The following is a 57,671-nucleotide window of genomic DNA, read 5'->3' on the forward strand; positions in this document are numbered from 1 at the left end:
CTACCAATTGGTGTGTTACTACCTTTCAGATTTCGCGCTTCTTCAATCGTTGCTTCTTTCATTTCACCAATTATATCACCAGGGCAAACCATATTCGCAGTAATACCATATTCCGCCTCTTCGTAAGCTACTGTTTTCGTTAATGAAACAAGTCCTACTTTCGCAGCCGCAAAGGCTGAACGATAAATCCATCCAGGTGCGCTATCTGCCCCTTGAAATCCATAGTTAATAATACGGCCAAATTGCTGGTTTCTCATAATCGGTACGACAAGTTTTAATAAATGAAACACCGCTGTTAAATTACCCTGGATCATTTCATTCCATTCGTCTTCTTCGTAATCGACTAATTTTTTCCTTTCAAATACGTAAGGACCAGCATTATTAATTAAAAAGTCAATTTTGCCAAAACGGCTCATCGCTTCTTCTACTATTTTATGTAAATCTTCCTTTTTCGTGACATCAGCTTGCACGAACTGTAGACGTTCTTCCATATTTTTATATGTTTCTTTCATTGTTTCCATAGCAGTTATATCGCTATGATACGTTACTGTTACTGAATACCCTTTAGCCAATAACTTTTCTGTTACTTTCTTTCCTAAACCTTTCGTACCGGCTGTAATGAGCGCATGTCTCACAAAACTGCCTCCTTTTAAATTGCCATACTTCATATGTAACAAGTTCTCGCTCCAATTACAACTAAAATGAATTGAAACAAAGTTTTCAAAATTCTGTAACGTTTTAACAGGCACATTACCATAATTTGTTTTATAATTAAGTTGTAAACAGTTATAAAAATGATTGGGAGGAATTTACTATGAATAATACATATACAAATATTTTAATCGCGGTGGACGGTTCTAAAGAAGCAGAAAAAGCCTTTAAAAAGGCAATTCAAGTCGCAAAACGAAACAATGCAACATTAACAATTGCTCATATCGTTGATGTAAAAGCATACTCAGCAGTAGAGGCGTATAGCCGAGCAATTGCTGAACGTGCAAATCTATTTGCAGAAGACTTATTAGAAGACTACAAAAAAACTGCGCTTGAAGCTGGCCTTGAAAACATTGAAACTGTATTAGAATTCGGTAATCCTAAATCTAAAATTTCAAAAGAAATTGCTCCAAACAATAAAGTAGACTTAATTATGTGTGGTGCAACTGGTTTAAATGCTGTTGAGCGTTTCCTAATTGGTAGCGTCTCTGAACATATTATTCGCTATGCGAAATGCGATGTCCTTGTTGTTCGTGGTGATGAGGAGCAAGGTGATCTTTAATTTATAATAAAAAAACACCAAGTCCACATGGGCTTGGTGTTTTTCATTTCACATATTTCACTACAAATACGAAACAAGCTACAACAACAATGACAACTGCAAACACATAAGGCGGAAAGAATTTCAAGGACCATAGCGCCATCATTATCGTCGCAACCGTTAAGTACGTTTGCTTTGCATCTTCTGTCATTTTTTTACGAAGTAAGAAAACATACACATAACCGATTGGCGGCGTAATGAAGCAAAGAACATATATAATTTTTGATTTTAAATACCACTTGTGTTCTCCAAGTTTCTTTATGTCTTCTTCTATTCTCTTACTCTCTTGTTCTCTCGCTTCTTCTTCAATAGGATCTTCCTCTTCTCCTCGCTTTTCTTTCATATAAGGAAGAAAGTGCATGAAAAAATAACATGCAAATACAATTGCCCAAAATTCAATATCCAATCTTTCTAGTGGAATATGCTCACTAAAAAATGCAGCAGCAATCACTAAAGAAAAACAATACGTTGTCATCCAAAATGAACGTTTTCTCTTTTTCCGTTCTATTTCTTTTTTATCTTTTACTTCTTGTACTTTCTTTTTTCTAGAAAGCCATACAGAAATACAGCAATCTACTACAAATAAAGTAAAGATAAATATTGCTATATGTATTGTTTTTACATTCTCAAATGTAAATATTTTTGGGAATGCAACGTGTAATACAATTAGCGTATACAAAATTAACCCTACAAAATAAATACGTCTCATTTTCCATTCCTTTCTTATTTTCTAACATTACACTAACATACATTTTTTAGTAATAGACGGACAAAATATATGTGTTTAGAAAAGGAGGGTGCTACATGGATGATTATGAACGTATTATTTTAGATGTGAATGGGAAAGAAATCGAAATGTTAGATACGATCCGCACACATTTTAAAGAGAAACATGGTGTGGAAGTAAGTAATGGTGCATTACTTAGAGATTTGATGGATATTGAGTATATTCGAATTACGGAAGGTCGACATAAGTATGATTAATCAATGAAGCTTTAAGCCTAGAACATATTGTTCTAGGCTTAATTAAATCTATACGAAAAATGTTATAATTAGGAAAAAGAATGGAGGATACCAAAATATGAAATCTGAAAATATCTCAAAACATTTTCACACATTACATGTGCAAAGAAACCAGTTCCTTCCTAAGCTTCATTCACTTTCACACGAACAACTATGGTACAGGAAAGAGGACGGAAAATGGTCTATTGGTGAACACTTTTATCACTTATATTTAATTGCAAAGATGCTAAAAGTAGCGATTAAATTCTCTTTCACTCTTATCCCTTATGCCAAACTAAGAAAAAACGCCCCATTTGCAACTGACATACATGACATTTATGCCGAATATAAAGAAAAACACGGCAAAGGAATGAAAGCTCCTTGGATTTTAATCCCTTCAAAAAAAGTCTATTACTCTATGAATGTAAACGAATTAGAAGAATTACTTTCAAGTGAAACAGATGAAATAAAAAAACTAGTTCAAAATATAGAAGAAAATATTGCAGGACATATCGTATTTTTAGATCCAATTGCTCACTACCCTAACCTTATTCAATCTATCCAACTATTAGCGATTCATGAGAAGCATCATTTTATGATTATGAAAAACAATTATGAAATGATAGATACATACCTAAAAATCTAAATACAAAAAGGTAAGGTACTTTCTAAAAAAGCACCTTACCTTCTATATCATACATCATTTAACTTCCAACAAACGCTATGGCTAACCCCTTCGCCTTCTCCAAAGCTTTTTCAATTTGTTCAAACCCTGTTCCGCCAGCACTGTTACGACGCTTTACAGCTGCATAAGGTGAAAGAACTTCATATAAATCTTCTTCAAATAACGGACTCATTTCTTTATACGTTTCAAGTGGTACATCTAATAAATAAATTCCTTTTTGTGTGCAATGTAGAACTAACTTCCCAACAATTTCATGAGCCTGACGGAACGGCAGTCCCTTGCTTGCTAAATAGTCAGCAATTTCTGTTGCGTTAGAGAAGTCTTGCGTCACAGCTTGCCCCATTTTTTCTTTGTTTACAGTCATCGTTTCAAGCATGCCTGTCATAATATGAAGGCATCCTTCTACTGTTTTCACTGTATCAAACATTCCTTCTTTATCTTCTTGTAAGTCTTTATTGTAAGCAAGCGGCAATCCTTTCATTACTGTAAGTAAGCTAAATAAATTGCCGTATACTCTGCCCGTTTTACCACGAATAAGTTCCGCCATGTCCGGATTTTTCTTTTGCGGCATAATACTGCTTCCAGTTGCGTATCGATCGCTCATTTCAATAAATTGAAATTCTTGACTACTCCATAAAATAAGTTCTTCGCAAAAGCGTGATAAGTGCATCATAAGCATAGATGAGTTACTTAAAAACTCCAGTATGAAATCACGATCGCTTACCGCATCTAAACTATTTTCATAGATTCCATTAAATCCAAGAAGCTCCGCACTATATTCTCGGTCAATCGGGAATGTTGTACCAGCTAGCGCTCCTGCTCCTAATGGTGAAATGTTAATACGCTTTAACGAATCTTCATAACGATTCACATCACGCTCTAACATCCAAAAGTAGGCCAGGATATGATGAGCAAACGATATAGGCTGTGCGCGCTGCAAGTGCGTATAACCAGGCATAATGGTTTCAATGTTATTTTCAGCTTGATGAACAAGAACAGTTTGCAATTGTTTTGTAGCTTTTATAATATCTTCTACTTTTTCTTTTAAATACAAATGCATATCTGTCGCTACTTGATCGTTACGGCTTCGGCCTGTATGAAGTTTCCCTCCTACTTCACCGATTCTTTCAATTAACATCTTTTCAATATTTAAATGAATATCCTCAGCTTCTACCGAGAAATTCAATTTATTCTCTTTCGCTTCCTCTAATAAATACTGAAGCCCTATCTTGATTTTCTCTGCTTCCTCTTTCGTAACGATGCCTTGCTTTGCTAACATCGTAACGTGTGCAATACTCCCTTTTATATCTTGGCTAACCAATTGCTTATCAAAGGAAATAGAAGCTCCGAATTCTTCTACCCATGCTTCCGCTTCTTCTGTAAAACGTCCGCCCCAAAGTTTACTCACGCTTCCACCTTCTTTTGATTCACTTGGCTGTATACTTTTGTAGGTAAACCGAATAATGAAATGAAACCAACTGCTGCATCATGATTAAATTCATCCTGGGCAGTATATGTTGCAAGTTTTTCATCATATAAAGAGTACTCAGATTTACGTCCTTCTACAATCGCATGACCTTTAAATAATTTCACACGCACTGTACCTGTTACATTTTTTTGCGTTTCTTGTAAGAAAGCATTGAGTGCTTGTTTTAAAGGTGAGAACCATAAACCGTTATAAATTAATTCTGTTAGTTTTTGCTCAATCATCGGTTTGAAATGAGCGACCTCTTTCACAAGTGTTAAATCTTCAAGTTCTTTATGCGCTGTTATTAATGTCATTGCCGCTGGGCATTCGTACACTTCACGAGATTTAATACCGACAAGGCGATTTTCTACATGATCGATACGTCCAACACCATGTTTTCCAGCTAGGGCATTTAACGTTTTAATTAATTCTGAAAGTGAATATGCAGTGCCGTTTAAAGTCGTCGGTACTCCTGCTTCAAATCCGATTTCTACAAACTCTGGTTTATTCGGTGTATCTTCTAATGCTAATGTCATCTCGTATGCATCTTCTGGCGGCGCTGCCCATGGATCTTCTAAAATTCCACATTCGTTGCTGCGTCCCCATAAGTTTTGATCGATTGAAAACGGGCTATCTAAATTAATTGGAATCGGTATATCATTTTCTTTTGCATATGCAATTTCTTCTTCACGTGACCATTTCCATTCACGTACAGGCGCAATAACTTCTAAATATGGATTCAACGCTTGAATAGAAACTTCAAAACGAACTTGGTCATTCCCTTTCCCTGTACATCCATGTGCAACTGCACTTGCACCTTCCTGCTCTGCAATTTCTACTAATTTTTTCGCAATAAGCGGACGAGATAATGCAGAGACAAGAGGATATTTCCCTTCGTATAACGTGTGAGCTTGCATCGCTATCAATGCATATTCATTCGCATATTCTTCTTGAACATCAATCATATATGATTTAATTGCTCCTACTGAAAGTGCTTTTTCTTTTACAAACGCTAAGTCTTTACCTTCCCCTAGATCTAGGCAAAGCGCGATAATATCATAATTCTTCTCTTGTAACCATTTAATTGCAACGGAAGTATCAAGACCTCCGGAATATGCTAATACAACTTTTTTCTTCTCCATTTTGCATCCCCCTAAAGAATAAATATTCATCTTTTCTTATAATAATTCAAACTTTATCACCTTTCATAAAATGAATCAAGGGGAATTTATAATTTTTTTCAAACAATTCCGTCGAACTTCTTTCTTTTTTTATGTAAAATAGAGGCAGGAAAATGGAGGGGTGTCTATGAAAAAGTATTTTATATACAATGAACATCTAGGAATTGAAGTGCCGAACATACAAGAAAAATGGGAAGACATCTCTGAACAAGCGCAGCATTCTATTTTATTAAAATGGGAGCAAATTCGCGGAAAAATACCTGATCGTATACAAGAGCTTGAACATCATATTAATCAAAAACAACATTGTTTAAATAACGAAGATAATTTCGAAATTTCCTGTAGGCTTAATTCAGAAATTGCCGATCTTGCTTCAATTATTAACGATCTTTGGCTTTGGTATCGTCTAACCCAAAACGTATCTGAGGGAAAAGCACACCAATGAAAAAAGCATGCCCCTCATTTACTTTGGGTCATGCTTTTTTGTTGTAACAAGCTTTGCAATATATTTCTTGCGCCGTTTTTGCTAAACATACATCAAACGGGCCTACTAATATACTTCTTTCTTTCGGCAACTTCACAAAAGCAACTAGCTCTTCTTCATATTGAATCTTTTTCTCGCAAATTGCACATACTAATTCCTTTCTCTTGAACATATCTTTGAACATGATTCATCATCCCCTTTTATCTATTTATATTAATATAATCTCACAACAAGTAATCCTTGTAAAAAATGACACATCACAAATCATCTCGTTCATATACTAATGAAACGTATTTATGAATGAAAGGAGGCCTTTAATGTATGCGAGCTTTCATTATTATCGCTTTAACTTTTTTAAGTGTTATTAGTTGGGATGCATTTTTTAAAGATAAAAGTGACGAAAAAAATACAACTGAATAAACAGCTATCTTTTCTTACTTATTGGACAAACTTCTAAAAACTATCCAGTCCTGCAAAATAACTTAGGCTTTTCTACAAAAATATTTAAAGATAACAATTTTTGTAGATTCCCTCCGGTTATTGTCGGTTTCCATCCGCATGCATTTTTTGAAAGTATGATATAATAATATAAATCTTGAAGGAAGGGATTTTGATATCATGATCGCTCGAAGGAGCATGTGGCATCGTATTGACGAATCATACACGTAGCGTATTTTTCAGCTCAGATACTTTAGTCTAGCGAAAAAAAATACGAGAGTGGGGAAATTATGATTGCCCGAAGGATAATTTGGCAAAAAAAAGACTCTTCTTACACATAGCGTTTTGTTTAGGACTTAATTGTTACTAACTAAACAAAACAAAGAAGAGCAGGATTGCTAAATGAAGAATTCTACTCCACGTTTTGTTTAGTCGCTTTAAGACTTAAACTAAAACGAAGGTAGGGAGAATTGATGGACGAGAGGATTATTCGTTATTTCTTCAGCGACATATAGCGTAGTTAGTTTTACGTAAACTAACTGAAAGCTACATGTGAGCTCGTAGTTAGTTTACAACACCAAAAGGACTACTAACTACGGAAAGAAGGAATAACGATGAGGAACATCCAAAGTCGACAAATTATTAAAGAAGTTTTTATGGTTTTAATCGGTTCATTTATTTTAGCAGCAGCGCTATATCACATTCACTTCCAAAACCACTTAACAGAAGGTGGCTTTGTAGGTATTGCACTATTTATCCAAAATTTTTATGATATTTCACCATCTATTTCAACTGTAGTAATGGATATCCCTATTATTTTACTATGTGCTTCATTTTTAGGTAGAAAAATGGTTGGCTATTCATTCTTAGGTTCACTTTCATTCGGAGTATTTTATTCCCTTATGGAAAATTATTCTCCTTTTACGGTAGATTTATCAAATAATTTATTTGTAGCTGCAGTAGTTGGCGGTGCGTTAGCTGGTATTGGACTCGGTTTTATATTGCGATTTGGCGGTGCAACCGGTGGAGACGATATTTTAACAATTATATTAAGTAAACGAACTCGGTTTACAATTGGGCAAATTTTCTTCGTCTTTGACGCGATTGTTCTTGCGCTTTCATTATATTATTTAAATTGGACAGAAATTGCTTTTACTATTCTTTCGATTGCCGTACAGGCAAAAACATTGGATTTAATTTACTATCCAAAAACAGAAAAGAAAGCAGCAAAGCAACCCGTTTCTATTCCAATGTCCAAAAAACATGCGACAAACTAAAAAGCGAAAGGCTTCGGCCTCTCGCTTTTTTTCATGCTCTCTTTTCTTTTTCTAATATGTAGCGTACTTGATAAAACTTATTTGCAAATTCAGTAACATTCCTCGTTAAGCGATAGTTCACTGTAGATCCAATTGCCATTCCAAGTACAGGAATGCCTTGGAATAATTTGCGACGAAGAGCATAAATCGAAAATGTCTTCAAAATTTGTTTTAACACAACCTCAGTAGAAGCTGGCTTTAACACCTCTTCGTCTCCTTCATAAAAGAATGAATCTTCTTGCTCAAGTTCTCTCAGTAAATTGTACCATGCATATTGCTGAAGTCTCGCCGGCAATAATGCTGCATGGAATACCTTTAACGCAAGCATCATTTCATACGGCTTGTTCACATCATGCCCAAATGATGTCGCAATAAGTTGTACAGCCTTCACATTTAATGCAATCATAACCGGAAAATCAGCCGTTAATAATAATAGACCGCCAGCACCTGTTGCTCCGCCTTGTACGAATGAATATAGACGATGACGTGCTGTTTGCTGCTCTGCTATGTATGTTAATTGATCAATAGATAACGCCTTCAAATCTTCAAGTTGCTCAATTGATTCATCAAATAATCTCGATGTTCCTAAAATACGATTACGTGCATCCAACTGTGATTGTGAACTTTGAATAAGTGCATGCAAATGAAAGAGCCATCCATCTGCTTTCGTAAAAAAGTCTTTTCGTTTTTTCTCAGGTAGTTTTGCAACTGTAGTATGCAACCACTTATCAAACATCTTTTGAAAATCGGTCGCTTCTTGCTCTACTAATTGCCCTTCCCACTCTTTTATATTTTCTAAAATGGCTTGTTCTCGCTTCGATCGCATCGCAACAACCACCTCGTTCGATTTTTTTCTATTGTATCATATTTACAAATATGCTTGTACATGGCATGTTCTTTATTTACAGCCTAAGTCCAAACATCTATCCGAATATATGTTATCAATTTCTACTTAGCTACATTATAATCATCCTTATACAAAACAAATAAGGAGCGATTATACATATGTATCCACGTGCAAAAGCTTTTGGCATTGCTATACATCAAGAGCGACTTCTCGTACAAGAATATCGTACAGGCGACGAAACATATTATCGTCCTCTTGGCGGTTCAATTGAACTTGGTGAGAAATCAGCAGATACCATTATTCGAGAATTTAAAGAAGAGCTTCATGCAGAAATAGAAGTTACCGATTATTTAGGATGCTTAGAAAATATTTTTTATTCGGGTGAGGAAATTGGTCATGAAATCATTCAACTATATTCTTTACGCTTATTAGACACATCACTATATGAAATAGAGATACTGAATATAAAAGATGAACAAACAGCCTCATATGCAAAATGGATTCCTCTCACTGCATTCATTCAAAAGGAAAAAATACTATATCCAGATCGAATTTTAAAATATATACAAAAAAAAGACGAAATCCTTTAGGATTTCGTCTTTTTCATGCATATATTAACCAATATCTCCAAGACGTAATACGTCACGAGCAATCATAACTTCTTCGTCAGTTGGAATTACGATAATTTTTACTGGAGAGTGTGGGAAGCTGATGAATGCTTCTTCACCGAATACGTTATTGCGTTTTACGTCGAAGTATACACCCATGTACTCAAGGCCTTCTAATACACGCTCACGAATAACTGCACTGTTTTCACCTACACCAGCTGTAAAGATGATAGCGTCAACGCCTTTCATACGAGCTGTGTAAGAACCGATGTATTTATGGATACGGCTTACGAACACGTCAAGTGCTACTTTCGCACGGTGGTCGCCTTCTTCTTCTTTCGCAATGATGTCACGTAGGTCACTAGAGTAACCAGTAAGACCTAACATACCACTCTTCTTGTTTAATACGCTAACTACTTCTTCTACAGTTTGGCCTGTTTTTTCCATGATGTATGGAATTAACGCAGGGTCAATGTTACCAGAACGTGTACCCATTGTTACACCAGCAAGTGGAGTGAAGCCCATAGAAGTATCGATAGACTTACCGCCTTCTACTGCTGCGATACTTGCACCGTTACCTAAGTGACAAGAAAGTAGGCTTAAGCCTTCAATTGGACGACCTAATAATTCAGCCGCACGCTCAGTTACGTATTTATGAGAAGTTCCGTGGAAACCGTATTTACGGATGCCAAATTTCTCATAGTACTCATATGGTAAGCTGTATAGGAATGCAGATTCCGGCATTGTTTGGTGGAATGCTGTATCGAATACTGCTACTGCTGGTACATTTGGTAGTACTTCTTGGAACGCTTTAATACCAACAAGGTTTGCTGGGTTGTGAAGTGGTGCTAAATCGCTTAATTCTTCGATATCAGCTAATACTTCATCATCAATTAAAACAGAATCAGCAAATTTTTCGCCGCCGTGTACAACACGGTGACCGATACCGCCAATCTCATCAAGAGATTTTACGATTCCGTTTTCAGTTAATTTCTTAAGAAGCATGTTAACTGCTACTGCATGATCTGGGATGTTTGTAATTTCTTTTTGTTTTTCGCCATTTACAGTAATTGTGAAGACACTATCTTCTAAACCGATACGTTCTACTAAACCTTTTGTTAATACTGTTTCACTTGGCATTTCAAATAATTGGAACTTTAAGGAAGAGCTTCCTGCGTTAATCGCGATGATTTTTGACATCTAGTCTTTCGCCCCTTTTTCTCTTGGTAGTTGTGTGGATCATTCCACAAACCGCTCGATTTTATCTAATTAAATTCACTCATTATGAAAACGTTTCATCATTAGTAAATTTTATACTCACGATTTTAATTTAAACATCGTCCGACATATATTTCAAGTGAAAAAATTGTAACACCAAGAAAAAAAATATATTACAGATTTCAAAAAGATTCAGTTAAATCTTGTATATATTAAAAAATATTCCATATTATATACAACTGTACTACATTAATCACTAACCCTGTTACATATATCTGGCATTACTTATGTGTTGCAAACCACGTATTTAGTTGATCCATCATGTTCTCCATAGCCTTCATGTTGGAGAATTTAGGTAATTCCACTAATAGTGCCTGTTTCGGCATTATTACATCCTGACCTTTCTTTTGGAGAACAAATATACTTTTTGCATTTTTCTCATTTTTAAACATGGAAACAGGTAGCTGTAACAATCCTTGAATAAAGCATGTTTCTTTAATGAATGCATGTAGCTTTGGCGCTTGATCACTTTCAAAAATGAAGTTTGGTACTAAGAAGAATAAATACCCGCCTTCTTTCGTATGTTTCACACTTTGTTCAATAAATAAGTGATGCGCATATGACATTCCTTCATCTGCTTTTAATGTATATTCACTTGCACCGATTTCATTTGGATAGTAACCAATTGGCAAATCTGAAACAACTGCATCAACTGGATCAATATAAAGTGGCGCTAGTCCATCTTGATGGAAGAATTCGATTGCATGCTTTTGTAAATTCGCATTTACTAAAGCAAGTTTAATTAGCACTTCATCCACTTCTACACCAAATCCACTCATTGCTAGTTCTTCTTTGGCGCTATTAAACACGGTAGCCATTAAGTTACCCGTTCCAATTGCAGGGTCTAAAACTGTAATTTCTTTTTGCCCTTGCATAAATTTATGGAATAAGTAGCTCATGAACATTCCAACTGCATCTGGCGTCATTTCGTGATTCGCTTGTACGCCTTCTTTCATTCCTTTTAAAATGGCTAGCTGAAATGCTTTACGAATTTCTTCCCCTTTATATGTTTCTTCATTAAACGTACTATATTCACGATTCAACCTTTCAATTGTTGATTCGGATAATTCCTCTTGTAAAATCGCTCCCTCAAACAAGTTATCACCTGTTTCTACAAGCGCCTCTAAATATGTTACATCTAATTCTTTACGTAAAACTACCGTAGAAGAATCAAAAATAGAAAATAATGTTTCTACTGCCTGACTCACGTACATTCCTCCTTCTCTCTTTTACACATAACTTATATCATACCACAAAGTGATTTTTTCCAAAAAGAAAAAGCGACCTCCTGTAAAGAGCTCCCTTTTAAGTTATATATGATATAACGTTTTTTCTCATATATTGGTACCATTGAGCAGCAATATATGAGAAAAAACGACCTCTTTATAAGAGGTCATTTCCTTCACATTATTACTTTGCAGATTTAGCTGCTTCTAATGCTGCTTCATAGTTTGGATGGCTTGTACCTTCGCTTACGTATTCTACGTAAACTACTTTGTCATTGCTATCTACTACGAATACTGCACGAGCAAGTAAACGAAGTTCTTTCATTACTAAGCCATAAGCTTCACCGAATGAAAGGTCACGGTGATCAGAAAGTGTCGCAACATTTTCTAAACCGTTAGCTGCACACCAGCGTTTTTGAGCGAATGGTAAATCAGCACTAATTGTTAATACTTTCGTATTTTCAATACCTGCTGCATCTTCGTTAAAACGACGAGTTTGTGCATCACATACACCTGTGTCGATTGAAGGTACAACACTAATTAATTTTACTTCACCTTTGTATGTTTCTAAACTTACTGGAGATAAGTCATTTGCTAATACTTGGAAGTTAGGCGCTTGATCGCCAACTTTAACTTCTGTTCCAACTAAAGTCATTGGGTTACCTTTAAAAGTTACATTTGCCACTTGAAAATCCTCCCTTATTTAAACAAAATATGTACAATGTAAATGATAGTTTGTCCCTATCGATAATGCAAATAAAATCGCTTTATTTACAAAAAATAAAGAAGCTAATCCATTGATTAGCTTCTTTACTCGTTAAATTTGAAATTCCGGATCATCTTCTTTTCGTTTATCCATCATTTCTTTCACTTTATCAACAGCTTGTGGCGCTAATTCAATTATTTTGTCAATGACATGTGTTTGTTTATCTAAATGTAAAACTTTCACACCATCTCCATTTATAACGAGAAAGGCAACAGGATTAATGGAAACCCCACCACCGCTACCTCCTCCAAATGGATGACGGCCTGAATGCTCTACTTTGCCAAATTCACTTCCACCAGCAGCAAATCCAAAACTTACTTTCGAAACGGTAAGAATTACACTTCCATCTGCCGCTTTAATTGGATCACCAACAATTGTATTTACATCAGTCATTTGTTTTAAATGCTGCATTGCGGTTGTCATTAAACCTTGAATTGGATGGTCCATTCTATATCCCCCCTATGCTTGAACAGATTTATCTGTCATACCAGACTTTTGTTTTCTCATAAACATGAGTAGTTTTACCGCTGTTTTCACAGTACGAAATATATGAAAGGAAGCTGTTAATTCACATCTTGATGCAAATCCCTTTCCTTGAAAAACAGGTGTAATTTCAAATTCTGGTACGTCGACAATATGCATATATTGTCCTACAACTCCAGCAGCCATTCCTTTTGTCCCCCATGCATATCCAGTGACAATTCCAGTACTAGCCGCATCACCTGCTCCAATTTGTGAATGCCATTTCCAACTATTGATTTTCACTCGTTTGAGAAAATCTTTAACAATAGTATGAACTTCTTGAAGCTTTTTTATCAGTTCTCCAATGCTATCAAGTTGTGCCATAATTTTATTATCTATTCCGCCATCTTTCTCAGCTTTTTCGATTTTCTGCCCCGTCTTTTTCTGCTGTTTTTCAATTCTTTCCAATACATCAAACGTATATCGAATCATCCATATTTTCACTTGAAATAAACACTGTTTTTCCATTTCTGAATATAAAAACGTCACCTTAAGCGATATTTTCGATAATAGTATTAGCAAAATAAAAAGTAGAAGAATTATCATTCCAATTACGAGCCATTTCATTCGTACCATCCTTTCACTCCATACCCATTATCGACAAGTTTATTCATCATTAAACAACCTTTGATAAAATTGAATATAAAAATTTTTCTAAAAATAAAAAGGGATTTTGACATTTCATATCGAAATATACTATTTGAGCATATTATTCAGAATGAAATCTGATGATATGCAGCACTAAAACTAGAAAATTTAACTGCAGTGGAGGGATACATAATGGCAAATCGTCGCAATTTATTTTTCTTTTATGGTGATGACAAAGTAACACTCGTTGAAAAAATGAAACCAGTATATCGTATTTTAGAGGAGAATGGATTTACCATATTAGATCATCCAAAAAATGCAAACGCTATCGTCAGTGTTGGAGATGATGGAACTTTCTTACAAGCCGTTCGTAAAACTGGCTTTAGAGAAGATTGCTTATACGCAGGTATTTCTACGAAAGATGAAATTTCTTTCTACTGCGATTTCCACATCGATCACATTGATACAGCCCTTCAAGAAATTACAAAAAACGAAATTGAAGTGCGAAAATATCCAACAATTAAAGTAGATGTAGATCATGGTACATCTTTCCATTGTTTAAATGAATTTTCATTGCGCTCTAGCATCATTAAAACATTTGTCGTAGATGTACACGTCGACAATTTACATTTTGAAACATTTAGAGGTGATGGATTAGTTATCTCCACACCAACAGGAAGTACCGCTTACAATAAATCATTACATGGTGCCGTTGTCGATCCACTTATCCCATGTTTCCAAGTAAGCGAACTAGCATCTTTAAATAACAACACATACCGTACACTCGGATCACCGTTTCTTTTAAATCACGAGCGTACGTTAACTTTAACACTTAGACCAGATGGCAATGATTACCCTGTTATCGGAATGGATAACGAAGCACTTAGCATTAAACAAGTGGAGAAAGCCGTTGTTCGTTTAAGCGATAAACAAATTAAAACTGTTAAATTAAAAAACAATTCCTTCTGGGAAAAAGTACAGAGAACGTTTTTATAGTAATAAAATAACCGTCGAATTATGGGATTTCCATAATTCGACGGTTATTTATTTCCCCCGATTGGTGTGGGCAGCCATCTCTTACTATGCAGTCGCCATTATTGTCAGCTTTTGTCGGTAAATCGATATATTTTAAAAATCGCTGATATATTTTGAATTGCGGTCGATATATTTCAATAATCGCTGATATATTTCGAGTTGCGGTCGATATATTCCGAAAATCGCTGATATATTTTCACACGTCTTTTCTATAAACAATCTCCCCATCAATGACGGTCATTTCTGCCTGTACTTCTTTTATTTCTTCCGCCTCAATTTCAAAAACATTACGGTCTAATATCGTAAAGTCTGCTTCATATCCTTTTGTAATTTGCCCTCGATTTGCTTCTTTTCCAATTGCATACGCACTTCCTGTTGTAAATAAAGAAACCGCCTCATATACCGTTAATCTTTCTTCTGGCATATAGCATACGCCGTCAATAAAGCTTCTACGTGTAACAGCACTATATATACCTAAAAACGGATTTACTTGTTCAATTGGAGCATCAGATCCACCGTTGCAGTGCAATCCTGCGCCAAGTAATGTCTTCCAAGCGTACGCGTAACGAAGACGATGCTTTCCTAGTTTTTCAATAACTGACGGAAAATCCGATGAAACAAAGACGGGCTGAATATCAATAATTGCTTGCAAACTCTTCATTCTTTCAATTAATTCTTCACGGGCAAGCTGGCAATGAATAATGCGGTCACGTAATCCTTCTGCTGGTGGATATAATTCAAGCGCATCAATGACATATTCTAGTGATAAATCACCGATTGTATGAATCGCAACTGGCATATGTAAATCACGTGCTTTCTTCACTAACCCTGCAAGCTCTTCACGTGAGAAAATCGCAACTCCATTCGTTTCCTGCGCATCTTCATACGGCTCACTTAATAAAGCTGTTCTTCCGCCAAAAGAACCGTCAGAAAAAATCTTCATCGCCCCAAATTCAATATAGTGCTCATTTTCATATTCTTTTCGCTCATTCGCTACTTCATGATGAACGAGCAAATGTGCTTTAAATGGCATTTCTTTTATAACGTGTGAAAACGCATTGTACGTTTTTTCAAAGCCGCCATAATAATTTAAGTCTTCCGTGTGCCCGCCAACTAATCCGTATTGCCAGCAGTCTGAAATCGCTGTTTGCAGAGCACTTTGCAAATACACTCCATCTATTTCAGGCTGAACATGTTTAATTAACTCTTGTCCTTGCTCATATAAAAGTCCTGTTAATTTATTTGATGAGTCACGACCAATTTTTCCGCCCTTTGGATCTTGCGTCGCTTCTGTTATGTTCGCTTCTTGCAATATGTATGAATTCACCCATGTCACGTGACGACAAACGCGCTTTAATAAAATCGGATGTTCTTTAGAGATTTCATCTAAATCACGTACATGAACATGTTTTGTATCTGTAAAATTATTTTCATTCCATCCTTCTCCGATAATCCAAGAGCCTTTTGGTGCTTCTTCTACTCGATTCTGAACAAGGGTAAGCACTTCGCTATAAGATTTGCAATTTGATAGATCTAGACGAAGTAACCTCTCCCCATGCCCAATAAGGTGCATATGGCTATCAACAAGCCCTGGAATCATCGTTTTCCCTTGTAAGTCACACGACTTCACTTCCGAATATCGATTTTCTAATTCATCTTTATTCCCCACATCAACAATGATGCCATTTTCAACGTAAACGGCGTCCACTTTTTCATTCTCTTCTCGCATCGTATAAATGCTTCCGCCATGCCAAATTTCTCCCATATACTCATCCCCTTTTTACTTTAGTCTACGAGATTAAAGTGTATAAAAAAAGCACCATTTCGATTAAAAATGGTGCTTTTCTAAAAATTATTTTTGTTCAGTAGGGTTCGTTGTAACTTGCCATTCAATATTAAATTTATCTTTCAATTGTCCGTATGCTGGGCTCCAAAAAGTTTCTTGAAGCGGCATGATAACTTCTCCACCTTCTTGTAACTTATCAAATACTTCTTTCGCTTTTTCTGCGTTATTAATTCGAATTGCGATTGTTACTTGAGATCCAATCGCATGCCCTTGACCTGGGAATGTATCAGAAATCATAAGTTCCGTATTACCAACTTTTAAATGAGCATGTAAAACGCGCTCTTTTGCTTCAGCTGGAATCGGGTATTCTGGATTTTCAGGCATGTCACCAAAAGTTTGCATTACTTCTACTTTTGCGTCTAACGCCTCTTTATAAAATTGTACAGCTTCTTGCCCACTACCATCTAAAACTAAGTAAGGATTAATACCTAAAATCATACGGACACCTCTTTTTTTAATTTATAAAATAGAACTTATGTTCGTTTTTATAATATCATACGTTTTACATTTCATTCAACTATTTACTTCCTCATTTTCAAAATTATTTTGAAGGAAGCTCCATCTCTTGTTTTCTAAGTTCAATACGGCGAATTTTTCCGGAAATCGTTTTTGGTAGTTCATCTACAAATTCAATTTTTCGAGGGTATTTATATGGTGCAGTCAGTTCTTTGACGTGTTGTTGGAGCACTGGAATCAATGTTTCTTCGTTCTTTTCTATATTCTCTCTTAATACGATAAATGCCTTCACGACACTTCCGCGAATTTCATCTGGACTTGCGACAACCGCACATTCTCTTACGTATGGGTGTTTTACAAGTGCATCTTCTACTTCAAACGGCCCGATTGTATAGCCAGAGCTAATAATGATATCATCTCCGCGTCCTTCAAACCAAAAATAGCCGTCTTCATCTTTTTTCGCTTTATCACCGGTAATATAATAATCACCGCGGAATTGCATCGCTGTACGCTCATCGTCTTTATAATATTGTTTAAAGAGTGCTGGTGTTTCAATGTGAACTGCAATATCACCAACTTCTCCTACCTGCACCGGAATACCTTCCTCATTTACGATATCAACATGGTTTCCTGGCGTTGGTTTTCCCATTGATCCTGGTCTAATATCCATCCCTTTCATTATCCCAACAAGTAATGTGTTTTCCGTTTGCCCATAACCGTCTCTTACCGTAATATCGAAATGCCTTTGGAACGTTTCAATCACTTCTCTGTTTAACGGCTCACCAGCTGATACAGCACTATGTAACGCTTCTAAATTGTACTCATTTAAGTTTTCTACCTTTGCCATTAATCTATACTCAGTCGGTGTACAACAAAGCACATTCACCTTATTATCGTCTAATAAATTCAAATACGTTTTCGGTTCAAATTTACCGTGGTATACAAATCCTGTTGCACCTGAACCGAGAGTCGCTACAAACGGGCTCCAAATCCACTTTTGCCAACCTGGACTAGCCGTTGCCCATACAACATCATCTTCTTCGATTCCGAGCCAGTTCGGAGCGCTTGTACGTAAATGAGCGTATGCCCAAGCATGCGTATGAACAACTCCTTTTGGATTTCCTGTCGTCCCTGACGTATAAGATAAAAAGACCATATCTTCTTTATCTGTCTTCGCCATTTCTAACGTGTCACTTTCTGTTTCTAATGCTGTTTTTAAATTCGTCCAACCATCTACTGAACGCTCGCTCAAGACGAATTTTTGAAGAGATTCCACCGCTTCTACGCCGTCAAATTGTCCAATATACGGTTCGTAACTTACGATAGCCTTTACTTCTCCGTGCCCAATACGATACTCAATATCTTTTTTACGTAACATTTCTGAGCTTGGAATAACGACAAATCCTGCTTTAATCGCAGCAATATACGTCATGTAAGCTTCAATTAAGCGCGGCATCATAATAAGGAGCTTGTCCCCTTTTTGTAAGCCACTTTTTATAAAAGCGTTTCCAATTCTATTCGCACCTTGCATTAATTCAAAATATGTAATCTCTCGTCTATTCCCTTTATCATCTTGCCAAATTAAAGCAAGCTTCTCTTTATCACTCGTATATTTCTCTATTTCCGAAACTAAGTTATAAGATGGCGGCGCCAACAATTCCTCTCTCTTCATAAACATCCTCCTTTATTTCTATGCCTCTCTTATATAATAAAGAATTTTCTGTGAATTTTGAACCCTCTTCTTTTGACAAATTTTTTATATTCATGTCGAACCGTTGAATAAATTTATATCGATTTATCGATAAAGTGAAACTTTAATCAGTGGGGGTTTTGTCCATCCCCTACTGATTATCAGCCCGCACCAATCGGGCCTTTACGGGCAGTAAGACTCCCACAAATAGCGGGATAAATAATGACAAAAAAAAGAAAGAGCGGGAGAACCCGCTCTTTCTAAGCCATCGTATATGGGATTATTTTTGGTAACCGCCTAATTGTTGCTCAGCTAGTGAAACTAGACGTTTAGTAATTTCGCCACCAACAGATCCGTTAGCGCGAGATGTTGCATCAGCTCCAAGTTGAACACCAAACTCTTGAGCGATTTCGTATTTCATTTGATCTAATGCTGCTTGAGCACCAGATACTGCTAATTTATTTGTGCTTGCCATGTTGTATCACCTCCTTGTGAGTATAGAGTGTGATAAACAACATGACTTCATGCACATTTGAATGTGGTAATTTATGGGTTTAGAAAAGTTCTTCGAATTTTTCTTCTTCAGCCACTACTTCTACTGTTTGTAATACCATTGTTTCTTTGTTCGCTACAGCCTCTTCAATTAACGGCGCGAAATCGTACTTCGCTTCAAAACGATTTGCTTTCTCACGCTTCGGTTTCGTCGATGGACTTGCTGGTGTGAATACTGTACAGCAGTCTTCATATGGACGAATTGAAATATCATACGTTCCAATTTCTTTTGCAATTTTAATAATTTCTAATTTATCCATCGTAATAAGCGGACGAATAACTGGATAGTTTGTTACTTCGTTAATCGTATGCATACTATCTAACGTTTGGCTCGCTACTTGTCCAAGACTTTCACCAGTCGTAATTGCAAGTGCATTACGCTCCTCTGCAATACGCTCTGTAATACGCATCATCATACGACGCATAACTGTCATAGAATAGCTAGATGGAATTTCTTTATTAATCGTTTTTTGCACTTCAGTAAATGGAACAAGGTGAAGTGTTACACGTTTACAGTATTTCGTTAACTCTTGTGCTAAATCGATTACTTTTTGTTTCGCACGCTCACTTGTGAAAGGTGGACTATGGAAGTGAACTGCTTCTACAGATACACCGCGTTTCATCGTTAAGTAAGTTGCTACCGGGCTATCGATACCACCAGAAAGAAGTACCATTACTTTTCCGCCAACACCAACTGGTAAACCGCCTGCTCCCATGTGCTCACCACACATAATATAGCTATAACCACTGCGAATTTCTACACGTACATTCACATCTGGATTATGAACATCTACTGTGATATCCTCTGTATTTTCTAAAATGTGCCCACCGATTTCTGGAAGTAACTCCATCGTCTTCATTGGGAATCGCTTATCAGAACGGTGCACTGTAATTTTAAATGTTTTCACATCACCTTTTACTTGTAAGAAAGCTGCTAATGCACCTTTTTTAATATCTTCTAATTCTGATGGTACTTTCATCGCTAAGTTAAACTTATGAATACCAAATACATCTTTCAATCTTTCAGAAATTTCTTCATGGTCTTCGCCATTTAACTGAATGTACATACGATCATGTGTTGCATCAATTTTAATGTTTGGGAATTTTTTTAATTTGAATTTCACATTATCTCTTAACGTACTTACAAACTTAGAACGATTCTTTCCTTTTGTCGTCATTTCTCCATAACGAACTAAAATATATTCATATGTCATCATATTTCTTTACCTCATCACTTCATATAATTTTGGCATTGTCTCTTTAACAATACCTTCAAATTGTTTTACTTCTTCCATCGTGTTGTCCGGTGCTAGACTAATGCGAATCGCACTTGTAGCTGCGGCGTGCGGTACTCCCATTGACACTAGTACTCGGCTCACTTCATTTGCTTTTGAAGAACAAGCAGACTTCGTCGATACATATACACCATGTTCTTCTAAAGCATGAACGACTACTTCTGGTTTTAAACCGACAAATGATACATTTAAAATGTGCGGTGCCGCATATTCAAGTGATGTATTAATCGTTACAGTTTCCATCTCTTTAAAGAAACGGACCAGCTCTGTTTGTAAATTTTGCAAATGAACTACCTTTTCTTTCACTTGTTCCATCGTCATACGAAGTGCTTTCACCATCGCTACAATACCAGGTAAATTTTCTGTACCTGAACGATACTTGAGCTCTTGTTGACCACCTGATAAGATTGGATCTAATCTTACACCATCACGTATGTAAAGAAGACCTGTCCCCTTTACGCTATGAAATTTATGTCCAGATATTGAACAAAGGTCAATATGAGAAGCGTATAAATCAAGTGGTACTTTTCCTATCCCTTGTACATGGTCCACGTGGAATCTTATTTTCGGATGGTTCGATAATAATGTTCCAATTTCAGCAACGGGCTGAATCGCTCCAGTCTCGTTGTTCACGTGAATAATTGACACAAGAATCGTATCTTCACGAAGCGCTCGTTTTACATCTTCTACCGATACAACACCGTGCTCGTTAACCGGTAAATATGTTACATCAAAACCGAGATCTTCTAATTGTTTATATGCCTCAAACACAGACGCGTGTTCAATATTTGTTGTAATGATATGTTTACCGCGCGAACGATTCCTCATCGCTATCCCTTTAATCGCAAGGTTATTCCCTTCCGTTCCACCTGATGTGAAAATAATTTCAGAAGGTTTAACGTGAAGGAGCTGTGCCGCAATCGTTCTCGATTGTGTTAATAGACGCTCTGCCTCTCCTCCAAGCGAGTGAATAGAAGAAGGATTACCAAAATATTTCCCTGCAACCGTTACGTACGATTGAAGAGCTTCTGGATATGGCTTCGTCGTCGCACTATTATCAAAATAGATCATCGTTCTTCCCCTTTCAACGCTATCACATCATATAATCATATCACAAATACGTGTAATTACGCTAAGACTACTCAAAGGTTCCGTTTTTATATAAAAGTGTACATTTCCCCCCGCCATTTGCAGGCATACTGAGTGGTGAAGATTAATAATTAGTGGTGGATGAAACCCCATCACTTACGGTTTCACTTTATTTTGAAACGAACGACCTTACTGTATTCCGCTATTCATTATAGCAACATCGACTTCAAAATTACACAAAAAAACAAACCCTTTATTAAAGGGTTTGCTCATTGTCTACATATTCAGCTATTTTTTGAACAACGCCAGGTTCAAGTTGCTCTAATATAGAAGCCGCTTGTTCTAAAGCTGCATCGTATTGATATTCACGGAATAATTTCTCCGCATAATTTAAGCTTTCTGCAAGATTCTCATCATGACTGCGGTACCGGTTACCGTATTGAATTAGTTTTTCAACTAAATACGCTTGTCCAATTAATTCTTCCGTCATTTCAGATACACCATTCACAACTGTGTATGCTTCTTCTAAACTGCTATTTACAGTATTCATATTTAACGGCTTTACTTCTAATTGCTCATACACAGCTTGCATCGCCATTTGCCCTTTTTGTAAATCTTCCATAATACTCTCTGGAAGACCTGGTAAATTCGACTTTTGCATAAAACGTTTCGTCTCAAAAATTGTATTTCGCATTTCTTGTAACTTCTCACGTGCTTCAAATTCCTCTTTGCGCATCGTTTGCAACATTTCTTTATATTCCGCATGAAGTACTTTTAAAGTTTCACATTGCTCATAAACCTCTTCTAGTTCCTCACGAATAATAGAGAATGCAATATCTTGTTCAGCAACGCGTATTTGCAACACTTCAAAACGTTTCATTAAAATATGCATTTGCTTTTCAATTACTTTTTGTGACTCTATGTCTTTGTCTTGTAATTGATAACTTTGTTTCACAAGTTGTGTTTCTATTTTCGTTTCAATTGTTTCTGTACGAATTTCTTCTAAGTCTTCATAAACAGACAGTGTTTTTTGCTCCACATAATGTTTCGCATGCACTTCTTGTTCAAGTTGATCATAAAAACTGTCTAAACGAGTTTTTAAGTTCTCTACTTTTTCTGCTGCTTCCGTTATATGAAGTTCCTGTATATCCATTAAACATGTGTGTAGTTGTGTCGTCATATCGCGGACTTCTTTAGGAATTTCCAAATACTCTAGTACATAGCCTTGTCTTATCATATCATCATGGCCTTGTAATAAATCTTCCAGCTGAACTGGTAATGTCGCTTGACACTCTACCAATAAATCTGGAATTTGATGAATAACGATTTCTAAACTTGCTAAACCTTCTTCTAAACTAATAACAATTTCTCTCGCTTTTAAATAATCACCATTATCAGTTGCCTCTTCAAAAGTTTTGAACTTCTCGGATTCAACATCTAACATCTCTTCAATTTTTTGCTCAGCTGCTCCATACATGTGTCGATGAGCAAGAACGCTCTTTTTCATACTACGATATGTATCACGTAACCCTTCAATTTCCGAGCTGTTTTTCTCATGGCTTTCTAACAGTTGCTGTAATTCATTTAAAATGTCCGTAATACGATTATCAGCGTCATCTAAACCACTTATGGATTCTTTCATCGCATGCTTTGCTTTGCGGAAGGAGAATTGCGAGGCGAATTTTCGCGCTTGCCCTAAATCTTTTTCAGCTTTCGGAAGAGTTGTTGATACAATTTCATCCCACTCTTCACGCCATTTACCAAACAGTTCTTCTGTTTGACCTGTCATATTTAAATCTTTTACCCGCTTTAGTTCATCTGCCACAGGTTTATCTTTTATCTCTTGTTTCCACTGCTCCAGTGCTTCAATATCTTTATATGAACGATTTCTTATCACAAGCTCTATCATGAGCAGCACTAGAATAGAGCTTACTACAATGATAACGATCGTCAGGATAGAATCCATGCAAAAAAGCCTCCTAAGTTATATCTCTTTTTTTGTCCGTTCCGTTTATGAAATGGAAGGCATTATGTATAAAAAGGGAATTCCCCTATATTTAACAACTAACAATGTTCTAATCATACCATGTAATGACGTGTTTTTGACCTAGTTTTTTTTAAAATTTCATGTTTCTTTAAATGTAAATGTAATCTTTCTTAATATTCCGCTTACTTAACTACCTATCCTCAAATGATTGTAATAACAGGCACTCTTTCATATGAGATGCGAAATAAATTTTGCGCACAAGTGACATTTCCTTGCCTTACCGCTTGCTCTACCACCATTTCCGGAATTAAAGTAATACCAAGGCCAGCTTTTACCATTGCAAGCATCGGTTCTGCATAAGATGTTTCAACTATATAACGGCATATTATTTATGAATTTAGTTCCTGTACTTGCACTTATCGGTTTTATGTTTCAAGGTTATACTGTCGATAACATAGAAATTGCCGGCGCCTCATTCACAATTATTGCGCTAGTATGCAACAATTTATGGCAAAGAAAACAACATATAAAAATCCCCACCTCAGTTCGTTAGGTGGGGATTTTTCACATATGAACAGCTCTTGGCAGTTCATAATACATACTCGCTTTATATAATGTTCGTTCCATCCATTGCTCAATTTCCTTCGTATACATTTCTAAGAAAAACGTCTCGGATGGAAATGAGTGTAGCACCTCTGATATATATTGTGGATATAAAAACGGCATATTCATCATGCCTTTTAATTGCGTCATAAACATTGTAAAGGATACCTTTTTAAATTCTTGCTTCATTTGTCCTTGTTTAATGATTTGCTCTATATAATATCTTTCTCTAGAAAAATAAACGGTCATCACTTCACGAATTAATGTCGTATCAAGCGAAAGCTCTCTATAAAAAAAACGTGTCAGTTCTCTATTATCAAATTGATATCGTAAAATCCCGCGCACCATTTGCACCATCACATCTTTAGCCGATAAATATTCTCTCTGTTCAAATGACGTTTCAATTACATGAATATATCCTTCTAAAAAATCAGTAATAAGCTGTTCTAATAACCCTTGCTTTCCAGCAAAATAATATGAAATATTCGCTACATTCACATCCGCTCGCTTTGCAATGTCCCGCACCGATGTCCCGTCATACCCTTTCGTATTAAACAACGATATTGCCGCATCAATTACCTTTTGTTTCGTCTGCTTCATGCGCTCACTTCCTCTCAATGAACAGCTATAGTTTAAATTTCTTGACTTTTAAGACAAATTCCTTTAATTTTCTATCGACAAAGTCATGTGAAATACATCGTATTTTGCTACCATTTTACATATCTCGATAAAAAGGGAGTTGTTTCCATGTTTACAAAAGAAAGTTATGCAGGATCTCGTGAAAAGCAATATGAGACAGTAATTAAACAACTAGATGCATTATTAACTGGCGAACCGAACGTAGTCGCAAACTTATCAAATGCGTCCGCACTATTAAATCAATTTTTAGATCGCGTTAATTGGGTTGGCTTTTATGTAACAGAAGGAAATCAGCTTGTTCTTGGACCATTCCAAGGAATGCCAGCTTGCGTGCGTATTCCTTTCGGACGCGGTGTTTGCGGCGTTGCAGCTGAAACAAAAACAACGCAACTTGTAGCAGATGTTCACCAATTCCCAGGACATATCGCTTGCGATAGTGCCTCTAATTCTGAAATCGTTGTACCGATTCTGAAAGAAGGAACTATCATTGGTGTACTTGATATTGATAGTCCTGAAAAAAATCGTTTCGATGAAGTAGATCAGCATTATTTAGAAAAGTTTGTGGAAACACTCCTAAAACATATTTAATAAAGAAAAGAGTGAGTTATCGATTAAGTACGTAACGTACGAAACCGATCGCTCACTCTTTTTTTATTGATTGCTAACCGTTGATATCTTCTTTAGTGCCTGTTCTAAATCAGAAACGATATCTTCCCATGATTCTAAGCCGACAGATAGGCGTATTAAATTATCGAAAATACCCATTTCTTTTCTTAGTTCAGCCGGAATAGCTGCATGTGTCATCGTCGCTGGATGCTGAATTAACGTTTCTGTATCACCTAAACTTACGGCAATTGTAATAAAATGGAGGTCATTGATAAACGACTGTGTTTCCTCTTTCCCGCCTTTAATTGAAAAAGAAATAACGCCCCCGCCTCGTTTCATTTGCCGAGATGCTAATTCCCCTTCCGGATACCAAACACCTTCTACCGCTTCATGATTTTTCAAAAACGATACAATTTTTTCTGCATTATCACAATGACGATCCATTCTTACTGCTAATGTTTTTAATCCGCGTAACAATAACCACGCGTCAAACGGCGCCATAATACCGCCGATATCTTTTCGCATCGGACGGATTTTGTCAGCTAACGCTTTCGTTCTACAAATTGTTACACCCGCTACAACATCCCCGTGACCACCAATATATTTTGTCGCACTGTGAACGACGGCGTCACAACCGAGCTCAAGAGGTCTTTGTAAATAAGGTGAACAAAACGTATTATCGACAATAACAAGCAAGTCATTGCGCTTCGCTACCCCGATCACCTTTTCTAAATCAATTAATTTCATCGTTGGATTAATCGGTGTTTCAACGAAAATGAGCTTTGTATTTGGACGAATTTTATTTTCAATATCCGTCTCTGTCTCCATATCACAAAACGAATGAGTAATCATAAATTTTTCTTCTAATACTTCTAAAAAACCGTACGTACATCCATATAATCCATTTGAACAAATAATATGATCTCCAGCCTTTAGAAAACCGATTAACGTTGCTGAAATGGCTGCCATACCTGAACCGAACGCCAGCGCTTCCTCTCCACCTTCTAAAACAGCCATACGTTCTTCAAATAATTTCACAGTTGGATTCCCAAGCCTTGAATAAATATAAGATGGATCTTCTCCCGCAAAACTCGCTTCTCCTTGCTGTGCTGTCTCAAACGTAAATGTAGAAGTTTGAAATAAAGGTGGCGTTAAACTCCCTTTATTTTCATTTGATTCATATCCGTGATGAATTAATGCTGTCTCCATATGTTTCTTTTTCATAAAAACATCCCCCTTATGTCTTTATTGCCACATATCCACCAAGAAAAATCTGATGAACGTTTTTACTACATTTTATGTAAGCGTTTTACTTCTGTTTCTATCTCTTCTTTCATATTGTTTTAAATTCCTTCTTGTTAATTTCCAAAATTTATCTGCATAAAACAAAAAGGGAGTCGCTTGACGAAACTGTAGGTAAAAGATATAATAGCGTTTGTGTAAAATAAAAAGGCAGCCTTGTAATGTGAGTTTATCGTTTGTATTTTGTTCCTCTGCGGAGGTGTATCTCGTAACTCCCTGCTGCTGGAGCGAAGGTACATGAAAACAAAATACCCGTAAATATCGATTACGTCTGTTTTTATTTTACGAAAATAAAAACATTTTTGAAGGAGGAGTCAACTATGGCTCGTTATACAGGTCCAGCATGGAAACTGTCTCGTCGTCTTGGAATCTCTCTAAGCGGCACAGGAAAAGAATTAGAAAAACGCCCTTACGCACCAGGTCCTCACGGTCCTAACCAACGTAAGAAACTTTCAGAATACGGTTTACAATTACAAGAGAAACAAAAACTTCGTCACATGTACGGCATGACTGAGCGTCAATTCCGTCGCACATTTGACCAAGCAGGTAAAATGCCTGGTAAGCACGGCGAAAACTTCATGATCCTTCTTGAAGCTCGTCTTGACAACCTAGTTTACCGCATGGGCTTAGCTCGCACTCGTCGTGCAGCTCGCCAATTAGTAAACCACCGTCACATCACGGTTGATGGAGCTCGCGTAGATATCCCATCTTACCGCGTTAAACCTGGTCAAACTATCGGCGTTCGCGAAAAATCTAACAGCCTTGTTGTTGTTAAAGAAGCGATCGAAGTTAACAACTTCGTACCAGAATACTTAACTTTCGATGCTGATAAGTTAGAAGCTACTTACACTCGTCACGCTGAGCGTCCTGAGTTAGCAGCTGAAATCAACGAAGCATTAATCGTAGAGTTCTACTCTCGTTAATCTCGGTACTCTGAAAAGAGTCGTATTAAAAGCCTTAGGAACCTTGTTTATCAAGGGGCCTGGGCTTTTTTTATTTATATAACTGTCGTATGTATAGTAAGATACTTCAAGGAAGTTTTTTCATGAGTTATGGATACTCGTTCTTGCTTCCCTTTTATTCATTCCAACGATTGAATTCTCTTTAATACTAGCTCCGTTTATTATGCAGAATTTTACAATCCACCTTCATTACATGCTGTTATACTTATTCCCTTAAACATATAATCATTTCGTTTTCAGACTACTCCTTTTTTCATGACTTCCACATTATATCTCAATAGAAAAAGCTACCAAAGAAACTAAAACGTTCCCTCTGGTAGCCTTTATTTATATATTAAAGTTATTTATTTTCCTCTTTTTGAACATATACATAAGCATCTTTCTGCTCTTTATGTATATCAACCTTCGTGTTCTCTGCAAGCTGTCCTGCATTTAGCAAAGAAAAAATAATGAGCGCTTCTAGTGACATTTCGTTTTACCACTCCTTTCTATTTGTTATACGTTTATCATACCGCTTACATGTGATTTCCGTATGAACTCGAAAAGGAGATTACAACAAAAAGGCTACAGGAATACGAATGCACGTTATAATAACCATAAAATAGGAGGTTGATTCGTTTTGACAATAAACCAAATGGTTCAATTGGGCAGTGCATGTATGCTGTTTATTACTTCAGCACTTATGAGTTGGTATCAAGGGAGTAATTTAATAGATTATCCTGATGAATGGAAATATAGTGCTAAGTTTACGAATTACTTTAAAGGCACCGTTTCAAATTACCAAGATATTTATCAAATCGACTTCTTTATATATGCGGCAAAATTTTATCCCGCAGCATTTGTCGTTATGTTAATTAGCCTACTTTATATGCTCGTATTAATTCTTCATATTCTATTTAAAAGAAATCATGAGGCAATTTAAATGCATACATAAAAACCCCGAACGATAGACTTTTCAGCCTACCATTCGGGGTACTATTTGTTTTAAATTCGTTTCTGATTAGTAACGAATTAAGAAATATTTCTTCTTACCGCGGCGAATGATTGTGAATTTACCTTCGATGCGGTCGTTTTCTGTTACAACGTAGTCTAATGCTTGTGTACGCTCACCGTTTACGTAGATTGCACCGTTCGTTACATCTTCACGTGCTTGACGTTTAGATGGAGAGATTTTGCTTTCTACAAGTAAGTCGATTAATACTGTATCTTCTGCAGTACGTTCTACAGATGGTACATCTTTGAATCCTTGCTCGATTTCGTTTGCAGTAAGTTCTGCTACAGAACCACTGAATAATGCAGCTGAAATTTTAATTGCTTGCTCTAACGCTTCTTCGCCGTGAACAAGTTTTGTCATTTCAGATCCTAATGATTTTTGTCCTGCACGTTTTTCTGGTGCTTCAGTTACTTGCTTCTCAAGCTCAAGAATTTCTTCATGAGATAAGAATGTGAAGTATTTTAAGTATTTAACTACATCGCGGTCATCTGTATTGATCCAGAATTGGTAGAACTCGTAAGGAGTTGTTTTCTCTGGGTCTAACCAAATTGCGCCGCCCTCTGTTTTACCAAACTTCGTACCGTCAGATTTTGTAACTAGTGGAATTGTTAAACCGAATGCTTTCGCATCTTCTTCTGATTTACGGATTAATTCAAGACCAGCTGTAATGTTACCCCATTGATCACTACCACCGATTTGAAGACGGCAATTATGTTGTTGGTATAAGTTTAAGAAGTCGTATGATTGTAAAATCATGTAACTAAACTCAGTAAATGAAATACCAGTTTCTAAACGAGATGCTACTGTATCTTTTGCTAACATATAGTTTAAACCGAAGTTTTTACCGATATCGCGTAAGAATGTAATTACATCTAAGTTACCAAGCCAGTCATAGTTGTTAGCCATCGTTGCTGGGTTGTCCACATTTTCAAACTCTAAGAAGTTTGAAAGTTGGTTTTTAATGCTTTCCGTGTAGTAAGCAACTGTATCTTTCGTATTTAATGTACGCTCTGCTTTTTTACCACTTGGGTCACCGATCATACCAGTACCACCACCAACAAGTGCGATTGGTTGGTGACCAGCTAATTGGAAACGACGTAACATTAATACTGGTAACATATGACCAATATGTAAGCTATCCGCTGTCGGGTCGAAACCACAGTATAATTTAACGCTTTCTTTTTCTAATAATTGCTCTAATCCCTCAGCATCTGTTTGCTGATTAATTAGCCCGCGAAATTCAAGATCTTGTAAAATACCCATATCCTACATACTCTCCTTTAAGTTCATTACTGGCGTGAAGGTTGAAAACATAAAAAAATCGCCCCTTCAAATAAGGGACGATTTTGATCATCGCGTTACCACCCTAGTTGCAGACAAAAAAGCCTACCACCTTATTTACATAACGGCTTAGCACCGTCTTTTCCCTTTTGAATATAACTCAATCGAAAAAAGATGCTCTAGGGGCGTAATTCGCGATCATCTATGTGCTGATTTTCACCGACCATCAGCTCTCTAAAACAGGGAAATGATCACTACTTCTCCCTTTCCACGCTCAATTATTCATATACTTTTCTTTATACCATCATTTATATAGGCGTGTCAAATAGAGGTAGGGTTTCTCTCCTTCCCAATCCTTTACAACGTCGCAAGGAGTATCGTAATAAGAGAAAGAACTGGCACACCAACTAATAACGATACATGAAACACAACCGATAAATCATTCCCAATCGTCGCCTCCACAGGATCTTTCGCTGGAGAAGCAAGAAATCCAAGTAATCGATCGAAGCGACTTACCGTTTTCGGAAAATCCGGTATTTCTACATGGTCACTATCTAAATGCTGCTTTAATTTATATTCATTCTTAAAGGGATTTTCGCTCAATTTCATCCACCTCCAGCAATTGTTTCAATTTCTTTATCCCGTTATGAAGTCTCGACTTCACTGTTCCAATAGGAATATCTAGTACCTCTGCAATTTCTTTTTGCTGCATATCATGATAATAAGAAAGAATCAGGACCGCTCGCTGTTCTTCAGGAACTTTCAAAATTGCTTCTCTTACCGTGAGCCGATCTTCGTGGGAAAATTCCTTTTCTTGAATCGGTACTAAAAACGGTAAGAGCGAACGCCACTTTTTTCTTCTATTTAATTTATTAATCATAAGACGATAACCGATTTGAAATAAATACGTTTTTATTTTTCCTTTTTCGATTTCATACATATGTTTCTTATGCTCTAACGTTAAAAATGTATCTTGAACGAGATCTATACTCAGTTGTTCATCACGATTAAATCGATACAAAAATGTATATAGCGCTGGCTTGATTAAAACATATAGTTTTTCTCCCGCTTGCTTATCTCCATTTTGATACGCAAGCATGAGCTCCTCCTCAATCCCAATCTGCGCCATGATTTTTGATCTCCTTTATTCCTTTTAACGTTAATGAAATTCGGGAAATTAAATATACACTTGCGACAATAATCCACACTTGTGATTGATTCGTAAAAAATTGAACATATGGGTTTTGAATTGTATGGCCGGTTGAAACTAAAATGTTTAATGCTTGCACACATATGCATGCATACACTGCAAGACTGGCCGAGATAGTATCAAATACATTCCAGCGAAAATACACTTTTGTTTTTGTAAAATCAATTTTATATCCTTTTTTCCGCACTATATATTTTCTATCAAACGGAATAATGATTGAAAACATAACAATCATCATAACTCCAGCTGTAATCATTGAAACTTTAAATCCAATCGGCATCGGTAATAACAGACCACAAGAAAACACAACTATAATTCCAATTAAAGCAAAAGTAAGCATCAATTTATTGGACATATAAAAAGCCTCCCTCATCTATTCTTTCATAAATGTATACAGACGAGGAAGGCACTTCGTTCAAATATTATTTTATTTTTTTAATAATTTTCGCAGGATTCCCGCCAACTACTACATTATCTGGTACATCTTTCGTTACAACAGCTCCAGATGCAATGACTGCATTATGTCCAATTGTTACCCCCGGATTAATAATCGCTCTTCCGCCAATCCATACGTTATCGCCAATTGTTACTGGTTTTCCGTACTCTGATCCGCTTATGCGCTCCACCGGATCAAGTGGGTGCGTTGCTGTATAAATGTGAACTCCTGGAGCTAACATACAATTCACTCCGATTGTAACTGGGCATACGTCTAAAATAGTGCAATCAAAGTTTGCGTAAAAGTTTTCACTAACGTGAATATTATAACCGTAATCACATCTAAAAGAAGATTCAAGATGAATGTTATCTCCAGTCGTTCCGAATAATTCTTTTACGATTGCACTACGTTCTTCTAATTTTACTTCTGATGTTTCATTTAACTTTCTTGTTAATATACGAGCTTGCTCCCTCTCTTGTACTAAAACCGGATCAGCTGGTATGTACATTTCCCCTTGTATCATCTTTTCTTTTTCTGTTTTCATCATACTATCCCCTTTAACTTATATATATGAGTTTATGATACCATAAAAAAAGAAAGGTCTGAACGTCATTTCGTTCAGACCTTTCTCTCTTAATCTTCCATCGTCGATAAATCGCCTGTTGGTAAGTTTAATTCCCACGCTTTTAATACGCGGCGCATAATTTTACCACTTCTCGTTTTCGGTAATTTATCTCTAAATTCAATTTGTCTTGGCGCCGCATGAGCTGCTAGGCCTTTTTTCACAAATTGACGAATCTCTTCTTTTAATTCATCAGATGGTTCGTATCCCACGCGAAGCGCGATAAATGCTTTAATGATTTCCCCGCGTACTGGATCAGGAATACCAATTACACCAGCTTCTGCTACAGCAGCATGCTCGATTAATTTACTTTCTACTTCAAACGGACCAACGCGCTCACCTGACGTCATAATTACATCATCAATACGTCCTTGGAACCAGAAGTATCCATCTTCGTCCATATAAGCTGAGTCACCTGATACGTACCAATCTCCCGGCATGAAGTAAGAATCATATTTTTGTGGGTTATTCCAGATTCCACGCATCATAGCTGGCCAACCTTTACCAATCGCTAAATTCCCCATTGTGTATGGAGGCACTTCATTTCCTTCATTATCAACAATCGCTGCTTTCACACCTGGAATTGGTTTACCCATTGAACCTGGACGGATTTCCATACAAGGATAGTTACAAATAACTTGTCCACCTGTTTCTGTCATCCACCACGTATCATGAATACGAAGTCCAAATGCGCTCATACCCCAGCGAATTACTTCTGGATTTAATGGCTCACCAACACTTAATACGTGACGCACTTGTGATAAATCATATTTTTTAATTGTGTCTTGTCCAGCTCCCATTAACATACGGAACGCTGTTGGTGCGCTATACCAAACTGTTACACCGTAATCTTGTAACGCTTCATACCACGCTTCTGGACTAAAGCGTCCACCTAAAATAACATTTGATGCCCCCACTAACCACGGTGCAAAAATACCGTAAGCTGTTCCAGTTACCCAGCCAGGATCAGCTGTACACCAATATACATCATCTTCTTTTAAGTCTAATACCCATTTCGCTGTTTGATAATGCTGCACCATTGCGTTTTGAGCATGAAGGACGCCTTTTGGCTTACCAGTAGAACCCGATGTGTAATGAAGAATTAAACCGTCTTCACGGCCTAACCACTCGATATGTAATTCTTTTGAAGCTTGTTCAAATAAAGGATTGAACGCTACAGTTTTACCGCCTTCTTCTGCATTGTCTCCAACAAGGAAGACCGTTTTTAAAGCAGGTAAATCATTTAATGGTATGCGCTCTAACAATTCAGGAGTTGTAATTAACACCTTCGCTTCGCTATCTTCTAAACGATCGCGAACTGCGCCTTCCATAAATGCTTCAAATAATGGTCCAACAATTGCCCCTAATTTCACTGCACCTAGAAGTGCGAAATATAATTCTGGGGAACGCGGCATAAAAATAAAAACGCGATCGCCTTTCTCAACATCGCCATAGTTTTTCAGGACATTTCCTGCTTTATTAGAAAAATCCTTCATTTCCTTAAACGTATATTTCTCTTTTCGCGATCCATCTTGATAATAAAGTGCTACTTTATTCTTTCGATCGGATTTCGCATGCTTATCAATTGCCTCATACGCCATATTTACTCGGCCAGTTTCATTCCAAGTAAAATTTTTATTAACCTCTTCCCAGTTAAAATTCGCGTATGCCTCTTCATAATTCGGCAAATTATTTTCTCCTTTAATGACAGGAAGCGTTTCCACTTTCATACTTTACATCCCCCTCCTATGTATTCTATTATCTATTATAATGACATTATTTAAAATTTTCAGTATTTTTGTTGATTTTTAGACAAATTTTTAATGACAAAATTCGATTCACATCGCATATATTATAAAGTACGATATTAATAGATTCACAAACCCTCAAGGTGGTGAGCAATAAATTGATTCATAAAAAAATATATAATGCCAGAAACTTAAAAACAGCGAAAGGCACTTTAATTATTGAAGGTCCTGTCTCTACACATAACTTAGAAATGTATGAATTTCATCCAGACTTAATTGCGTTTCGTCCTGCCGAGCAGCAATATAAAGCAATTGTCGAAATTTCTAAATTACCAGAAGCTCGTCTCATTATTGCTAGACATGACCAAACGATCGTTGGATATGTTACATACTTATATCCTGATCCGCTCGAGCGATGGTCAGAAGGAAAGATTGAAAACTTAATTGAACTCGGGGCGATTGAAGTTGTCCCAGCCTTTCGCGGTTGCTCTGTCGGAAAAAACTTATTAGAAGTTTCAATGATGGACGATCATATGGAAGATTACATTATATTAACGACTGAATATTATTGGCACTGGGATTTAAAACAAACAGGCTTAAATGTTTGGGAATACCGAAAAGTAATGGAAAAAATGATGAATGCCGGTGGTTTACAATGGATGGCTACAGACGATCCTGAAATTTGTTCACACCCTGCTAACTGCTTAATGGTTCGCATCGGTAAGCGCGTCGATACGGATTCCATTCAAGCATTCGATCGTCTACGTTTTCACAATCGTTTTATGTATTAATAAAGGGGGCAACTGGAATGATTGTAGAAGAAATTATGAACCAAAATGTAGTAACATTACATCCAGACGACACAATCGAAACAGCAATCCGAACGATACGTACGAAAGGTATTCGGCACATTCCAATTGTCGATCAAAATAATCACGTAGTAGGCATTATTTCTGACCGGGATGTAAGAGATGCAAGTCCATCAATTCTTGATGAACAAGTTTCACTCGATATGCTACAGCAACCGCTCGAACTTATTATGAAACACCCTGTCATGACTTGCCATCCTCTTGATTTCGTTGAAGAAATTGCTACTTTATTTTTTGAAAATAAAATTGGCTGTCTCCCTGTTACAAAGGCCGGAAAGCTAGTAGGCATTATTTCCGAATCTACAGTACTGCACACGTTAGTGAAATTAACAGGAGCACATCAGCCTAGTTCACAAATTGAAATTCAAGTGAAGAATGAACCTGGTATTCTCGGAAAAGTAGTTGCTATTTTTAGCAATTTACAAATTAATATTGTGAGCGTTCTCGTCTATCCAGCAAAAGACGAGAATGATAAAGTACTTGTTTTCCGCATTCAAACGATGAATCCTCTAAAAGTGATTGATGCACTTGAAGCAGAGGGCTACCGCGTATTATGGCCAAACATAATGGGGATGCAAGCATGAGTAGCGCCTTCATTTATTCAGACGATTTTCGGGGCTATTCTTTTAGCCCTGATCATCCTTTTAACCAACTACGCGTCACACTTACGTATGATTTATTACAAAAGAGTGGTTTTATCTCCCCTTCTCAAGTCATCTCGCCAAGAATGGCTACGGATGAGGAAATTGCATTCATTCATACAGAGGAGTACATAAATGCGGTAAAACTTGCTGGAGAAGGAAAGTTAGAAAAATCAATTGCGATGACATATGGGCTCGGAACAGAAGATACACCGATGTTTCCAAATATGCATGAAGCAAGTGCATTACTCGTTGGCGGTACGTTAACAGCTGTCGATGCTGTTCTTTCTGGGAAAGTAAAACACGCCCTCAATTTAGGGGGCGGCTTACATCATGGCTTTCGTGGTAAAGCATCTGGCTTTTGCATTTATAATGATAGCTCTATCGCAATGAAATACATTCAGAAGAAATACGGTTTACGCGTTTTATATATTGATACAGATGCTCATCACGGTGACGGGGTACAATGGTCTTTTTATGACGATCCTAACGTGTGCACCATTTCATTACATGAAACTGGGCGTTATTTATTCCCTGGAACTGGCGCAGTAAATGAACGTGGACAAGGAAATGGATATAGTTATTCTTTTAACGTTCCACTCGATGCTTTTACAGAAGACGAATCATTTTTAGATTCATATCGAACTGTTGTAAAAGAAGTTGCAGAGTACTTTAAACCGGATATTATTTTAACGCAAAATGGTGCTGACGCTCATTATTACGATCCACTCACACACCTTTGCGCAACGATGAACATTTATCGTGAAATACCGAAGCTCGCTCGTGAAATCGCTAATGAATATTGCAATGGTCGCTGGATTGCCGTCGGCGGCGGTGGCTACGACCACTGGCGCGTCGTCCCAAGAGCCTGGGCACTCATTTGGCTCGAAATGAACAACATCCAAAACATCTCAGGTTATCTCCCTCCAGAATGGATTGACGCTTGGAAAGGACAAGCAGAAACAGAACTTCCCCTCACATGGGAAGATCCAGACAACATGTATCAACCTATCCCTAGAAAACCAGAAATCGAAGAAAAAAATACATTAACTGTAGCGAAATCTCTCGAAATTATTCGGAATAATATGACAAAATCTTTGTATTAAGCAGAAAGGAGGCTCATGTTCGAACGGCCTCCTTTTATTTATTGTCGGTTTCTGTCGGTAAGTCGATATATTTTAAAAATCGCTGATATATTTCGAGTTGCGGTCGATATAATCGAATAATCGCTGATATATTTCGAGTTGCGGCCGATATAATCGAATAATCGCTGATATGTTTCGAGTTGCGGTCGATATATTTTGATAATCGCTGATATATTTCGAGTTGCGGTCGATATAATCGAATAATCGCTGATATATTTCGAGTTGCGGTCGATATAATCGAATAATCGCTGATATATTTTCAGTTACTAATGGACTGGTCCAACTTTTATAAGACAAGGGAGTGATATTATGTGGAAACAACAAATAATTAACACGAAACGTGGCACATTTGAACTCTTTACAAAAGGAAATGGTGAACCGCTTTGCATTACACATCACTATTCACAATTTAATGAAACTGGTGATTACTTTGCGGATGTTTTTACTTCTACACATCGTGTATTCCTTATTAATTTACGAGACGCTGGTAACTCTGTAAAAGCCCGGTCAGAAAATGAATTACGTATGATCGAAACGATTCACGACTTAGAAGCGATACGAGAATCTTTACAATTTCCCACATGGCATTTTACTGGTCATTCAACAGGCGGTATGCTTGGACTTTTATATGCCATTACATATCCAACTTCCTTGCAATCATTAGTCATGGCCGGAGCCGCAGCAAGTAACTATACCGAAACACCATTTTGTATTTATCATCCAGAACATCCACAGTTTCATTATATGCAAGAACTCATCGAAAACTTGAAAAGCCCTCATCTTACAAATGCAGAACGAAAAGAATTATCTACTAAGAGAACCAAATTATCATTGTATAAACCTGAAAACTACAACTCTTATTTTTGTAAACCAATCCAAAAAACAATGTCCGCTAGCCGGATGAACGCTTTCTCTTATGAATATCCGTTATTTGATTTAAGAAAGTACTTACCTTCTATCCATACAAAGACGCTTATTATTTGCGGAAGACATGATGTGCAGTGCCCGATTCAATATTCTATTGAAATGCATGAGGGGATACGCAATTCTATTTTTGTGCCATTTGAGGACAGTAACCATTATCCTTTTTTAGAAGAAGTCGCCTTATTTACTTCTACTACTCAAAAATTTTATAAATCGTTACAAAAAAAAAGCAGCATGCACTAAACCTGCTACTTTTTTCATATTTTACTTCCCTACAAATGTAACTTGCTCGCCAGTCGCCCAGCCTCCCATCGGCATAACTGTATACTTCATTCCTTGCTGCAGAGTTGCACCGTTTTGTAAGTCGAAGATTCCTACTGTACCTTTTCGAGAGCTGAAGCGATATTGTGCTTCTACTTTATTTCCGTCTGCACTTTGTAATTCTACTTTTCTACCAGCAAAGAGTTCCATACTCGGATCTTTATCTAATGTAACTTGAATAGATGTATTGTCTATTGCTTCTGCACTTTGAATGATTAACGGAGCGATAGACGAAGCAGTAAATTTCGGATTTTTAACAGTTGCCCAATCAGACGTAATTGTGTATTCTGTTCCTGGTTTCAATGTTTGGCCAGCAGGTAAGCGGAATTTAGGCGCTTGTCTACCATCTGCTGCTTGTGTAAACGGAACATATCCAACTTCAATTTTCTCACCTGAACTTGCTGTAATCGTTAGTTTTCTATCACGAAGTGAAGAAATGATTTGATATTGTTTACCATCTTTATCTTTATTTTCTTCATCTAATTGGAATGCTTGATTACCTCTTCCTGCTTTATACGCTTCAATAATATTTGCATAATCTACCACACCATCTTCTAAAAATGATTCAATTTCAAACGTATCATTTGTCACTTGCTTCGCTTGGCGAACATTAATCTTTTCCGAACTTCCTTCAAACTTTTCTTTTTTACCACCCTTATAACTTAACGTATATTTTTTACCTGGTTTTTGCACCTTTACAGGTACGATATATGTACTCGTTGCCCCTGTTTTTAGTCTCGGTACATTCACAATTTCCAGGCCATTACTAAACACGAAGTTTTTCTTAATAGCATCTAAGTTTTCTAATTTCACTTCTTCTTCTGATAACGGTTTAGCAAACGTTAGTTGCAATGTCATCGCATTTAATGGCTCTAATTTCGTAATTTGTGCTTGTTGTTTTTTCTTCTCTTTTTTCGCCTCTTGCTTCGTTTCTTGTTTTGATTCCGCCTTCGTTTCACCTTGCGCGCACCCTGTTACAAGTACTGTAAATCCAATTACTGCTGGTACTAAAAATTTCATTTTTTTCATCTTTATACCCTCCAAATTTATGATTAATATCTTCATTGTTTCCTATGATATTTATAATAAATAGCGGGTATAAATTGCCTATAAATAAATTATTAAAAAAAGATAAAATAAAGATAATATATTTTTAATCTCATTTTTTTCAATAAAAAAACCTATCAACAATTTGACAGGTTCACTACACATTAAAGCGATAACCAGCTCCCCACACTGTTTCAATATATTGCGGATGAGCAGGATCTCTTTCAATTTTTTCACGTAACTTTCTAATATGAACAACAACCGTTGCTAAATCGCCAGCTGAGTCTAATCCCCAAATGCGTTCAAATAACTGTTCTTTATTTAACACTTGGTTTGGATGCATTACAAAAAATGTTAATAAATCAAATTCCTTCGTTGTAAACGAAACTTCTTCATTATTGATAAAAACTTTCCTCGCTCGCTGATCGATAGAAATCCCGTGAATGTATAATGTATCACGCTTCTTAACCATATTTCCTGATAATCTTTCATAACGAGAAATATGTGCTTTTACTCTTGCAACTAACTCACTTGGACTAAATGGTTTCGTTATATAATCATCTGCACCTAATCCGAGTCCGCGAATTTTATCTATATCTTCCTTCTTTGCTGAAACAAGCAAAATAGGAATGTCTTTTATAGCGCGTATTTGTTTACAAATTTCAAATCCGTTCATCTTCGGAAGCATAATATCTAAAATAATTAAGTCGTAATCTTCCTGTAAAGCCCTTTGTAAGCCTGTTTCTCCAGAATGCTCTACATCAACTTGAAAATCATTAATTTCTAAATAATCTCGCTGTAATTCTGCAATACTTACTTCATCTTCAATTAGTAAAACTCTCTTCAATTCATTCACCACATTCCTGTACTTTTTGCAGCGAGAAGAAAATACTTGTGCTTTCTCCAAGCTTACTTTCTGCCCAAATTTCCCCACCATGTTCTTCAACAATTTGCTTCGCTATCGCTAAACCAAGTCCACTTCCACCTGTGCTAGAATTTCGTGATTGCTCTGCACGATAAAAACGCTCAAAAATATATGGAAGTGTATCAGATTCTATTCCTGATCCATTATCCTTTACCTTCACGATAACTTTGTTTTCATTACTTGATGCTGTAACGGTAATTTTTTTCTCACCTTTATCCATGTACTTCACACTATTATGAATTAAATTCGATATAACTCTCTTTATTTTTTCACGATCCGCTATTACATATAGCGGTGATACATGCTGTAATTGTAAGTATACAGATATACCTTCTTCACTTAAATCCATCTGCATCTCTTCTATTAAATCTTGCATAAACATATTTAACTCTATCGTTTCAAACTGAAATGGAACTCGGTTCAAATCGAGCTTCGAAAACAAAAAGAGTTCATCAATGAGTGTGTCCATATGTTTTGCTTTCGTATGAATGGTTGTTAAATATTTATCCATTTTTTCCGGCGTATTTGCTATCCCATCTTTTATTCCTTCCACATAGCCTATAATAGATGTAATTGGTGTTTTTAAATCGTGAGAGATGTTTGAAATAAGTTCTTTTCGATTTTCTTCATATTGCGTTTGCATCTCAATCGACCCTTTTAACTTCTTCCTCATTTCCTCAAATCCTTGGTTTAACTGTCCTATTTCATCATGCGATGTAGCTGGAATTTGAAAATCTAAATTTCCTTCTTTAATTCTCTCAGTCGCATCTTTCAATACAAAAATTGGTTTTATAACACTTCTTGAAACGAAGTAACTTAATAGTCCAATAAGTAAAATGGCTAAAAGTAAGAGCGATACGAACAAAATTGGAAATAATTTTTGTGTAAGATCTACGAACGAACTTTGCTTTTTTAGTACAAATATACTCCCTTCTTCATTCTCTGGAAAATAAAAATCAAATTTTACATATCGATAAAATGTACCATTTAGTTCCGTTGTGCCACGACTATTGATATTTGTCTTTTCAAACTTTGGAAGAGCTTCTTTTAAAGCTACGCTTTCAAATACTTTTGAAGCATATGAAATTGCTTCTCCTTTCCTTACAACTATTTTCACATCCTCCTCTTCAATCGATGACATGAACGATTCATCTAACAATTGCGATTGATTCTGTTTAGCCTCCGATTTCAATTCAAGAAAAATATTTTCTTCTTCTGCCGTCAGTGGCTTTTGAATATAAGAACTTTTGTAGAAATTTTTCACTGATTCTAAATCACCAGTTATCGAAAAAACAATTAAAAATCCCGTAACTAATATAAGCGTAATGGAAACGAGAATAACAGCGATATAAGAAAATAAAAATCTTGTTTTAATAGACATAATTAAAATCCTCACTTTACCCCGCTATTTGTGGGCAGTAAGACTCCCACCTCAAAATTCGCCTGGAGCAAAGAAGTTAGGTGGAAGATCAACTGCCCGTAAACGCCCGATTGGTGAAGGCTAATAATCAGTGGGGGATGCCCCCCCATTGATTAAAGTTTCACTTTATCTATCCTTATTACTCATAAGCATAAAAATATATGTTCAAATACTCAAGCGATTTTATAGTAATTTTAGCACCAGTTTATAAAAATTTAATGTTCCTATTTTACAGTTTAAATTAGGATACCGAATTGCTTACAAAAGGAGGTTGAAATTCCATGTTCAAAAAAACATTAAGCATGATGTGTTGCGTAATTTTTTTACAAGGATGCTCACAAGAACAAGAAGTTAAAAAGGAGATGACAAACATGGAGACAGCACTACTAACAGCTACTGAGAAACAAGAAACTAATACTGTTATATCATTACTCAAAAAAGGGGCTGACATAAATATAACGGACAATAAAGGACGTACTTCTCTTATGATTGCTACATACAAAAATGATGTAAAAACCGCCAAAGCTCTTATCGACGCTGGTGCTGACGTAAATATCCAAGATGATATGAAAAACAATCCATTTCTATACGCCGGTGCAGAAGGTTACTTGGACATTTTAAAACTAACGATTGATGCTGGTGCGGATCCAGCACTTACGAATCGTTACGGTGGAACAGCTCTTATTCCCGCGTCAGAACATGGCTATATTGATGTTATAAAAGAACTCCTTACTCGAACAAATATCGATGTAAACCATATAAATAACCTCGGATGGACAGCTTTAATGGAAGCCATCGTACTAAATAATGGAGATGAAGCACAGCAACAAGTCATTCAACTTCTTATTGAATATGGTGCTGATGTAAATATTCCCGACAATGATGGTGTTACCCCATTGCAACACGCCCGTTCTCATAACTTTGAAGAGATAGAGAATATTCTGTTAGAAGGACGTAAGTAAAAAGCTAATTTTTGCCTTCCTCTCCCACCCTATGCTACATTTAATTCGTCAAATAAATACTATTAATAGGGTGGGAATAACATGAACAAACCTCGAATTGGAATGATTGGTCTTGGAAATATTGCACAAAAAGCCTATCTCCCAACACTTACAAAAGAAACAGATTGGAATTTTGTAGGGGCCTTTACACCTAACCCCGAGAAAAGAAAACAAATTTGCCAACAATATCGTATTCAAGACTTTCATTCTATGGACACACTAGCTTCTGAATGTGATGCAATCTTCGTTCATAGTTCAACTGCTACACATTATGAAATCGTTTCTGAACTTTTGAAAAAAGGAATCGATGTTTATGTTGATAAGCCGCTAGCTGCTACTACTGAGCAAGCAGAAAAACTAGTTGAAATGAGTGAAAAGTATAATCGAAAGTTAATGGTAGGATTTAATCGCCGTTTCGTTCCTATGTACGTTACTGCCAAAGAGCAAGCTAATGATACTTCATGGATTCGAATTGAAAAGCACCGCACAAATAAGGTGGGGCCATATACGTATGACTTTACTATGCTAGATGATTACTTACATATTGTAGATACTGCTCGCTGGTTAGCTAACGATGACCTTAACATCGTTCACAATATGATGCAAATCAATGAAAAGAACGAACTTCTTTACGGACATCATACATATACAACTGCAAATGGACTATTACTTTCTACGGCGATGCATCGCCATGCTGGTACAAATTTAGAACAAATTGAACTTGTAACGACAGGTAAAATCATTCGCGTAAAAAATATGAACACATTTGAAGTTGAGCAAGAAAATTCAGTTTCACAAAGCGGTTCACCATCATGGGAAACGACGTTAAAACAGCGTGGGTTTGAAGATGCGGTTCACCATTTTATCCAATGTGTACAAGGTGATACGAAACCGATTACAGATGGATTAGAAGGGTTAAAAACACAGCAATTGCTCCAATCTCTACTGCAAGCTGTAAGTAAAAATTAAAACGGATACATTTTTCAGAATTTACTTTCATTCCCATTTCCTCTTTATTTCTATCACAAATTTCTATAGAATATGTTGATAGGAATTATAAATTTCATAATGAATCGTGGAAAGGATGGGATTAACACATGTGGAACGAGTTTAAAAAATTCGCGTTCAAAGGGAATGTAATTGATTTAGCTGTCGGGGTTGTAATCGGTGCTGCATTCGGTAAAATCGTTAGTTCTTTAGTAAAAGACATCATTACACCATTACTTGGTATGGTACTGGGCGGCGTTAACTTTACAGATTTAAAAGTTACATTCGGTAAATCATCTATTATGTACGGTAACTTCATCCAAACTATTTTTGATTTCTTAATTATTGCAGCTGCTATCTTTATGTTTGTTAAAGTTTTCAACAAACTAACATCTAAAAGAGAAGAAGAAGAAGAAAAGACAGAAGAAATTCCAGAACCAACAAAAGAAGAAGAAATTCTTGGCGAAATTCGCGACTTACTAAAACATCAAAACTCTTCTAAAGATAGAGCATAATTGCACGGATAAAAGGCATGCCCCTCTTGGGGCATGCCTTTTTTTATATGCTATAACGTTTCTGAATTCATATGAATAAATGCAATAATACCTGCAACCATAAGTACCATAATGCTACCTGCAAATAGTGTAATACCGATAAACATTAAACTCGTACTTAAATCTATCGAAATATTTTCAGTAAAAATTGAAACTACATACGTGATAAGGGCGATTCCTGCAAGAATACTTCCTGGAACAAATCGCTTTAAGCCATTTTGTTTTAACGTCATATATGCAAAAATAGCAGTCATGCAAAGCGTAATTATCCAAAGAACGATCATCTCTTCTCCCCCCTCACAAGTCTTTTCTTTCTATTATACATGACATTGCCCTATAATAGTTAAATTTGCACTTGTGTGACATATAACAAGGAATAACCCCAACTGTAGCGAATGTCTTATGCAGAATCCCAAATACATTACCATTATCAAAGCAACGTATTTACAATACCGGCTTCACTTATCGCGAGTATTGTTTATAAAGTAAAACATTCAGCATAAGGAGATTGATCTCATATGTACGCTGTAAAATTATTATTTGAATCTGTTCATTCAGGTGAACCTAATCCTAGTAAAATTGATGAACATTATGAAGAGAATCACGATACACTTTTTGAAGAAAGTATCATTCTCGTTAAGGCGAACACTTTAGAGGAAGCTCACGAGCTAGGTGAAAAGATAGCTCTACAGTCTGAAGATACGTACGATAATATGTACGATGTGCAAGTAACATGGCAGTTTCGAAAAGTGTTACATGTATTTGAATTAAATGATACGTCATTTGAGACAGGAACAGAATTGTACGCAAGATTTTTACATGTTAAGAAAAATGAAACTGTCGATACAGTAGTTAAACAATACTATCCTGAATACTAATAAGAGCTCACAGCTATCGCTGTGAGCTCCCTTATTCTTACTTCGTTGAATCTCTAAATTGGATACGGTGAGGTAAGATAACTGAGTGATCTTCTACTTTTTCTTTGTTCATGTATTTCGTTAGTAGACGCATTGCTACTGCACCGATATCATACATTGGTTGTACAACTGTTGAAAGCTGTGGACGCACCATTAATGCAAGACGTGTGTTGTCAAAACCAAGCACTTCGATATCAGTTGGTACGTTTAATCCCGCGTCTTGTGCTGCGTGGATTACACCTAGTGCCATTTCATCAGAAGATACGAAGATTGCTGTTGGCTTTTCATCCATACTCCAAAGTCTTTCAAACGCTTCTATACCTGAATCATATGTGTAATCTCCATCAATTATAAGATTTTCATCATATGAAATACCTGCTTCTTCTAAAGCTTTTTTATAACCTTGTAACTTCTTCGCGCTTCCTGCTTTATCAATGAAAGGACCAGAGACGAAACCGATACGTTTATGTCCTTGCTCAACAAAGTGCTTCATTGCATCGTAAGCGGCTTGTGTATAATCAATATTTACTGATGACGTTTCATTTTGCTCATCAAATGACGCTGCTAATACGATTGGTACTGGAGATTTTTTGAACTCTTCAACGTGAATATCTGTAATATCTTCACCCATGAAAACAATCCCGTCCACTTGTTTCCCAAGCATCGTATTTAATAAGTGGAACTCTTTCTCTTTGTTTTGGTCAGAGTTACTTAAAATGATGTTATATTTGTACATTGTTGCGATATCTTCAATTCCACGAGCAAGTTCTGCATAAAACGTATTTGAGATATCAGGAATAATAACACCCACTGTAGTTGTCTTCTTACTTGCTAGTCCACGTGCTACCGCATTTGGGCGGTATCCTAAAAGATCAATTGCTTCTAATACTTTCTTTCTTGTTGTAGGCTTTACATTTGGGTTACCGTTCACAACACGTGATACGGTAGCCATTGAAACGTTTGCTTCGCGCGCTACATCATAGATTGTTATGTTCATCTCTTCGCACACTCCTTCTATTTATGTTATCTATTTTTATGTATCGGTTCACTTGAATGAAAAAAAGACATCAACTCTATTTGCAGATGCCAACAATCGTCCCGAGTTCTTCCTTTTACTAATGATACGATAAAAACGCAGGGTCATACAATATTTTCCCGCAAAAGTTTCGAAAAAATTCGCTTCTTTTCTCGTATTTTCGTATTTTTTATGCAAAAAAGGTCAATTTTTGTAAAAAATTATGTAACAAGGGCTACATAGACTAAGAAATCTTTTTATAATTTACTTCCGAATGCTTTTAATTCTTTCATAAACTCATTGAACTGCGGAAAATTTATAAAATAAAAAAGACAGCTTAAAAACTGTCTTTTTTATTTTATAGGAAAGAAACAAACGGTTTATCGCTGTTCTTCTCTTTTATAATAACAACCTCGATTTTATTCTCGGACTTTATCTGTAATTGAACTTTAGCATCTTTAGGAAATTGTTCTAACATACTTTGAGCAGCCATTTGAGAGAGTGCCATTAATTCTGACTTACCGTTATATTTAACGACAATATCCATCTTTAATTTATCCATCTTATTTTGCTTATAAGAAATCTTAGCATTAACAGGGATATAATCTCCTGGAGAGAATTTCTTTATTGCTTCCGAAAAATCATCTAACTTTTTCTTATCTTCTCCTTGTGCTCCCCCAAATTCTTGAGAAGGATACGAATACGATTTTTCATCAATAGTATCCCAATTTCCAAGGTTAGTCTCGTTCTTTTGAACAGTAGCGCTTGCAATATAAGTACCATTCTTTAAAGAACTTGTACTTTCTTGCTTGAATATAGCAAACGTAATTGGTGATTTGTTATATTTATCATTTTTATTAATAGCTTCTACAAGCCCCTTAGCAACTTCAGTACCTTTAGAAATAGCTTCCTCATTAGATACACTTGAAGACATAGATAAACCAATAACAACACCAGATAAGCTTAGTTCATTTGAATTCTGTTTGCCGAAGTAGTCCTGTTCTATAATATTAGTTAAAACTGGTACTTCTTGTTTCGTAACTAATTCATCAATTGTTTTCTCTGGAATATATTGATTTAATTGTAATACGTAATTTTCTGTATCGAATTGTTTTGAAGCAATATCCATTAAACCATTTTCATATTCTGCTAAATCTAGTTTAGAATTAGTCTTAACATTAACTGTATTAATTACCTTTTGTTCTTTTAAAGGAATAACAGTTCTATAGTAATCCTTAGAAACAGCAGTTCTTGGAATCATACTTTTTTCTTTCGTATCTTTCTGTACAACTTCATCTTTCTTCTCAATAGTATTATTGCTGCAAGCCCCCAGTAATAAACTTAAGCTTGCGATGCATAACGCCATTTTCTTCATTGCTTAAAACCCACTTTCAAAAGTCAATTTACTTAGTTTTAATGTATCTCTAGTGTACCATTAAATATATGGCAACAAAATAAAAAAGAAGCAAGCCCTTCGCTTGCCTCCCCCTATTTTACATTCTCTTCTAAAGCTTCTTTTTTAATATTCCAATGCGATGTATGCCATACTACCATTCCATCTTTTATGTATAGCACTTGCGGAGATTCATGCTTAATGCTGTACTGCTCTGCAACATGGTTCGAAACATCTCTCGCATCTTGTACGTATAAGTAATATGCTGGCACTTCTCTTTCTTCACCGCAATATGCTTGAAACTCTGTATATGCACCGTGACTAATTGGGCATGTCGTACTATGTTTAAAAAGAACGTAAGGCTCGTTCTTTTCTACTAACGCTTCAAGTTCTTCAATTGTTTCAATCTTCATCATACTCATCATTACTCACCTCTCATGCGAAGTCTAGAGCGCTTCTCTCTCTTTTCAGCCTTCTGCTCAGCTTTCTCAAGTTTACGCTCTTCTTTTTCAATCTTTTTCTCTTGTCTCGTAGCACGGTAATGATTGTATACTTCAATTGCTGCGCTGCTCCACTGCACAACTTGTGCTACTTTATCTGCATTATTTTCAATTTCATCTGTAACAGACTCTGAAACATTGCGAAGCTTCGTATTTAAAGAGTGAATCGTCGTTCCGATTCCATCTACACCTTCTACTACTTTATTTAGCGACTGTGACTTCTGTTGAATATCATCAGCTAACGCATTTGTCTTATGTAATAATTGCTCCGTCTCTACGCTTATTCCTTGCATTTGCTTTTCTAAACCTTCTAACGTACTTGCAACATTTTCTAACGTCTTCTGAACCGATAACAACGTTCTGCATACATACACTACTAATACAGCGAAAGCAACTGCAATAATAGCCGCACTTACGTATAAAAGAACTTGCATTTCATCACTTCCTTTATCTTTTTCATACTTTCTCTTATTATACAATCATTTTCCGTTTCGTTCTAATCCCTATCTTTTCATTAGAATTTTCATACTTATTCGTTAACTTTAACATAAATCATTCAACAAATTCCACTAAGTAGGTTACAATAGGTAAGGATACATAATTAGTAGGGAGGCTTTACATATGAAAGATCCACGTATTGAAAAGTTAGCATACAATTTAATTAACTACTCTATCCGATTACAAAAAGGTGAGAAAGTATTAATTGAAAACTTTGGCTTACAAAAAGAACTTGTAACAGCACTTGTAAAAGAAGCATATGCAGCTGGTGGTTTCCCATTCGTTTCTTTAAAAGATCATCAAGTAGATCGCTCTTTATTAATGGGTGCTACTGAAGAACATTTCGAACAAATCGCTGCATATGAAGCGAGCGTAATGAAAGATATGGATGCTTACATTGGCCTTCGCTCTGGCGATAACATTAACGAACAAGCCGACGTTCCAAGTGAACGCATGAAAGTTCACGGCCAAACAGTTGGTAAAAAGGTTCATAGAGACATCCGTGTTCCGAAAACACGCTGGGTTGTTCTTCGCTACCCAAATGCTTCTATGGCGCAGCTTGCTAAAATGAGCACAGAAGCTTTCGAAGACTTCTACTTCGAAGTATGTAACTTAGATTACGGTAAAATGGATAAGGCAATGGATAGCCTTGTTACATTAATGAATAAAACAGATAAGGTTCGCTTAACTGGCCCTGGAACTGACTTATCATTCTCTATTAAAGACATTCCAGCTATTAAATGCTCAGGTCATTTAAACATTCCAGATGGTGAAGTATACTCTGCACCAGTTCGCGATTCTGTTAACGGTACAGTTTCTTATAACACACCATCACCTTACAACGGCTATACATTTGAAAATGTACAACTTAAATTTGAGAATGGCCAAATCGTTGACGCAACTGCAAACGATTCAGAGCGCATTAACAAAATCTTCGATACAGACGAAGGCGCACGCTACGTTGGTGAGTTCGCAATCGGCGTAAACCCATACATCTTACATCCAATGGGAGACATTCTATTCGATGAAAAAATCGATGGCAGCTTCCACTTCACACCTGGACAAGCTTATGACGATGCATGGAATGGCAACAACTCTAACATCCACTGGGATTTAGTATGCATTCAGCGCCCTGAATACGGCGGCGGTGAGATTTACTTCGACGACGTATTAATCCGTAAAGACGGACGATTCGTTGTAACTGAACTAGAAGCTTTAAACCCAGAGAACTTAAAATAATATGAAAAGCGCTCGGATAGAATCCCGAGCGCTTTTTCATTAATACTCTAATAATTTTTCAGCTACATCTTCTGGTACTTTAAAACTATTTTTATTTTTTATTTTACTAATTTTCAATTCAACCTCAACATAAGGGACATCTTTATATACTGTCATAGTACCAATTTCATGTAACTCTTTTTTATCTTTACTCGAATCCAATAATTTCGGTGTATCCTCTTGATACATTTTAAACGTTTTCCCTTGCGGAGTATCTAAAGGAGCCGCTTCCATTTCCCACTCATCCATCTTGATTGATTCAAACAACTTTGTGATTTCTTTCTTATCGGTAATTGTTTTTTTATCGCTCGAATCAATAAGCGATTCTATTTCAATTTTTTGTGCCTTTTCTAAGCTAACATCAGACTTCTCTTTCTTCGCACTACATCCTATTAAAAGAATAGATGTGGTTAGCAAAAACAAAAACAACATACAGATTTTTTTCATGTCTAATCCCCCTGCACTATATAGAGCTATTTTTCTCACTTTTTGTTTGCTGAAAATGAAAATAAAATAAAAGCGTCACTGCGATAGTACCTATTAATATTGGGACATATAAAGGCAGCTCCCATTTCATATATACTCTAGTGCAAATAGCCAGCACCAACAAAATTTCCAAACAAAATAAAGTGAAACTTTAATTAGTGGGGGGTTTTGTTCATCCCCCACTGATTATTAGTTGAACCAATCGGGCGTTTACGGGCAGTTTATCTCCCACCTAACTTCTTTGCTCCAGCCGAATTTTGAGGTGGGAGTCTTACTGCCCGTTAATGCGGGATAAAAGTTTTACATATTTCATTTCTTACCTACCATTTCTATTTTCACATATGGATTTTCTTTCGCGATAAGCGCCAAAAATCCATCCGGATCTTGCGGCATCGCAATCATATGTACTTTATACGCATTCGTTGTAATCTCAAATGATTTTCCAACTTGACGAACAACTCTTATATCTTTTAATACAACGTCGTCATTTAAAATTCCGTATTTTAAAATACCATTTTCCACTTTATGTTTTTTAATGAACATTTCCCAAACGAGAGGGACATTTACAATAAAACATAATCCCATCCCAATTAGAGCTGAAGCCCAATCCCCTTTTCTTGTAAAAAATAAAACTATTGGATATACGACCATAAAAGCTAACGTTATACTAACGAAAATTATTCCTAACTTACTTCTTTGAATCGGAAAGTTCATACCCATACCCCCATAATCCAAATTATACCATAATTTCCATTTTAGTTTATAAAAAAAGATCATTTATGAATGATCTTTTCAAATAATATATCTATAAAATTTCTTATCTACCTCTAGCACCGGAAAACTTTTTGGCAACTCTTCTATACTCACACTTTGGAAACCATTCTTCTCATAAAAGCGATGCGCCGCTAAAAATTTTACTGTTGTTCCTAAATAAATATCTTTCAACTTTTTATCATCAGCCCACGAAATCGCTTTTTGAAGCAGCATATGTGATGCGCCCCATTCTTTTCCGCGGAACTCTTTCTTCACGAACATTTTTCTTAGCGCTACTTGATGCTTCCCAATATCTAATAAAGCTACCGTTCCAACTACTTTACCATCATAAGTTGCTATCCAAAAGTTTCCGTTTTCCCTTTGATAGAACGTTTCTATTTCAAGTAAGTCAGGCTGCTCTTCTTTTGTAATTGGGACATTGTATTCTTTTTGCTGAATATGAACAATGAGATCTACTACTTCATCTTGAAACTGACTTTCATATGGAATAATACAAATCTTCTCGTTCATCGAATATCCTTCCATTCTGAAGCTAGTAAACTATAAACAGCAATATCCTGAAAATGATCATACACCCATTCTTCATCTCGTAAAATTCCATCTAACTTAAACCCTAAACGTTCTGGGATTGCACGGCTTTTCGCATTTTCAACACCGCAACGAATTTCAATTTTATTCAACTTTAAATTTTCAAATGCATAATGAAGCACACTCTTCACACTTCGCGTCATAATACCTTTTCCGCCAGCATCTTCTGCAAGATAATATCCAAGACTCGTAGCTTTCTTACCCCAGCTCACCGGATGAATACCTACCATCCCAACGAGCTTTCCTTTGTAGCGGATACCACTTTCAAAACCGTCTCCCTCTGCAAATTTCCTTAACCACATCGGAAAAATCTCATTATACGCATCAGCAGATTTCGTCCCATCTACCCACGGAAGCCACTTTCTTAAATGGTTACGATTCTGATCTATTAATTCATATAGTTCCTCTTTATGATGTTTTTCTAATAGTTGTAATTCGATTTCGTCATCTACTCGGAGTGTGAACATGGTTTTTCAGCCCCCTTTTTTCTTATTATTCTAACATTTTAAAGTAAAAAATGTTAATTATTCACACTTTTTTTCGATCTTATCTTAATAAAACCAGAATAGTATAGTACTCCCGTAATACCTAGTATCATTCCTACACATTGTGCGGGTGTTATATTTACTTCTTCTGTAAAAGAAAGAAATATAACAACCACTATATATGATTGATATCTAGATATGAATCATATATAGTTAAAGTATGGAAAAAAATGATAATTTTATAATTCAATTACGTAAAGGTGTTTTTGATCTGGCTATTTTGTCTTTAATAAGCAAACAACCTATGTATGGATATGAAATCACAAGTGCACTACAAGAAATCCCTGTATTTCATATTCCAAACGGTTCGATTTATCCTATCTTAAATCGAATTACAAAAAACAATTGGGCTGTTTCCTATTGGGAAGAGTCCGGTGATGGACCAAAAAGAAAATATTATCGGATTACAGATGAAGGGAGAGAAATTTTGCATAATCGCTTAAATGATTATGACGCAGTTTATCACGCTCTAATGTTACTAGCTAAAGGAGAGGATAAAAAATGAACAAGGAACAATTCTTTTCAAATGAACTCATCGCTTCTTTCTTACAGGATCTTCACAAAGGTTTAATGAACTTGCCTACATCAACAAGAGAACAACATGTGCTAGAAATCAAATCCGATTTATACGAAAATGCATTAAGTAAAGAAAGTGATGGGATATCATCAGCAATGATCCCTCAACAAGTTATTGAAGAATTTCTGCCTCCAAAAGAATTAGCAAAGGAAATTGCAGCAGAATATACAGACGTTATTCAAGATGCACAGCAATCTACAAATACGTTTATTAAATATTATTCCGGTCTATCTATCGGTCCGCTTGGTGCTTTATCAGTGCCTATCGCACTTGGGTTTATAAATATTTCAGCTAATTTGCCATTCTTACTAGCCTTTATTGCAAGCAACATTTGGTTTATCTTTAGAGAAAATCATTGGAACACAGATCTATTAAAATACTTTAAAACAATGATTTTTGTTAGCTCAAGGTTGTTAATCGCTCTTCCATTTACTTTTTTCGCCATTCGAATTATGATAACAAAACAGTTCGATATGTTTTCATTCTATTATTTAATCGGATATGTATTTTTTAGTTCACTGTATATCGTTTTATTAAAACGACAATACAAAAAGAATAAGCAATATCAACATATCAACGCCTTTTAAAATATATCGAACACAACAAAAAGACGCACAGCCATAGCTATGCGTCTTTCTTCTTACTTCTCTGCAACTTGAACTTCTTTTACGTAAGCTGCTTCGAATTTTTGGATGTCACCTGCGCCCATGAAAATAAGAACGCCGTTTTTATGTTTCTTTAATACCTCTGTTGTTGTATCTGTAATTAGCTCTGCACCGTCAATACGCTTTTGCAGATCTTCAATTGTTAATTCACCTTTGTTTTCACGTGCTGATCCGAAAATATCACATAAGTATACTTGGTCAGCTTTACTTAGGCTTTCTGCGAACTCATCTAAAAATTTCTCTGTACGTGAGAATGTATGTGGCTGGAATACAGCGACAACTTCACGCTCTGGATGTTTTTGACGAGCTGCTTCAATCGTTGCATTAATTTCTGTCGGATGGTGTGCATAGTCATCAATGATAACTTGCTCTCCCATCGGTTTTTCATTAAAGCGACGTTTAACACCTTCAAATGTCGTTAGTTGATGTTTAACCGCTTCTACATCAACGTCTTCGTAATGGCAAAGCGCGATAACTGCTAATGCATTTAATACGCTGTGATCGCCGTATCCTGTAATTTTGAACGTGTCATAATACGTATTACGAACGAATACATCGAATATAGTACCATCAGTTCTCTTTTGAATGTTACGTGCTTGGAAATCATTATCTTCTCCAAATCCATAGAAAATAACAGGTACTTTCGCTTGAATTTTTTGAAGTTCTTCATCATCACCACATGCAATAATACCTTTTTTCACTTGCAATGCCATCTCTTGGAATGCATTAAATACATCATTGATGTCTGAAAAATAATCTGGATGATCGAAATCAATATTTGTCATAATTGCATAGTCTGGATAGTAAGACAAGAAATGACGACGATACTCACAAGCTTCAAATACAAAATACTTACTATTTTCTACCCCATGCCCAGTTCCATCTCCAATAAGGTAAGATGTTGGGTGTGCGCCTTGCATTACATGGGCTAACAAACCTGTAGTTGATGTTTTTCCATGTGCACCAGTTACTGCAACACTTGTGTACTGATTCATAAGGTCACCTAAGAAGTGATGATAACGATGTACTGGGATATTTAATTCTTTTGCTGCTACGATTTCTTCATGCGTATCAGGAAATGCGTTTCCCGCGATAATCACTTGTCCTTCTTTAATATTATTTTTATCAAAAGGAAGGATGGAAATACCACGCTTTTCCAATGCTATTTGTGTAAAGAAACGCTTTTCATAATCAGACCCTTGAACAGTATGCTTCATGTCATGAAGAATTTGTGCTAATGAACTCATTCCTGTTCCTTTAATTCCTACAAAATGGTAAACTGTCATCTTAAAGAACCTCCAACATTTCGAACTAATACAACGGCCTATCTATAAGACAGTATATGAATCTTTTCTTATTTTGGTAATCATCATACATTTCTGATGCAGTGAATTTCTTTTTATATTCACTTATCAGTGATAAACTCGTACGTACTTCTTTTATGTCCATAACACATTTATTATAGCAAAAAACAAGCTGCTATACTATGATAACAGAAAAACTGATAGGGTCAATCACCTATCAGTTTTTCTCGCTTTTACATATCTTCTTTTGTTTCTAATTGAACACGCTCTAGACGTGAATTTGGACGGTATTTACGACCAGCTTTTGCTTCTGGTTTTCCATTTAATTCTACGTTATCACCAGTAAAACCAATATTCATTTTTAATAAGCTACTTCCTACTCCGTATATATCGACAGGAACATTTTGAGCTTCAAATTCACGAATACGCTTCTCATCAAACCCACCAGTTACAACGATATCTACGTGTTGGAACCCTTCCTCATCAAGAGCCTTACGAAGTGCAAATACAAGTGATGGATTTACACCACGTGGATCGAATGTTCCAAGTACTTCTGGGTGACGAATGAAGTATTGATCAATCATTGTACGAGACGTATCGACACGTACACCTTTTAATGTTGATCCAAATTCACGCGCTACGCGAAGTGCATCTGTAATGACATCATTGTTATAATCAATTAGTACGACTAATTCATCTTCTGGGAATTTTTTATGATATGCCTTTGCTGCTTCAACAACATCGCCATTAAACATTTGAATTAAAGCGTGAGGCATCGTCCCCATACCACTTCTGCCCCACCATTCATTCATTGCATGCGTTGCTTGTGCGCTCATACCTCCGATGTATGCCGCATAGCCGTCACCAGCTTGTTGAGTATAATGATCGTCACGATCTCCCATGAAAATAACCGGTTTTTCTTTATCTACACTACGTGCAGCTTGGACAACGTTATATACGTTTGTCGCAACTGATGTACGACGAGCTAAAATCCCATCAATTACACCTTCTAAAAAGCCGAAGTATTCATAAGGACCATGAATTGTTAAAACTGTTTCAAACGGACTAATATTATCGCCATCCTTTAAAGAATGAATTTCTAATTTCTCAGGATTTTTGGCGAATGTTTGTAGCAATGCGATTACCTCATCTGCTCCGCAAAGAACTGAATGTTCTTTTTGGAAAAACTGCATTGTTACAACACTTTTCGGGCGAAATTCTTCAATGATTTCTCTAGTTTTTAAAAAGTAAACGGCAGAGAACCAGCCTTCTCCAACACGTTCATCAAATTTAAATGTTTTATTTGTTAGTCGATTTATTTCACCTTTTAATTTTAATTCAATTTCTTTCATGTCGCTTTACTCCCTACTTTACTATCCAACATTTTCTCTTAGTATACAGCAAAACCGTTTCCTATACATTCGTTTCCTGCATAGCGGCAAATTCATCCTCAGAAATAAGGACATCTCTCGGTTTCGTTCCTCTTGCTTCAGAAATAATCCCTTGCGATTCCATCTCTTCAATTAGACGTGCCGCGCGATTATAACCAATGCGGAATTTTCTCTGTACAGAAGATGTGGACGCTCCCCCTTGCTCTACAACAAATTGACATGCATCAAAAAACAGTTCATCTTCAGACTCACTCTGCTCTGATTTTGCTAATAAATCCTCTTGCTTAAATAAGTAATTTGGCTTCATTTGCTTTTTCACATGATCAACGGTTCTTTCAATCTCATCATCTGATACGTATACGCCTTGTACACGAACTGGTTTAGATGTGCCGTTTCCTAAAAATAGCATATCACCACGGCCAAGTAATTTCTCCGCGCCCCCAATATCAATAATCGTACGCGAATCAACTTGAGATGATACCGTAAACGAAATACGCGTTGGAATGTTTGATTTAATTAAACCTGTAATAACATCTACAGATGGACGCTGCGTCGCAACTAATAAGTGAATACCACAAGCACGAGCTTTTTGTGCAATACGACAAATCGCTTCCTCAACATCACCAGGAGCAACCATCATTAAGTCCGCTAACTCGTCAATGACAATTACAATATAAGGTAATGTCTCACCTGGGATTTCTCTACCACTTACAATCGTATTGTAACGAGTCAAATCACGAGCACCAGCATGAGCAAACAATTCATAACGACGTTCCATCTCTTCAACCGCCCACTTTAACGCGGCTGTAGCTGCTTTTACGTCAGTAATAACAGGTGCTACAAGATGCGGAACAGAATTGTATGGTGCAAGCTCAACCATCTTCGGATCAATTAGTATCAACTTCACTTCATGCGGCTTCGCTTTATATAAAATGCTCGTTAAAATCGCGTTAATGCACACACTTTTCCCTGAACCAGTTGCACCCGCAATAAGTCCATGTGGCATTTTTCGAATATCCGTTACAATTGGATCACCTGAAATATCAAGCCCCAGCGCAACTGTAAGCGGTGATTCACTCTTTGTAAATACAGGACTTCTTAAAATTTCACGAAGGAATACTGGCTTACTTTCCTTATTCGGAACTTCAATTCCAATTGCACTCTTCCCTGGAATTGGTGCTTCAATTCGAATATCTTTCGCAGCTAAACTTAACTTAATATCATCACTTAAATTTGTAATTTTATTTACTTTCACACCTGGGTCTGGTTGTACTTCAAAACGAGTTACCGCCGGCCCTTGTGACACATTAATAACATGTGCTCCAACATGGAAATTATTAAATGTCGTATTTAATAATTCTTCCTGTTCTTCTAGCCACTCCGTATTATCTAATGCTGCCTGCTGTGGAATCGACAACAACGTTAATGGCGGAAATTCATACTTCGGCGGCGTTTGTAGTACGTTGCGCATATCGTTCTCTTTTTGATTTACAACATATGCTTTCTCTTGTACTTGTTCAGCCACCACTACTTGTTGCATCGGTTTTTCTTCTACTTGTGGTTCCACTACCACTTGCTGCATTGGTTTTTCTTCTACTTGGGTTTCTACTACCACTTGCTGCATTGGCTTTTCTTCCACTTGAGCTTCTACTACCACTTGCTGCATTGGCTTTTCTTCCACTTGAGCTTCTACTACCACTTGCTGCATTGGTTTTTCTTCCGCTTGGGTTTCTACTACCACTTGCTGCATTGGTTTTTCTTCCACTTGAGCTTCTACTACCACTTGCTGCATCGGTTTTTCTTCCGCTTGGGTTTCTACTACCACTTGCTGC

At 36.4% G+C, this 57,671-nt stretch carries 63 protein-coding genes, 3 pseudogenes and 1 other annotated feature (2 of these 67 only partly in view); of the genes and pseudogenes, 23 read left to right on the forward strand and 43 right to left on the reverse strand.

Annotated elements, in window-relative coordinates; all coding sequences use genetic code 11:
- Positions 1-668, reverse strand: partial view of an SDR family oxidoreductase gene (locus tag NSQ47_RS16530; protein WP_033711008.1) — the 5' portion only. The gene continues 124 nt to the left of window position 1, outside the view; the window shows 668 of its 792 coding nt (coding positions 1-668); its start codon is at positions 666-668; the stop codon falls past the left edge of the window.
- A gap of 146 nt (positions 669-814) precedes the next feature.
- Between NSQ47_RS16530 and NSQ47_RS16535 the strand changes: the two genes are divergently transcribed.
- A complete protein-coding gene (locus NSQ47_RS16535) occupies positions 815-1,273 on the forward strand; it encodes a universal stress protein (protein WP_002112239.1) in 459 nt (152 codons plus the stop codon).
- A 43-nt stretch (positions 1,274-1,316) separates the two neighbouring features.
- On the opposite strand, the gene NSQ47_RS16540 is transcribed toward NSQ47_RS16535, so the two are convergent.
- Positions 1,317-2,021, reverse strand: a complete 705-nt coding sequence (locus NSQ47_RS16540; protein WP_341037405.1) for a hypothetical protein — start codon at positions 2,019-2,021, stop codon at positions 1,317-1,319.
- A 95-nt stretch (positions 2,022-2,116) separates the two neighbouring features.
- Here NSQ47_RS16540 and NSQ47_RS16545 point away from each other — a divergent pair, with 95 nt between their 5' ends.
- Entirely contained in the window at positions 2,117-2,296 is a 180-nt protein-coding gene (locus NSQ47_RS16545; protein WP_002112241.1) for a hypothetical protein, read from the forward strand.
- A 97-nt stretch (positions 2,297-2,393) separates the two neighbouring features.
- Complete coding sequence (locus NSQ47_RS16550) at positions 2,394-2,960, forward strand: DinB family protein (RefSeq protein WP_341037407.1); 567 nt, start codon at positions 2,394-2,396, stop codon at positions 2,958-2,960.
- Positions 2,961-3,018: 58 nt separating this feature from the next.
- Here the strand turns inward: NSQ47_RS16550 and argH are convergent, their stop codons facing one another.
- On the reverse strand, positions 3,019-4,407 hold the full coding sequence (gene argH / locus NSQ47_RS16555; protein WP_341037409.1) for an argininosuccinate lyase: 1,389 nt from the start codon (positions 4,405-4,407) through the stop codon (positions 3,019-3,021).
- On the reverse strand, positions 4,404-5,609 hold the full coding sequence (locus tag NSQ47_RS16560; RefSeq protein WP_002164979.1) for an argininosuccinate synthase: 1,206 nt from the start codon (positions 5,607-5,609) through the stop codon (positions 4,404-4,406). Before NSQ47_RS16560 ends, argH begins: the two co-directional genes overlap by 4 nt.
- Before the next feature lie 166 nt (positions 5,610-5,775).
- On the opposite strand from NSQ47_RS16560, the gene NSQ47_RS16565 reads away from it, so the two are divergent.
- Positions 5,776-6,093 carry a hypothetical protein gene (locus NSQ47_RS16565; RefSeq protein WP_002160236.1) on the forward strand — a complete coding sequence of 106 codons (318 nt, stop codon included), beginning with the start codon at positions 5,776-5,778 and terminating at the stop codon, positions 6,091-6,093.
- Between the two features lie 28 nt (positions 6,094-6,121).
- Here the strand turns inward: NSQ47_RS16565 and NSQ47_RS16570 are convergent, their stop codons facing one another.
- Complete coding sequence (locus NSQ47_RS16570; protein ID WP_341037411.1) at positions 6,122-6,316, reverse strand: hypothetical protein; 195 nt, start codon at positions 6,314-6,316, stop codon at positions 6,122-6,124.
- 868 nt (positions 6,317-7,184) lie between these two features.
- Between NSQ47_RS16570 and NSQ47_RS16575 the strand changes: the two genes are divergently transcribed.
- Entirely contained in the window at positions 7,185-7,847 is a 663-nt protein-coding gene (locus NSQ47_RS16575) for a YitT family protein (protein WP_002112250.1), read from the forward strand.
- A 31-nt stretch (positions 7,848-7,878) separates the two neighbouring features.
- Here the strand turns inward: NSQ47_RS16575 and NSQ47_RS16580 are convergent, their stop codons facing one another.
- A complete protein-coding gene (locus NSQ47_RS16580) occupies positions 7,879-8,712 on the reverse strand; it encodes an EcsC family protein (RefSeq protein WP_002112252.1) in 834 nt (277 codons plus the stop codon).
- A gap of 179 nt (positions 8,713-8,891) precedes the next feature.
- On the opposite strand from NSQ47_RS16580, the gene NSQ47_RS16585 reads away from it, so the two are divergent.
- Entirely contained in the window at positions 8,892-9,323 is a 432-nt protein-coding gene (locus NSQ47_RS16585) for an NUDIX hydrolase (RefSeq protein ID WP_016106346.1), read from the forward strand.
- A 24-nt stretch (positions 9,324-9,347) separates the two neighbouring features.
- Here the strand turns inward: NSQ47_RS16585 and ackA are convergent, their stop codons facing one another.
- The 5 genes from ackA to NSQ47_RS16610 all read right to left on the reverse strand — a co-directional run bounded on the left by ackA (position 9,348) and on the right by NSQ47_RS16610 (position 13,709).
- Entirely contained in the window at positions 9,348-10,541 is a 1,194-nt protein-coding gene (gene ackA, locus NSQ47_RS16590; RefSeq protein ID WP_078175049.1) for an acetate kinase, read from the reverse strand.
- 299 nt (positions 10,542-10,840) lie between these two features.
- A complete protein-coding gene (locus NSQ47_RS16595; RefSeq protein ID WP_341037412.1) occupies positions 10,841-11,827 on the reverse strand; it encodes a class I SAM-dependent methyltransferase in 987 nt (328 codons plus the stop codon).
- A 202-nt stretch (positions 11,828-12,029) separates the two neighbouring features.
- On the reverse strand, positions 12,030-12,530 hold the full coding sequence (gene tpx / locus NSQ47_RS16600) for a thiol peroxidase (protein ID WP_002112256.1): 501 nt from the start codon (positions 12,528-12,530) through the stop codon (positions 12,030-12,032).
- A gap of 132 nt (positions 12,531-12,662) precedes the next feature.
- The gene (gene ytfJ / locus NSQ47_RS16605) at positions 12,663-13,058 is read right to left on the reverse strand and encodes a GerW family sporulation protein (protein ID WP_000350003.1); all 396 of its coding nucleotides are present in this window, start codon (positions 13,056-13,058) and stop codon (positions 12,663-12,665) included.
- Positions 13,059-13,070: 12 nt separating this feature from the next.
- Entirely contained in the window at positions 13,071-13,709 is a 639-nt protein-coding gene (locus NSQ47_RS16610) for a DUF2953 domain-containing protein (RefSeq protein ID WP_215579843.1), read from the reverse strand.
- Between the two features lie 204 nt (positions 13,710-13,913).
- Here NSQ47_RS16610 and NSQ47_RS16615 point away from each other — a divergent pair, with 204 nt between their 5' ends.
- The gene (locus tag NSQ47_RS16615; protein ID WP_002199172.1) at positions 13,914-14,717 is read left to right on the forward strand and encodes an NAD kinase; all 804 of its coding nucleotides are present in this window, start codon (positions 13,914-13,916) and stop codon (positions 14,715-14,717) included.
- A 235-nt stretch (positions 14,718-14,952) separates the two neighbouring features.
- On the opposite strand, the gene NSQ47_RS16620 is transcribed toward NSQ47_RS16615, so the two are convergent.
- The 8 genes and pseudogenes from NSQ47_RS16620 to NSQ47_RS16655 all read right to left on the reverse strand — a co-directional run.
- Positions 14,953-16,521, reverse strand: a complete 1,569-nt coding sequence (locus NSQ47_RS16620) for an amidohydrolase (protein ID WP_088079486.1) — start codon at positions 16,519-16,521, stop codon at positions 14,953-14,955.
- 87 nt (positions 16,522-16,608) lie between these two features.
- A complete protein-coding gene (locus tag NSQ47_RS16625; RefSeq protein ID WP_002160231.1) occupies positions 16,609-17,040 on the reverse strand; it encodes a VOC family protein in 432 nt (143 codons plus the stop codon).
- A gap of 103 nt (positions 17,041-17,143) precedes the next feature.
- Positions 17,144-18,730 (reverse strand): acyl-CoA synthetase MbcS, encoded by a 1,587-nt coding sequence (gene mbcS, locus NSQ47_RS16630; protein WP_341037417.1) that lies wholly within the window; start codon positions 18,728-18,730, stop codon positions 17,144-17,146.
- Positions 18,731-19,028: 298 nt separating this feature from the next.
- The gene (locus NSQ47_RS16635) at positions 19,029-19,223 is read right to left on the reverse strand and encodes an alpha/beta-type small acid-soluble spore protein (RefSeq protein WP_000168891.1); all 195 of its coding nucleotides are present in this window, start codon (positions 19,221-19,223) and stop codon (positions 19,029-19,031) included.
- A 79-nt stretch (positions 19,224-19,302) separates the two neighbouring features.
- Positions 19,303-20,517 carry a tRNA uracil 4-sulfurtransferase ThiI gene (thiI, locus tag NSQ47_RS16640; protein WP_002160228.1) on the reverse strand — a complete coding sequence of 405 codons (1,215 nt, stop codon included), beginning with the start codon at positions 20,515-20,517 and terminating at the stop codon, positions 19,303-19,305.
- 6 nt (positions 20,518-20,523) lie between these two features.
- The gene (locus NSQ47_RS16645) at positions 20,524-21,666 is read right to left on the reverse strand and encodes a cysteine desulfurase family protein (protein ID WP_002160227.1); all 1,143 of its coding nucleotides are present in this window, start codon (positions 21,664-21,666) and stop codon (positions 20,524-20,526) included.
- A gap of 274 nt (positions 21,667-21,940) precedes the next feature.
- Positions 21,941-23,650, reverse strand: a complete 1,710-nt coding sequence (ezrA, locus tag NSQ47_RS16650) for a septation ring formation regulator EzrA (RefSeq protein ID WP_098778691.1) — start codon at positions 23,648-23,650, stop codon at positions 21,941-21,943.
- A 211-nt stretch (positions 23,651-23,861) separates the two neighbouring features.
- A pseudogene (locus NSQ47_RS16655) lies at positions 23,862-24,039 on the reverse strand (LysR family transcriptional regulator); the annotation flags it as partial.
- 8 nt (positions 24,040-24,047) lie between these two features.
- On the opposite strand from NSQ47_RS16655, the pseudogene NSQ47_RS16660 reads away from it, so the two are divergent.
- Positions 24,048-24,224, forward strand: a pseudogene (locus tag NSQ47_RS16660) (EamA family transporter); the annotation flags it as partial.
- Positions 24,225-24,235: 11 nt separating this feature from the next.
- On the opposite strand, the gene refZ reads toward NSQ47_RS16660, so the two are convergent.
- Complete coding sequence (refZ, locus tag NSQ47_RS16665) at positions 24,236-24,874, reverse strand: forespore capture DNA-binding protein RefZ (RefSeq protein WP_002160225.1); 639 nt, start codon at positions 24,872-24,874, stop codon at positions 24,236-24,238.
- A gap of 147 nt (positions 24,875-25,021) precedes the next feature.
- Between refZ and NSQ47_RS16670 the strand changes: the two genes are divergently transcribed.
- Positions 25,022-25,501, forward strand: a complete 480-nt coding sequence (locus tag NSQ47_RS16670; RefSeq protein ID WP_002160224.1) for a GAF domain-containing protein — start codon at positions 25,022-25,024, stop codon at positions 25,499-25,501.
- Between the two features lie 63 nt (positions 25,502-25,564).
- On the opposite strand, the gene megL is transcribed toward NSQ47_RS16670, so the two are convergent.
- A complete protein-coding gene (gene megL / locus NSQ47_RS16675) occupies positions 25,565-26,743 on the reverse strand; it encodes a methionine gamma-lyase (RefSeq protein ID WP_002112279.1) in 1,179 nt (392 codons plus the stop codon).
- Between the two features lie 398 nt (positions 26,744-27,141).
- Between megL and rpsD the strand changes: the two genes are divergently transcribed.
- Entirely contained in the window at positions 27,142-27,744 is a 603-nt protein-coding gene (gene rpsD, locus NSQ47_RS16680; protein ID WP_002145373.1) for a 30S ribosomal protein S4, read from the forward strand.
- Positions 27,745-28,123: 379 nt separating this feature from the next.
- On the opposite strand, the gene NSQ47_RS16685 is transcribed toward rpsD, so the two are convergent.
- Positions 28,124-28,252: a hypothetical protein gene (locus NSQ47_RS16685; RefSeq protein WP_002112286.1), complete on the reverse strand. Its 129-nt coding sequence runs from the start codon at positions 28,250-28,252 to the stop codon at positions 28,124-28,126.
- A 150-nt stretch (positions 28,253-28,402) separates the two neighbouring features.
- Between NSQ47_RS16685 and NSQ47_RS16690 the strand changes: the two genes are divergently transcribed.
- A complete protein-coding gene (locus tag NSQ47_RS16690) occupies positions 28,403-28,705 on the forward strand; it encodes a YjdJ family protein (protein WP_078180059.1) in 303 nt (100 codons plus the stop codon).
- A gap of 78 nt (positions 28,706-28,783) precedes the next feature.
- On the opposite strand, the gene tyrS is transcribed toward NSQ47_RS16690, so the two are convergent.
- From tyrS to acsA, 6 genes are all read right to left on the reverse strand, one after another.
- Entirely contained in the window at positions 28,784-30,040 is a 1,257-nt protein-coding gene (gene tyrS, locus NSQ47_RS16695; protein ID WP_341037422.1) for a tyrosine--tRNA ligase, read from the reverse strand.
- Positions 30,041-30,110: 70 nt separating this feature from the next.
- Positions 30,111-30,338 (reverse strand) — a binding site (T-box leader).
- Positions 30,339-30,415: 77 nt separating this feature from the next.
- On the reverse strand, positions 30,416-30,661 hold the full coding sequence (locus NSQ47_RS16700; protein WP_002160222.1) for a hypothetical protein: 246 nt from the start codon (positions 30,659-30,661) through the stop codon (positions 30,416-30,418).
- Positions 30,642-31,187 (reverse strand): RNA polymerase sigma factor, encoded by a 546-nt coding sequence (locus NSQ47_RS16705; protein ID WP_002160221.1) that lies wholly within the window; start codon positions 31,185-31,187, stop codon positions 30,642-30,644. Before NSQ47_RS16705 ends, NSQ47_RS16700 begins: the two co-directional genes overlap by 20 nt.
- Entirely contained in the window at positions 31,168-31,623 is a 456-nt protein-coding gene (locus tag NSQ47_RS16710) for a hypothetical protein (RefSeq protein WP_341037424.1), read from the reverse strand. The genes NSQ47_RS16705 and NSQ47_RS16710 overlap by 20 nt, the downstream gene beginning before the upstream one ends.
- Positions 31,624-31,690: 67 nt before the next feature.
- Positions 31,691-32,248: a maltose acetyltransferase domain-containing protein gene (locus NSQ47_RS16715; RefSeq protein ID WP_033710727.1), complete on the reverse strand. Its 558-nt coding sequence runs from the start codon at positions 32,246-32,248 to the stop codon at positions 31,691-31,693.
- Positions 32,249-32,337: 89 nt separating this feature from the next.
- Positions 32,338-34,056: an acetate--CoA ligase gene (gene acsA / locus NSQ47_RS16720; RefSeq protein ID WP_002145366.1), complete on the reverse strand. Its 1,719-nt coding sequence runs from the start codon at positions 34,054-34,056 to the stop codon at positions 32,338-32,340.
- A gap of 176 nt (positions 34,057-34,232) precedes the next feature.
- On the opposite strand from acsA, the gene acuA reads away from it, so the two are divergent.
- From acuA to NSQ47_RS16740, 4 genes are all read left to right on the forward strand, one after another.
- Positions 34,233-34,865, forward strand: coding sequence for an acetoin utilization protein acetyltransferase AcuA (gene acuA / locus NSQ47_RS16725; RefSeq protein WP_002112293.1), 633 nt, complete (start codon positions 34,233-34,235; stop codon positions 34,863-34,865).
- Positions 34,866-34,882: 17 nt separating this feature from the next.
- The gene (locus NSQ47_RS16730) at positions 34,883-35,527 is read left to right on the forward strand and encodes an acetoin utilization AcuB family protein (protein WP_002160217.1); all 645 of its coding nucleotides are present in this window, start codon (positions 34,883-34,885) and stop codon (positions 35,525-35,527) included.
- Positions 35,524-36,690 (forward strand): acetoin utilization protein AcuC, encoded by a 1,167-nt coding sequence (gene acuC / locus NSQ47_RS16735; RefSeq protein ID WP_016106362.1) that lies wholly within the window; start codon positions 35,524-35,526, stop codon positions 36,688-36,690. The genes NSQ47_RS16730 and acuC overlap by 4 nt, the downstream gene beginning before the upstream one ends.
- Before the next feature lie 327 nt (positions 36,691-37,017).
- Positions 37,018-37,896 carry an alpha/beta fold hydrolase gene (locus NSQ47_RS16740; RefSeq protein ID WP_341038244.1) on the forward strand — a complete coding sequence of 293 codons (879 nt, stop codon included), beginning with the start codon at positions 37,018-37,020 and terminating at the stop codon, positions 37,894-37,896.
- Between the two features lie 21 nt (positions 37,897-37,917).
- Here NSQ47_RS16740 and NSQ47_RS16745 read toward each other — a convergent pair whose 3' ends face one another.
- From NSQ47_RS16745 to NSQ47_RS16755, 3 genes are all read right to left on the reverse strand, one after another.
- Positions 37,918-39,003 carry a hypothetical protein gene (locus NSQ47_RS16745; protein ID WP_199708924.1) on the reverse strand — a complete coding sequence of 362 codons (1,086 nt, stop codon included), beginning with the start codon at positions 39,001-39,003 and terminating at the stop codon, positions 37,918-37,920.
- Between the two features lie 175 nt (positions 39,004-39,178).
- Positions 39,179-39,868 carry a response regulator transcription factor gene (locus NSQ47_RS16750; protein WP_033714038.1) on the reverse strand — a complete coding sequence of 230 codons (690 nt, stop codon included), beginning with the start codon at positions 39,866-39,868 and terminating at the stop codon, positions 39,179-39,181.
- Position 39,869: 1 nt separating this feature from the next.
- Positions 39,870-41,327 carry a sensor histidine kinase gene (locus NSQ47_RS16755; RefSeq protein ID WP_002112299.1) on the reverse strand — a complete coding sequence of 486 codons (1,458 nt, stop codon included), beginning with the start codon at positions 41,325-41,327 and terminating at the stop codon, positions 39,870-39,872.
- A gap of 320 nt (positions 41,328-41,647) precedes the next feature.
- On the opposite strand from NSQ47_RS16755, the gene NSQ47_RS16760 reads away from it, so the two are divergent.
- From NSQ47_RS16760 to mscL, 3 genes are all read left to right on the forward strand, one after another.
- Positions 41,648-42,328, forward strand: a complete 681-nt coding sequence (locus NSQ47_RS16760; RefSeq protein ID WP_341037429.1) for an ankyrin repeat domain-containing protein — start codon at positions 41,648-41,650, stop codon at positions 42,326-42,328.
- 81 nt (positions 42,329-42,409) lie between these two features.
- Complete coding sequence (locus tag NSQ47_RS16765; protein WP_341037431.1) at positions 42,410-43,336, forward strand: Gfo/Idh/MocA family protein; 927 nt, start codon at positions 42,410-42,412, stop codon at positions 43,334-43,336.
- A gap of 128 nt (positions 43,337-43,464) precedes the next feature.
- Positions 43,465-43,869 carry a large-conductance mechanosensitive channel protein MscL gene (gene mscL / locus NSQ47_RS16770; RefSeq protein WP_341037433.1) on the forward strand — a complete coding sequence of 135 codons (405 nt, stop codon included), beginning with the start codon at positions 43,465-43,467 and terminating at the stop codon, positions 43,867-43,869.
- A gap of 50 nt (positions 43,870-43,919) precedes the next feature.
- On the opposite strand, the gene NSQ47_RS16775 is transcribed toward mscL, so the two are convergent.
- The gene (locus NSQ47_RS16775; RefSeq protein ID WP_341037434.1) at positions 43,920-44,192 is read right to left on the reverse strand and encodes a DUF3917 domain-containing protein; all 273 of its coding nucleotides are present in this window, start codon (positions 44,190-44,192) and stop codon (positions 43,920-43,922) included.
- Between the two features lie 111 nt (positions 44,193-44,303).
- Here NSQ47_RS16775 and NSQ47_RS16780 point away from each other — a divergent pair.
- Together NSQ47_RS16780 and NSQ47_RS16785 are read left to right on the forward strand one after the other, a co-directional pair.
- A pseudogene (locus NSQ47_RS16780) lies at positions 44,304-44,411 on the forward strand (DUF3949 domain-containing protein); the annotation flags it as partial.
- A gap of 15 nt (positions 44,412-44,426) precedes the next feature.
- Positions 44,427-44,786 (forward strand): DUF4288 domain-containing protein, encoded by a 360-nt coding sequence (locus NSQ47_RS16785; protein WP_098988711.1) that lies wholly within the window; start codon positions 44,427-44,429, stop codon positions 44,784-44,786.
- 37 nt (positions 44,787-44,823) lie between these two features.
- On the opposite strand, the gene ccpA is transcribed toward NSQ47_RS16785, so the two are convergent.
- The 4 genes from ccpA to NSQ47_RS16805 form a co-directional block, all read right to left on the reverse strand.
- A complete protein-coding gene (gene ccpA / locus NSQ47_RS16790; RefSeq protein ID WP_002160207.1) occupies positions 44,824-45,822 on the reverse strand; it encodes a catabolite control protein A in 999 nt (332 codons plus the stop codon).
- 376 nt (positions 45,823-46,198) lie between these two features.
- A complete protein-coding gene (locus NSQ47_RS16795; RefSeq protein ID WP_088079495.1) occupies positions 46,199-47,215 on the reverse strand; it encodes a CamS family sex pheromone protein in 1,017 nt (338 codons plus the stop codon).
- Between the two features lie 113 nt (positions 47,216-47,328).
- Entirely contained in the window at positions 47,329-47,655 is a 327-nt protein-coding gene (gene ytxJ, locus NSQ47_RS16800; protein ID WP_002145356.1) for a bacillithiol system redox-active protein YtxJ, read from the reverse strand.
- A 2-nt stretch (positions 47,656-47,657) separates the two neighbouring features.
- Entirely contained in the window at positions 47,658-48,167 is a 510-nt protein-coding gene (locus tag NSQ47_RS16805) for a DUF948 domain-containing protein (protein ID WP_001197724.1), read from the reverse strand.
- Positions 48,168-48,354: 187 nt separating this feature from the next.
- On the opposite strand from NSQ47_RS16805, the gene NSQ47_RS16810 reads away from it, so the two are divergent.
- On the forward strand, positions 48,355-49,470 hold the full coding sequence (locus NSQ47_RS16810) for an aminopeptidase (RefSeq protein WP_341037435.1): 1,116 nt from the start codon (positions 48,355-48,357) through the stop codon (positions 49,468-49,470).
- Positions 49,471-49,509: 39 nt separating this feature from the next.
- Here NSQ47_RS16810 and NSQ47_RS16815 read toward each other — a convergent pair whose 3' ends face one another.
- From NSQ47_RS16815 to NSQ47_RS16830, 4 genes are all read right to left on the reverse strand, one after another.
- Entirely contained in the window at positions 49,510-49,956 is a 447-nt protein-coding gene (locus tag NSQ47_RS16815) for a hypothetical protein (protein ID WP_341037436.1), read from the reverse strand.
- 348 nt (positions 49,957-50,304) lie between these two features.
- Positions 50,305-50,709 carry a PH domain-containing protein gene (locus NSQ47_RS16820; RefSeq protein WP_341037437.1) on the reverse strand — a complete coding sequence of 135 codons (405 nt, stop codon included), beginning with the start codon at positions 50,707-50,709 and terminating at the stop codon, positions 50,305-50,307.
- Positions 50,710-50,787: 78 nt separating this feature from the next.
- A complete protein-coding gene (locus tag NSQ47_RS16825; RefSeq protein ID WP_341037438.1) occupies positions 50,788-51,279 on the reverse strand; it encodes a GNAT family N-acetyltransferase in 492 nt (163 codons plus the stop codon).
- The gene (locus NSQ47_RS16830) at positions 51,276-51,824 is read right to left on the reverse strand and encodes a GNAT family N-acetyltransferase (protein ID WP_341037439.1); all 549 of its coding nucleotides are present in this window, start codon (positions 51,822-51,824) and stop codon (positions 51,276-51,278) included. Before NSQ47_RS16830 ends, NSQ47_RS16825 begins: the two co-directional genes overlap by 4 nt.
- Before the next feature lie 238 nt (positions 51,825-52,062).
- On the opposite strand from NSQ47_RS16830, the gene NSQ47_RS16835 reads away from it, so the two are divergent.
- Both NSQ47_RS16835 and NSQ47_RS16840 read left to right on the forward strand, forming a co-directional pair.
- Positions 52,063-52,407 carry a PadR family transcriptional regulator gene (locus NSQ47_RS16835; protein ID WP_078175094.1) on the forward strand — a complete coding sequence of 115 codons (345 nt, stop codon included), beginning with the start codon at positions 52,063-52,065 and terminating at the stop codon, positions 52,405-52,407.
- Positions 52,404-53,066 (forward strand): HAAS signaling domain-containing protein, encoded by a 663-nt coding sequence (locus tag NSQ47_RS16840; protein WP_341037440.1) that lies wholly within the window; start codon positions 52,404-52,406, stop codon positions 53,064-53,066. Before NSQ47_RS16835 ends, NSQ47_RS16840 begins: the two co-directional genes overlap by 4 nt.
- Positions 53,067-53,119: 53 nt before the next feature.
- On the opposite strand, the gene murC is transcribed toward NSQ47_RS16840, so the two are convergent.
- The 3 genes from murC to NSQ47_RS16855 all read right to left on the reverse strand — a co-directional run.
- The gene (murC, locus tag NSQ47_RS16845) at positions 53,120-54,430 is read right to left on the reverse strand and encodes a UDP-N-acetylmuramate--L-alanine ligase (protein WP_002112319.1); all 1,311 of its coding nucleotides are present in this window, start codon (positions 54,428-54,430) and stop codon (positions 53,120-53,122) included.
- Positions 54,431-54,681: 251 nt separating this feature from the next.
- The gene (locus NSQ47_RS16850) at positions 54,682-55,800 is read right to left on the reverse strand and encodes a nicotinate phosphoribosyltransferase (RefSeq protein ID WP_131232656.1); all 1,119 of its coding nucleotides are present in this window, start codon (positions 55,798-55,800) and stop codon (positions 54,682-54,684) included.
- A 61-nt stretch (positions 55,801-55,861) separates the two neighbouring features.
- Positions 55,862-57,671, reverse strand: partial view of a DNA translocase FtsK gene (locus NSQ47_RS16855; RefSeq protein ID WP_341037441.1) — the 3' portion only. The gene runs 2,180 nt beyond the window's last position; the window shows 1,810 of its 3,990 coding nt (coding positions 2,181-3,990); the start codon falls outside the window, past its right edge — the gene reads right to left on this strand; it ends in the stop codon at positions 55,862-55,864.

This window comes from Bacillus sp. FSL R10-2780, assembly GCF_038006125.1.
Classification (GTDB): domain Bacteria; phylum Bacillota; class Bacilli; order Bacillales; family Bacillaceae_G; genus Bacillus_A; species Bacillus_A cereus_U.

Coding starts and splice junctions, on each gene's coding strand:
- NSQ47_RS16535 (WP_002112239.1), top strand. CDS start 815: ATGAATAATACATATACAAATATTTTAATCGCGGTGGACGGTTCTAAA.
- NSQ47_RS16540 (WP_341037405.1), bottom strand. CDS start 2,021: ATGAGACGTATTTATTTTGTAGGGTTAATTTTGTATACGCTAATTGTA.
- NSQ47_RS16545 (WP_002112241.1), top strand. CDS start 2,117: ATGGATGATTATGAACGTATTATTTTAGATGTGAATGGGAAAGAAATC.
- NSQ47_RS16550 (WP_341037407.1), top strand. CDS start 2,394: ATGAAATCTGAAAATATCTCAAAACATTTTCACACATTACATGTGCAA.
- NSQ47_RS16560 (WP_002164979.1), bottom strand. CDS start 5,609: ATGGAGAAGAAAAAAGTTGTATTAGCATATTCCGGAGGTCTTGATACT.
- NSQ47_RS16565 (WP_002160236.1), top strand. CDS start 5,776: ATGAAAAAGTATTTTATATACAATGAACATCTAGGAATTGAAGTGCCG.
- NSQ47_RS16570 (WP_341037411.1), bottom strand. CDS start 6,316: ATGTTCAAAGATATGTTCAAGAGAAAGGAATTAGTATGTGCAATTTGC.
- NSQ47_RS16575 (WP_002112250.1), top strand. CDS start 7,185: ATGAGGAACATCCAAAGTCGACAAATTATTAAAGAAGTTTTTATGGTT.
- NSQ47_RS16580 (WP_002112252.1), bottom strand. CDS start 8,712: ATGCGATCGAAGCGAGAACAAGCCATTTTAGAAAATATAAAAGAGTGG.
- NSQ47_RS16585 (WP_016106346.1), top strand. CDS start 8,892: ATGTATCCACGTGCAAAAGCTTTTGGCATTGCTATACATCAAGAGCGA.
- ackA (WP_078175049.1), bottom strand. CDS start 10,541: ATGTCAAAAATCATCGCGATTAACGCAGGAAGCTCTTCCTTAAAGTTC.
- ytfJ (WP_000350003.1), bottom strand. CDS start 13,058: ATGGACCATCCAATTCAAGGTTTAATGACAACCGCAATGCAGCATTTA.
- NSQ47_RS16610 (WP_215579843.1), bottom strand. CDS start 13,709: ATGGTACGAATGAAATGGCTCGTAATTGGAATGATAATTCTTCTACTT.
- NSQ47_RS16615 (WP_002199172.1), top strand. CDS start 13,914: ATGGCAAATCGTCGCAATTTATTTTTCTTTTATGGTGATGACAAAGTA.
- NSQ47_RS16620 (WP_088079486.1), bottom strand. CDS start 16,521: ATGGGAGAAATTTGGCATGGCGGAAGCATTTATACGATGCGAGAAGAG.
- NSQ47_RS16625 (WP_002160231.1), bottom strand. CDS start 17,040: ATGATTTTAGGTATTAATCCTTACTTAGTTTTAGATGGTAGTGGGCAA.
- mbcS (WP_341037417.1), bottom strand. CDS start 18,730: ATGAAGAGAGAGGAATTGTTGGCGCCGCCATCTTATAACTTAGTTTCG.
- NSQ47_RS16635 (WP_000168891.1), bottom strand. CDS start 19,223: ATGGCAAGCACAAATAAATTAGCAGTATCTGGTGCTCAAGCAGCATTA.
- thiI (WP_002160228.1), bottom strand. CDS start 20,517: ATGATGACATATGAATATATTTTAGTTCGTTATGGAGAAATGACGACA.
- NSQ47_RS16645 (WP_002160227.1), bottom strand. CDS start 21,666: ATGATCTATTTTGATAATAGTGCGACGACGAAGCCATATCCAGAAGCT.
- ezrA (WP_098778691.1), bottom strand. CDS start 23,650: ATGGATTCTATCCTGACGATCGTTATCATTGTAGTAAGCTCTATTCTA.
- refZ (WP_002160225.1), bottom strand. CDS start 24,874: ATGAAGCAGACGAAACAAAAGGTAATTGATGCGGCAATATCGTTGTTT.
- NSQ47_RS16670 (WP_002160224.1), top strand. CDS start 25,022: ATGTTTACAAAAGAAAGTTATGCAGGATCTCGTGAAAAGCAATATGAG.
- megL (WP_002112279.1), bottom strand. CDS start 26,743: ATGAAAAAGAAACATATGGAGACAGCATTAATTCATCACGGATATGAA.
- rpsD (WP_002145373.1), top strand. CDS start 27,142: ATGGCTCGTTATACAGGTCCAGCATGGAAACTGTCTCGTCGTCTTGGA.
- NSQ47_RS16685 (WP_002112286.1), bottom strand. CDS start 28,252: ATGTCACTAGAAGCGCTCATTATTTTTTCTTTGCTAAATGCAGGACAG.
- tyrS (WP_341037422.1), bottom strand. CDS start 30,040: ATGGGTATTTTACAAGATCTTGAATTTCGCGGGCTAATTAATCAGCAA.
- NSQ47_RS16705 (WP_002160221.1), bottom strand. CDS start 31,187: ATGGCGCAGATTGGGATTGAGGAGGAGCTCATGCTTGCGTATCAAAAT.
- NSQ47_RS16710 (WP_341037424.1), bottom strand. CDS start 31,623: ATGTCCAATAAATTGATGCTTACTTTTGCTTTAATTGGAATTATAGTT.
- NSQ47_RS16715 (WP_033710727.1), bottom strand. CDS start 32,248: ATGAAAACAGAAAAAGAAAAGATGATACAAGGGGAAATGTACATACCA.
- acsA (WP_002145366.1), bottom strand. CDS start 34,056: ATGAAAGTGGAAACGCTTCCTGTCATTAAAGGAGAAAATAATTTGCCG.
- NSQ47_RS16730 (WP_002160217.1), top strand. CDS start 34,883: ATGATTGTAGAAGAAATTATGAACCAAAATGTAGTAACATTACATCCA.
- acuC (WP_016106362.1), top strand. CDS start 35,524: ATGAGTAGCGCCTTCATTTATTCAGACGATTTTCGGGGCTATTCTTTT.
- NSQ47_RS16745 (WP_199708924.1), bottom strand. CDS start 39,003: ATGAAAAAAATGAAATTTTTAGTACCAGCAGTAATTGGATTTACAGTA.
- NSQ47_RS16755 (WP_002112299.1), bottom strand. CDS start 41,327: ATGTCTATTAAAACAAGATTTTTATTTTCTTATATCGCTGTTATTCTC.
- NSQ47_RS16760 (WP_341037429.1), top strand. CDS start 41,648: ATGTTCAAAAAAACATTAAGCATGATGTGTTGCGTAATTTTTTTACAA.
- NSQ47_RS16765 (WP_341037431.1), top strand. CDS start 42,410: ATGAACAAACCTCGAATTGGAATGATTGGTCTTGGAAATATTGCACAA.
- mscL (WP_341037433.1), top strand. CDS start 43,465: ATGTGGAACGAGTTTAAAAAATTCGCGTTCAAAGGGAATGTAATTGAT.
- NSQ47_RS16775 (WP_341037434.1), bottom strand. CDS start 44,192: ATGATCGTTCTTTGGATAATTACGCTTTGCATGACTGCTATTTTTGCA.
- NSQ47_RS16785 (WP_098988711.1), top strand. CDS start 44,427: ATGTACGCTGTAAAATTATTATTTGAATCTGTTCATTCAGGTGAACCT.
- ccpA (WP_002160207.1), bottom strand. CDS start 45,822: ATGAACATAACAATCTATGATGTAGCGCGCGAAGCAAACGTTTCAATG.
- NSQ47_RS16795 (WP_088079495.1), bottom strand. CDS start 47,215: ATGAAGAAAATGGCGTTATGCATCGCAAGCTTAAGTTTATTACTGGGG.
- ytxJ (WP_002145356.1), bottom strand. CDS start 47,655: ATGAGTATGATGAAGATTGAAACAATTGAAGAACTTGAAGCGTTAGTA.
- NSQ47_RS16805 (WP_001197724.1), bottom strand. CDS start 48,167: ATGCAAGTTCTTTTATACGTAAGTGCGGCTATTATTGCAGTTGCTTTC.
- NSQ47_RS16810 (WP_341037435.1), top strand. CDS start 48,355: ATGAAAGATCCACGTATTGAAAAGTTAGCATACAATTTAATTAACTAC.
- NSQ47_RS16815 (WP_341037436.1), bottom strand. CDS start 49,956: ATGAAAAAAATCTGTATGTTGTTTTTGTTTTTGCTAACCACATCTATT.
- NSQ47_RS16820 (WP_341037437.1), bottom strand. CDS start 50,709: ATGAACTTTCCGATTCAAAGAAGTAAGTTAGGAATAATTTTCGTTAGT.
- NSQ47_RS16825 (WP_341037438.1), bottom strand. CDS start 51,279: ATGAACGAGAAGATTTGTATTATTCCATATGAAAGTCAGTTTCAAGAT.
- NSQ47_RS16830 (WP_341037439.1), bottom strand. CDS start 51,824: ATGTTCACACTCCGAGTAGATGACGAAATCGAATTACAACTATTAGAA.
- NSQ47_RS16835 (WP_078175094.1), top strand. CDS start 52,063: ATGGAAAAAAATGATAATTTTATAATTCAATTACGTAAAGGTGTTTTT.
- NSQ47_RS16840 (WP_341037440.1), top strand. CDS start 52,404: ATGAACAAGGAACAATTCTTTTCAAATGAACTCATCGCTTCTTTCTTA.
- murC (WP_002112319.1), bottom strand. CDS start 54,430: ATGACAGTTTACCATTTTGTAGGAATTAAAGGAACAGGAATGAGTTCA.
- NSQ47_RS16850 (WP_131232656.1), bottom strand. CDS start 55,800: ATGAAAGAAATTGAATTAAAATTAAAAGGTGAAATAAATCGACTAACA.